The sequence below is a fragment of the Bacillus sp. MN7755 genome, from assembly GCF_054771475.1.
The window spans coordinates 57,672-115,342 of the sequence record NZ_BTRL01000029.1 but is presented as its reverse complement, the minus strand read 5'-3'; the positions used below and the strand labels follow the sequence as shown (position 1 = coordinate 115,342).

The following is a 57,671-nucleotide window of genomic DNA, read 5'->3' as shown; positions in this document are numbered from 1 at the left end:
TACGGACCAAAATTCGGACCTCCTGAACTGACGACAAAATATTAAAATGATAAAAAATTGGATAAGTAATGTGAAAGGAGCGATAAGAAATGGCTTTGTCTCAATTCATAAATGAAGAAAAGTATGGTTCTCATGTGCGTTCTACAAATGGAATGATTGAGCGGTTCATGACGATGAACTGGTATAGCGACATTGGAAAGCAAAATGTAGAGGCTGAGAAAAAAATAGATCAATTTATGCGTGCTCTACACATTAGTGAATATGAAATTAAATGGATTTCAAGAAACCAATTAAGTGAGACAATTGAACGAATTTCATTTGAGGATAATGATTTATGGGGGACGCTAGCAGAAGTACCGGATCAGTTGAAAGAAAAAATTATAAGTGTAGGTAACGAAAAACTTCTTATAGATGTTGTAGATAAAGTACCAGAAGCAATTTTTCACGGTGTTTATAAAGAGGCGTTCAAACATTTTGGAGAGGAAAAATGTTTGAAATTTCTAGTTGGGCATGCGATGTACATAAGTACTGTTGCATGTGCTGCTGAATTAGCTGAAGAAAAAAATATATTTCTCCCAATTATAGAGTTACTAGAATTAGGTCATATCCCAATTGGTCCAGAGGGAAATACTTTTTATCTTTTATAACAAAAAGTGGGGCGGGAAAGTTATATGTTATCATCATTCTCGATTATTTGAGACGGTAGAACTTTCAATCATTTAAAGGAAAGGGAGATTACTATGAAACTTGTTACTTTTACACATAATGGAGAAACGCGAATTGCTGCTTTAGAAAATGGGAAATTGATTGATTTGCATGCTGCGTTTAAAACGAAATTGGCAAGTGAAGGGAACCTTCGGGCTATTCAAATTGCAGAAGCACATATTCCAAAAGATATGAATGGATTCTTACAAGGTGGTACAGAAAGTATGAATCTAGCAAAAGAGGCAATCGATTATGCACTTATGAAAAATCATAAAGAAAAATTGGTATTTGAAGAAGGTGAAGTGAAAATTGAGGCCCCGGTACCTTCGCCAGGAAAAATTATATGTGTAGGTCACAATTATCGTGAACATATTTTGGAAATGAAACGAGAATTACCTGCCTTTCCGGTTATCTTTGCAAAATTTGCGAATACAGTAGTCGGTCCGCAAGATGATATTCCGTTTTATCCGATTTCAGAACAATTAGATTATGAAGCTGAATTTGCTTTTGTAATTGGAAAGCGTGCCCGAAATGTTTCGGAAGGAGATGCCCTCCAATATGTAGCTGGTTACACAATTGTAAATGATATTACTTATCGTGATATTCAGCGCCGTACAATTCAATGGCTCCAAGGGAAGACAGTTGAAGGTAGTGCCCCAATGGGACCGTGGTTACTTACTTCAGATGAATTAAAGAACCCATCTGGTTTGGAAATCATATTAACGGTAAATGGAGAGAAACGTCAACAGTCTAATACTGCTAATTTAGTATTCTCGGTACAATATCTCGTTTCGTTTTTATCCGGTCTAATGACACTAGAGCCAGGGGACGTCATTTTAACAGGTACGCCAGGTGGTGTAGGAGTTGCACGTAATCCGCAAGTATTTCTTAAAGATGGAGATATCGTACGAATCGAAGTTGATGGAGTAGGTGTATTAGAAAATAAAGTGAGACAAAAGTTAGAGGTGCCAGTGCTATGACGAAAAACTTACAAGCCCATGCGGCCGAGTCTATTTATGAATCAATCAATAAGATAAAAATGATTGTTAAGCCTTTACCAGAGGAAATCATCTACTGGAAACCTTCAGAAGATGAATGGTCAATTATGCAGATCATTACACATGTAGCGGAAGCTATTCCGTATTGGGCAAAAGAAATTAGCAATATTAAAGTAAATCATGAAAACTTATGGGGCCGTGGTTTAACGGATGAAGTGCGCCAACAAGCAGTTTCAGAAGAGAATATTCATAATCAGTCTATAGAAGAAGTCATTCAGCAGCTGTCTTCTATACCGCTCACGATAGAAAATGTATTGACCACATTAACAGACGAAGAGTTACATATTCAGGCTCCGAGTCGTAATCCTCGTTTTAACAATAAGTCGATTGATTTTATTGTGAATCACCTCATCGTAGAACATACAGAAAAGCATTATAAACAAATCGAACGGAATTTATGTAAGTTTAATGAACGATAAAGGAGGCAAATAAAATGGCGGAAAAAAATGCTTTTTTTGAAAGTACACTCGTACAAGATTTCAATCGTGATATAGAACAATATCATCTTGGACCACTTTGGAACGCGATCCCTGATTTAATGAAACATACACCAGAACCACATGCACAAGCATACCTTTGGAAATCTGAATTGCTCCAAAAAAAGTTAACGGAAGCAACGCAAATATTTACACCAGACCGAGGAGGAGAACGCCGGGCTATCTACTTACAAAATCCAGGACTTAATTATAGAAAACCTTGGGGGTGGGCATCGACTACACAAACGTTATATGCAGCGGTTCAATTAATACAACCTGGAGAAACTGCTCCTTCACATCGGCACGTTCAAAATGCATTACGCTTCGTCATGGAAGGAGAAGGGGCTTACTCAATTGTTCAAGGAGAGCGTATTTTCATGGAACGGGGCGATTTCTTAACAACTCCAAATGGACTATGGCATGGACATGGTCATACAGGTGACAAGCCGATGATTTGGATGGATTGCCTTGATATTCCGACTATTTATTATCTTGGTGGTACGTTCTTTGAGCCATATCCAGAAAAAATTGAACAGCCAAATGTACCGGATAATTATACTGCTCAGCGTTATGAAGGGGGAATGGTCCGACCGGTTTCCGATCGATATGCAAAGAAAGCTCCACTAAGTTCCTACAAATGGGCAGGGACGGAAGCGGCGCTTAATGGATTAAGTCGTTTTGAACCAGATGCATACGATGGTTATGCGGTTGAATATATAAATCCATCGAATGGTGAAACAGCGTGTCCAACGATTGCAGCTTGGATGCAAAAATTGCCGAAGGGATTCAAAGGAAAAGCGCATCGCCATACACATGCATCAATCTATCATGTGCATGAAGGATCAGGATATACGATAATTAATGGTGTTCGCTTCGACTGGTCTAAAGGAGATTTCTTTGTTGTACCAAACTGGGCATGGCACGAACACGTTGCACTAGAAAATAGTTATGTATTTTCAACAAATGATCTTCCTATTTTAGAAAAATTCGGGTTAGAGCGGAAACAGGAATATGAGAACAATAATGGATATCAAACAATCACTGGAGAGTTTGAACCAGCGTTACCATAATATGATTTGCAAAAAAAAAGCGCCCACATTTCATACTAGTGGACGCTTTTTGTTATTAATATGTTCTAATAAGCCTTCAACACATGAAGCAAATAATCCTTACGATTCAGCGGATTATAATCAACACGTTTTCGAGTAGGGAAGGGAGCCATAAGCTTTGTGAAACCAGCTGGCTTCGTTGTAAATATACCTTCTCCTTCAGTAAATGAATGGAGCATTCGTTTGAAATTCTCTGTTTTCGCAACAGGTAATGATCCTGTTAACTGGTAAGAATCATTACTGAGTATAGGCTCTGCAAAAGTTGCTGGAATGGCAGCGAGCTTATACATCGCGGTACTAATTGCGTGCTCCGGTACAGTTAATTCAAACTCATTTACTGGTTCATATACATATGTTTCAGCTTGCTTTAAAGCATCCATTAAAACGAGCGGTGTTAAGTTTCTAAAGTCACTCGCTGTTGTGACAGGACTAGCATAACCAGTATGTGTAAGTGTGATGGAAATGTCCGTAACTTCCCATCCGTACAAACCTTGTTTTAACGTTTGGAATACTGTATCTTCAATTGCTTTATGAAATGCTAAAGGTAGTGAGCCGAGTTCAACACCTAATTTATATGTTATGCCAGAATTAAGTTCACCAAGCTCCACATTGAACCCGACTGTGGCGTAAAAAGGATTCGCTTTTTCACCCATTACTTCAATGCTATTACCTACGCCAATTGGTTTCTCAATACATACAACTCGTGTATTTGAAAAAGTAACCTGCAAATTATATTTCTCATAAAGTGTAGTTTCAATCACTTCTTTTTGTACTTCACCGAAAAGGCGAATATATAGTTCATTATGAACATCGTCTTTCCACACTTGAATGAGTGGATCTTCTTCACATAGTTCCATAAGTGCAGCGTATAAATCATGAATTCGTTCTTTAGGTACTGCATTAATGGCTGCTTCCATTTGTGGTTCGGCAAAGTGAATGTCTTTTATATAATCAGTTCGTTCACCGATAATATCACCAATTTTAATATCATTCAGTCCCCACACGTTACAAAATTCACTGCTAGGAACGGTAGTAGTTTGAACGGCATCTCCATTATGAAATAGGCAAAGTTTTTTAATCTTTTCTTTATGGGATAGAGATTTACTGCGCTGTATATCCACATATTTTCTAATGTGTAAACTACCTGAAAAAACTCTTACATAAGCAACCTTTTCTCCAGAAGGTTCACGTTCAATTTTAAAAACAACACCGCATAATAGTTCCTCTTGTGCCGATGTATGGGCTGGCATTAGGGCCGGTAGTTTTTCAAGTAGTTCAGTTACTCCTATACCTGTCATTGCTGAACCGAAAAAGATTGGATACACATTTGTTTGCTGTATTTGCTGTTCTAGTTTTTCTCTTAATAGTGCGTCAGGTATTATTTCGTTATTTACATATGATTCAAGTAATGATTCATTAAATGGTGCTAACAGTTCCATACAATCGTCATATGATTTGTATTCAATGATCCGGGCTTCTTTCGCTCCTTCGTTTAGAACAGAGTAGAAGGGGAATGCTTCATTTGAAAGAACCCCTTTTATTTGTTTCATAACTTTTTCAGTGTTTGCGCCACTACGATCAATTTTATTAACGAATAAAATTGTCGGTATGTTTAGTTTCTGTAATGTTCGCATTAAAATTTTTGTTTGTGCTTGCACACCTTCAACGGCAGAGATAACTAAAATCGCACCGTCTAAAACGCGGAATGATCGCTCCACTTCAGCGATAAAATCAGCGTGTCCAGGTGTATCAATTACATTTACTTTTAAGTCATTTATATAGAAAGAAACGACAGATGCTTTAATCGTAATTCCGCGCTGTCTTTCTAATTCCATTGAGTCAGTTTGTGTATTACCACTATCAACTCGGCCAATTTCTTTAATTACATTCGTTTCATAAAGAATACGCTCAGTCAAACTCGTCTTGCCAGCGTCTACGTGAGCGACAATCCCTATATTTATTGTTGTCATATATCAATATCCTTATTTCATTTTCCGTTTTCATTTCCTCATTTCTATTTGTGTATTGCCGCATTACAATCACTCTCCAGTCATTTAAATTATTACTATTATAGTGCAATTAACATTATTTGTAACGCGACAAAGCGCCTTAATTTGGAAAAAATAAAATGAAAACAAAATGCTTGCATTCTAAATCGATATAGATTATATTAATTGACATATCAACTATTGATACATCAAATGTTTTTAAATTGGATGTAAAGGAGGGGTAATTTGACAAGTTCATGCTCAAAAGAAGCGATTATTTTATATAAATTACACTTTCTAAATAAAGAAGTAAGTTCGAAATTTGAAGGGTGTACGGGTATGAGCCAGTCTCGATTAGAGCTTATACTTCAGTTATATGAAGTAGGTGAAATTAGTCAAAAAGCACTTCAACAAGAAGTGAATATTGATAATGCGGCGATTACGAGGCATTTAAAGCAGCTTGAGGCTAATGAAATGATTGTAAGACGTAAAAATCCAGATGATAACAGAATTACGTTAGTTTCTCTAACTGAAGAGGGACGAAATAAAATTCAAGCGTTTCAAGAGGAAAAAGAACGTTTTGCAGCATCTGCATTTAAAGGATTAAGTGAGGAAGAACGCGATAATCTTTTAAATATGTTAAATCACATTCAAGAAAATATAAAAGAATTATAAAAAAGGGAGAATACAACTATGACTAACTCAGTAAAAACAAATGATTTTAACGAAATTTTAACAGGACGTCGTTCAATTCGTAAGTATGATTCTTCAGTGAAAATTAGTAAAGAAGAAATGACAGAAATTCTTACAGAAGCAACACTTGCACCATCATCAGTAAACATGCAACCATGGAGATTCCTTGTGATTGAAAGTGACGAAGCAAAAGCAACACTTGCACCACTTGCGAAATTCAATCAATCTCAAGTAGAAACATCTTCAGCAATGATCGCTGTATTCGGTGACTTAAACAACTTTGATAACGCAGAAGAAATTTATGGTACAGCAGTAGAGCGCGGACTTATGCCAGCTGAAGTAAAAGAAGATCAAATGAAAAAACTTTCAGCTTATTTCTCAATGGTTACACCAGAAGTAATGAAAGACACAGTACTAATTGACGGTGGTCTTGTAGCAATGCAATTTATGTTAGCAGCTCGTGCTCACGGCTATGACACTTGTCCAATTGGTGGTTTTGAGAAAGATCAAATCGCAGAAGCTTTCGGACTAGATAAAGACCGTCACGTACCAGTTATGTTAATTTCAATCGGAAAAGCTGCTGACAGTGGTTACCAATCAGTACGTCTTCCAATTGAAAAAGTTGCAGAGTGGAAGTAATTTTAAAGAAATAAGTGGAATATGAAAGGGGAAACACCATGATTATTATTCACGCAATATTTCAAGTAGATCCAGCAAAACAACAATCATTTTTAGAAGAAATTCAACCACTCATTCATGGTTCAAGAGAAGAAAGTGGAAATGTATCTTATGATCTTTATAAAGATACGGAAAAAGAAAATGTATATACGATGGTAGAAGTATGGAAAGATGAAGCATCCGTTGCGAGTCATAATACGAGTGAACACTTCACATCTTTCGTTAGCAAAGCAAAACAGTATTTAACTGCTCCACTTAATATAAAAGCTTATAATGGAGAGTTAGTAAAATAATGAGATAGAAAAAGATGACTTTAGCTTATAGTGCTAAGGTCATCTTTTTTATTTTTACAGGAATATATTTACTTTTATCAGTATGTGTTATAATTTGGAAAATAATAATTCTTAATTTTCTGAATAAGTGAAGACGGGGGATAAATATATGAACATATTAAAGAAAATCACTAATAATATTTCGAAAGTTATTATAGGAAAAGATGAATCCATAGAACTTGCAGCCATTGCTCTAATAGCAAAAGGACATATTTTATTAGAAGATGTACCGGGGACAGGAAAAACAACACTAGCGAAAAGTTTGGCTAAAAGCGTGGACGCAAAATTTCAAAGAATACAATTTACAGCGGATACTTTGCCCGGAGATGTTATTGGTCTTGAATATTTTAATGTGAAGGAATCGGATTTTAAAACGAGGTTAGGTCCTATTTTTGCAAATATAGTATTAGTGGATGAAATTAATCGGGCTGTACCGAGGACGCAATCTTCATTACTGGAAGTTATGGAAGAGCGTACTGTTACGATTGCGAAACAGACGCATTCATTACCAGAACCTTTTTTAGTAATTGCAACGCAAAATCCTCTTGAATCTGCTGGTACATTTCCTTTACCTGATGCTCAATTAGACCGATTTTTACTTACGATTCGCCAAGGTTATCCTACGAGAGAAGCTGAAAAGGAAATGATGAATCGGTTTCAAATGAATGATCCGTTAGAAACATTACACTCTATTATTTCAAGTGAAGAAATTATTATGATGCAAAAGCGTGCAAGAGAAGTGTTAGTAGGAAATGATGTGCAAGATTATCTTCTTGAAATTATTGAGGCAACGCGTAAGCATGAGCTAATTGAAATTGGTGTAAGTCCGCGGGGGACGTTGGCATTTATGAGAGCGATTCAAGCACGGGCTATATTAAATGAAAGAGATTACTGTACGCCAGATGATATAAAGATACTTGCTGCATCTATATGCGCTCATCGTTTAACGTTAACGATAGAGGGGGAGATGAAAACAACAAAAGAACAAATTATGAAAGAAATTCTTCATACGATTCGTGTGCCAGTGGAGAATGTACGATGAATCAACAACTTGTGTATACACCTTTAGCGGAGTCTTTCGTAATGGGAGTTATGTCAGTTGCAGCCGTTATTTTATGTGTATTTTCAAGTAATCTACTCATATTATCTCTCGTATTTTTGTATGTAATTTTAATAGGTGCTATGCATGTTTATATACGTAAAGTATCTCATGTTAACTGGGAATACGATCAAGGAAATTCGAATGTTTTTATCGGTGAAACGAACAGGTGCAAAATAAAAATTTCAAACAAATCAATTTTCCCTATTTTTAATGTTGTATTCCGATTTAAATGTGAAAATAAGATAACTTGGAATCATGATGAAATAAATAAAAATAATAGTACAGGTTCAAATTATTATATGAATTTTAATTTAAAAGGAAGAGAGTCAGTTTCATTTGATTTACAAGCTGTGGCATTAAAAAGAGGCATTGCGAAATGGGAAGAGGTTGAAATTGTTATTACTGATCTCTTTGGATTTATAACGAACCATATCACATATAAACAAGTTGATACGCCCTCCTATTTAGTCTTACCAGCTGTTCCGAAAATACAAGTTCCTGAATTACAAGAATGGTCACGAGGATTTCGAAAAGCGATGTCATCCCCCTTATATGATGAAACGAAAGTAATGGGAGTAAAGTCTTATGAAAATGAAGATTTTCGTTCCATCCACTGGAGTGCAACAGCGAAAACAGGGACGATAACTGCGAAAAAGTACGAGCGAACGCAATCAGATAAATATGCGATATATCTCAACTTGCAAAATAAAAGCGGTATTTCTTTGCGAAATGATACAGAGGAACTAATTGAATTAACAGCAGGCATATGCAAACAACTTCTTATGCAAAACTGTTCATTTGAAGTATGGATCAATAGTGTAAAAGATAACGGTTTGCTACATATACAAAACGGGGATAATCGGAAACATTTGCAAAATGTATTAAAAATACTTGCCTCAATATCGGATCAAGATACGCCTGTATCTTCTTATTTTTACACAGCTGGATTTCGGCGAAAGGAATTGGATGCGGTTCCTGTAATCCTTGGTACTTCTCCAAAGAAATATAGTAGAACAAACAAATGGATTGTAATCAAAGAATAAGAAGGGGCTTATGTCATGGTGAATAAAGCGCGGCATATGAAAGTGAAGTTGTGGAGTGTAAGAGCTTTAATCATACTTTTCTTCGCGATTAGTGCAATAACGTTATCACAAGGTGTTGTGTATGTGCAAGGCATAGTAAAAGAACGTTTTTTTAGTGAAAAGAAATCTGAAAAAAATTATAAGGAAACGATAAACTACGGTGATACTGAAGAGTATGGAATACCTATAGAAGAGAAAAAAGTAGGAGATAATGGGGAGAGAACGACAACGGGTAAAAAATTTAAAGGTTTTGAAAAGGAAAGTTCATGGGGACACATATTTTCTGTGCTTTCAAATTCATGGATTAGTATAGTTTTTTATGTAATGATTGCAGGGATAATTATATATTTTCTTTATAAATCCGTTAGGAAAAAGGTAACGAAATCCGAAATAGAACAGGATAAACAATCGATAACAAATGAAAATACGGACAGAATCGAAAAGAATAAGAAAGTGAAGCATCAGTTAGAACAGCCGTTACCACCAAATACGATAAGAAAAACGTTAGTTGGATGGGAAAGAACTTTACCATTTCATGAACAGAGAAGGTCCTATGAAACGATGCAACAGTGGTTAAAAAGAATTTGTAGAACAAGGGATATTATCCCGTTATATGAGTCTGTTCGTTATGGGGAAAAGACGTATACGGATTTAGATGTGGAAGAAATAATGAAGTGGGTAGAGGGAGATGGGAAGGTGGATATGTAAATATCCACCTTTACTTTTTGTAGAGAAATTTGATTATCATGAATCATTTCCCTATATGAAACCGCCTTCAAATAAGAAAACTAAATTAACTGTAAATTAACTTTATTTACTTATACCGCATTACATGTTAACCTATACTTAATTTTTATAAATTATAATTAATTTTTAAGTTTTTTAAGGGTGTGAAAATGTAATGAAATCGGTATTAAAAAGCATACTTATTTCCTTTGTTTTTTCTGTAGTAGGTATGTGTTGGTTGCTGTTCTTATTATTCAAAGGGGATGGAGACTGGTTATTGTCTTGGATAGGCGTATTAATGGCATATTTATCTTTATTCACTTTAATAGATTTATATTGTAAAAATACATACTATAAAAAAATAAGTAAATGGCTTATAAAAACAGCGGTGACTAGCTTTAGTTTTGCTGTATTAGGAATCTCATTTTGTATCATACACGAGCTATTAACACCATGGAGTCTCAGTTTAATGGTGTGGTATTGGTTGGTAATGTTAGTATTATTTTTAACGACCATAATATCATTAGTCAGTCTCGTATTTGTTAATCGTAAAAATCACAATTTCACCGTTGGATATAGAATGCTTATACTTCTAAATCTACTACTTACGTTAGGACCAGTATTATGGCCACTATTACTTTCTATTATCGGAAATGGTATGAACGCTAGTGCAGGATGGTAAAGGTGAATATAGATTAGTTGCTTAAATAAAAAAGAACGTGTTTACATAAAAAGTGAAAACACGTTCTTTTTTTATTCATTTTAATACGAACACAATTAATGAATAATTTTAAAATAATTAAGACAAGGTGAAATAAAAATAAGGGCAGTTAAGGGACTGTCCTTATTTTTTATGCCCTTTTTATTTTCATACATAATTCTTTCTCAGCTTAGCGCAACAAAATTTGAACGTAAGTATTTCGTAAGGAATGGATAAGAAAAAAGAGAGTTTTATCATATAGGATAAAAGTATAGCTTGAATCAATACGATATGAATAGGGGAGAGAAAACCTTATGAAAAAATGTAATTCAATGAAGTTAGCGAGTTTGACAGTTTTATTAGCGGGTACTACTCTATTTACACCTGATTTTACTGTGAAAGCAGAGTCTACTCAAAGTATTTCTAATTCGTCACAAGTACATGATCAAAAGAATCGGAATGGATGGAAACAAGTAATGCAGGAAACAATACAAATTGGGGCGCCAGGGGTATTAGCTAAGACGTCTAATAAAGGGAAAATTAATAGTTATACTGCTGGTGTGGCGGATTTAAATACAAAGAAACCGGTGAAATCGGATTATCGCTTTCGGATTGGTAGTGTGACGAAAACTTTTACCGCCACGACTGTTCTTCAATTAGTAGGAGAAAATCGCGTACAACTTGACGATCCAATTGAAAAGTGGCTGCCGGGTCTTATACAAGGAAATGGGTATGATGGAAATCAAATTACGATACGACAACTTTTGAATCATACGAGTGGTATAGCTGAATATTTAAAGTCAAAAGACGCTGACATAATGAATACGAAAAAAACGTATGTTGCAGAAGAAATAGTGAAAATAGGCCTTTCTCTACCTCCAGATTTCTCGCCGGGTAAAGACTGGTTGTATTCAAACACAGGATATGTAATATTGGGAATGCTAATTGAAAAAATAACTGGTAATAGTTATGCGGAAGAAATTGAAAAGCGAATTATTGAACCTTTGGACTTGTCAAATACGTTTTTACCAGGAAATTCACCCGTCATCCCAGGAAAGAATCATGCTCGTGGGTATGTGAAAATCGAAGAAACGAGCGAATTGAAAGACATTACGGATTATAATCCGAGTTTAGCTAATGCAGCTGGAGACATGATATCTAATGCGGACGATTTAAATAAATTCTTTTCATCTTTACTAAGTGGTAAGTTACTGAAGGAACGAGAGCTAAAAGAAATGCTTACTACAGTTCCTGTAGAAGGAAAAGGGGTTGGTGATGGATATGGTCTTGGAATCTATGAGACTAAACTTCCAAATGGTGTCTCAGTTTGGGGTCACGGAGGATCAATTCCTGGGTTTATGACTTTTGCTGGTGGAGTAATTGGAGGCAAGCATACATTTGCTGTCAATGTTAACGCTTTAGGTCAGGTTGATATTCTTACACAGTTTAATAAAATGATGCAAGTTGAATTTAATAAATAGATGAAAAGAAAGTGAATGGGAATTCGCTATAGTTGTAAATAAAAGATATGTTTTTTAAATTTAACAAATAAGGACAGTATTAACATTCAGGGGATGGCATCAAGTATATGTAGAACATAAATACGATACAAGTGCGATTCAATCTTATAGTTTAGCATAAAAATAAAAAGGGTGTCAGTTGCATGACATCCTTTTTATTGCGGATCAAAGAGGTATGTTTTTTCGTTTGTAAAATTGTTATTTTTTCGATTATTTCATATAATGAAAGATATAGCGGCTATACAGGGGAGTTATGAATGGATAATACTTCAGTTTGTTAATTATTTTTGTTTTAATAAATAAAAGTAAATTGATTTGGAGTGAAATACATTGGGACAAAATCAGTTTAGATGGAGTAACGAACAATTACGAGAACATGTTGAAATAATAGATGGTACAAAAAGCCCACACAAATTATTAAAGAATGCAACATACTTAAACTCCTATATGCGTGAATGGATGCAAGCAAATATTTGGATCTATGATGACCGTATTATATATGTAGGAGAAAAGCTGCCAGCGCAACTACATGAATGTGAAGTCATTGATTGTGATGGAAAGTATGTCGTTCCTAGTTACATAGAGCCACATGCACATCCGTATCAGTTGTATAACCCAGAGACGTTAGCAAATCATGCGATGCAATTTGGGACAACAACTTTTATTAATGATAATTTAACATTATTTTTCACATTAGAGCATGAAGAAGCATTTCGTTTATTAGATGAATTTAAAAAGATTCCAGCAAGTATGTATTGGTGGTGCCGTTTTGATGGACAGACTGAATTGCAAAACGGTGAATCTTTATTTAATAGTGAAGAAATAATGGAATGGCTGAAACATGAAGCAGTTCTACAAGGTGGCGAACTAACAGCATGGCCAAAGTTATTACATGGCGATGATGAAATGTTAGATTGGGTGCAGGAAACAAAACGATTACAGAAAAAAGTGGAAGGACATTTTCCGGGAGCATCTGAAACGACTTTAGCGAAATTAAAACTGTTAGGTACGGATTGCGATCATGAAGCGATGACAGGGCAGGAAGCGTTAACTCGTCTTATGCAAGGTTACATTGTTTCTCTTAGGAATTCTTCCATACGCCCAGATTTAGAAGTTTTATTGAAGGAATTGCTGGAATTAGGTGTTAAGCAGTTTGATAGATTCATGCTTACTACAGATGGTTCACATCCTTCATTTTATGAAAATGGAATGACAAACATTATGATTTCTACCGCGATAAAACAAGGGGTGCCGGTAATAGATGCTTATCATATGGCAAGTTATAATATTGCTCGTTATTATAACATGGAGCACTTACATGGTTCGATTGCGACAGGTAGAATTGCTAATATCAATATTTTAGAAAGTAAAGAAAACCCGGTACCAACGAGCGTAATTGCAAAGGGGCAATGGGTGAAGCGTGACGGTGTAAATACACATGAAGCATTACATATAGACTGGAATGAATGTAAAGTAACTCCATTAACATTAGATTGGTCCATAGAAAAAGAGGATATGATTTTCTCTAATAAAACGGGTATACACTTATTAAATAACGTTATAACAAAACCATACGTTAGTGAAATCGACTTAGACTGTGATGAATTGTCCATAAATCATGATGAATGTTTCCTTATGATGATTGCTCGTGATGGCAGTTGGCGATTGAATACAGTTGTGAAAGGTTTTGCGAAAGAACTAGGTGGTCTTGCTAGCTCTTATTCTGGTACCGGCGACATCATTCTTATTGGGAAGAATAAAGAAGATATGCTTACAGCTTTTCATAGAGTAAAAGAGCTTGGCGGGGGAATGGTAATAGCTGAAAAGAATGAAGTATTACACGAAATCGCATTACCATTGCTCGGGATTATGTCTAATTTAAAAATGAGTGAATTAATACAGGAAGAGAAACAGTTGGTGAAATTATTGCAAGAGCGTGGCTACAGGTATGACGATCCGGCATTTACCATTTTATTCTTTTCTGCGACGCACTTGCCTTTTATACGGGTAACGCCTATAGGACTATATGATGTGAAAAATAGTAAGGTAATGGCTTCACCGGTAAATTTAATAAAGTAATGTTAATATGAAAGGCTCTATAAAAGTCCAATTTATAGGGCCTTTCACATTGTTAGCATAAGAATATTGTAAGACTCAAATGATATAGTATATAAATCATTTGAGGTGATATGTAAATATGAAAAAAATATTTTACATTTTAAGCGTATTTATTTTGTGTGTATCGATACAACACGTTGTACATTCCCAATCAGATGCACCAAGGTTATCTTCGGATTGTCTTGAAGAAAGGAAAATTCGAGATGAAAAGTATGTGAAGAATATAATACAGGACATTAAATCCACATTTAATTTAAATATTGATGAACATAGTTTTTGGGAAGTAAGTAAAAGAGATTTGGAGGCTGCCCATTTGATGTATGGTGGAAAGGAAAATGATTCTTATTATAATTCGCTAACTAAAATTTATGATAGTGGTGGATTTAGCGAGCAGCCCAGCTTATTTGTGAGGGCGCAAGAAGCATTTTTACTTTATAAAGAAAAAGATAATATTAATGTAATGAAACGCCTTAAACTAGACGTTGAAAAAGGGGAATGGCTCGTTATAAAAACGAAAAAGAAGAAAGGGAAAAAAGTGAAATTCAAACCGTTACAATGTGAAAAAGATTATCTAAAAAAGAGAAATGAATAACAAAATACTTATTAATACTATTTTTATTCAACGATATTTTGCTGTTGATTTGAAATAGAAAAAGGTAAACGAACATATTAGCTTTATGGAATATGTTTGTTTACCTTTTTTGAGAGATTTAAAAATTGTGGATGTTGTTAGTTGAAAATTATTTACTGGCTAATGAACTTATAACATTCAATGAATTTGTTCTTCATAAACATTAGATTTTGTGTCAAATGATTTATACATTGCCGAACCACCTATGTATATTTTATTCTACAGTATTTATAAAAGAATGTTGGCTATTCATAAGAAATATGATTAATATGATTGGCACAGTTTTTGCTTGTACTAAATGTAAGGAAGGGAGATTGTATGTAAGGAATCTGTACTCGTAATAGTATAAAACAAGCTACTATTGCATTATTGATCATAGTTGTATTTATAGCGGAACTGTAAATACATACAAATAAGTGTTTTTTGATTTTAAAATTCAGAATTTTCTTTTAAATGACTAGGGGGCAATGGTATGGTTAAATATTCGAAAATTTCTAAGTGGATTCTTGGTGTTGGACTAGTGACAATAACATGTAATGGTTTGCAAATTCAAGCAGAGACAAAAGAGAAAAATGTGAAGAATGTATTACAAATGGAGCCGGTAGGAATACAGAAATCTGTTGATGAATTGGCGCACCCTTCAAAAGTACAAGAAAATGCATCTTTTACAAAACGGTTAAAATTAGCGGATTTATCGCAGCGTCCAATAGCACCAACCGATAATATTAAACCGTTAGCTGAAGAAAAAAAGTATTCGATGGCTGAGTTAAATCAATTAAATAACAAACAATTAACTGATCTTCTTGTGACAATTAAATGGTATCAAATTCCGGAATTATTTCAGTTTAATAGTGATAGTCTTAAATTCTATCAAGATGATAACCGAATGCAAGCGATTATTAATAAACTAGCAGAACAAGGACAAGCTTATACGAAAGATGATTCAAAAGGGATTGAAACATTAGTAGAAGCTCTACGTGCAGCATTTTATTTAGGTTTTTACCATGATGAATTAAGCAAACTAAATGAGCGTAGCTACCATGATAAATGTTTACCAGCTTTAAAAACAATTGCAAAAAATCCAAATTTCAAACTTGGTACATCAGAACAAAATAAAGTAATTGCATCATATGGAAAATTAATTGGAAATGCATCAGCAGATGTTGAAACGGTTTTATATGCAGGTGAAATTTTTAAACAATATAACGATAATCTTGCAACTTTCATTGAAGACCGAACAAAAGGAGACGCTATATATGAGTTGATGAAGGGAATTGACTTTGATATTCAGACGGATATGTACACGACTGGAAAAGAGCCGAAAGATACGATGTGGTATCGAAATATCGATAACTTTATTAATGAAGTAAGTCGTTTCGCACTTATTGGTACTGTATCAGATAAAAATGGATGGTTAATAAATAACGGAATTTACTATGCTGGCCGATTGGGCAAGCTTCATAGCACGCCGACAAAAGGACAACAAGTTGTTACAGATGCAATGCGAATTTATCCATATTTAGGAGAGCAATACTTTGTTGCGGCAGAACAAATTACTACAAATTATGGAGGAATAGATGCGAACGGAAAAACTGTAAATTTAGATCAAATTCGAGAAGAGGGTAAAGAGAAATATTTACCGAAAACGTATACGTTTGATGATGGAGCAATTGCCTTTAAAGCTGGGGATAAAGTTAGCGAAGAGAAAATTAAACGTCTATACTGGGCGGCAAAAGAAGTGCGTTCTCAATTTTATCGTACAGTTGGTAGCGATAAACCACTTGAAAGTGGACATGCTGATGATGTGTTAACGATGGTTATTTATAATAGCCCAGATGAGTATCAATTTAATCGTCAACTGTACGGATATGAAACGAATAATGGTGGGATTTATATTGAAGGGACAGGGACTTTCTTTACATATGAACGTACACCAGAGCAAAGTATTTATAGTTTGGAAGAATTGTTCCGCCATGAATTTACGCACTACTTACAAGGAAGGTACGAAGTTCAGGGATTATGGGGACAAGGAGAAATGTATCAAAATGAACGTTTAACATGGTTTGAAGAAGGGAATGCAGAGTTCTTTGCAGGTGCAACGCGATTAGATAGTGTAGTACCGCGAAAAAGTATAATTGGTGGGTTATCTAATGATCCTGCAAAACGTTATACAGCATCACAAACATTAAATGCGAAATATGGAACGTGGGATTTTTATAATTATTCGTTTGCACTGCAATCATATATGTATAATAAACGCCCAGAAATGTTCGATAAAGTACATGATTTAATTCGCGCAAATGATGTTTCAAGTTACGATGCATACCGTGCTACATTAAGCAAAGATAATAAGTTAAATGAAGAATATCAATCTTATATGCAAATGCTTATTGATAATCGCGATAAGTATACAATTCCACAAGTATCAGATGAGTATTTAACTCAGCATGATCCAAAATCGCTTTCGGACGTTACTTCAGATATTACGAATGAAGCGAAATTAAAAGATGTGAAAGTAACAAAGAATAAATCACAATTCTTTAATACATTTACACTACAGGGGACATATACAGGAAGTGCGGCTAAAGGAGAAGTTGAGGACTGGAAAGTGATGAATGAAGCAACAAATGATATGTTGAAACGCCTTTCAGGAAAAGAGTGGACTGGATATAAAACATTGACTGCTTATTTTGTAAATTACCGTGTAAATAATGCTGGACAATATGAATATGATGTTGTGTTTAGCGGAGTGAATACAGAAGAAGGTACGGCTGTAGAAAAAGAACCAAATAATTCATTTGAAACAGCAAATCCACTATCTTTGAATATTTTGTTAAAAGGAACCTTGAGTGATCAAGATCAGGGGGATAAATTTGTTATTGATGTAAAGGATCAAAAAGATTTACAAATTTCTGTTACGAACGAACAAAATCTTGGACTGAACTGGGTATTATATTCTGAATCAGATCTAAATAATTATGTAGCTTATGCAACAAAACGTGATGGAAACAAATTGCTTGGAAATTATAATGCAAAGCCAGGGAAATATTACTTAAGTGTATATAAGTATGGTGGTGGAACAGGGAATTATACGGTACAAGTAAAATAGTTTGTTTTGAAAGGCTACTTATTGCATTTTTAGCTAAATAAAGTATTTAATGTTAAACATTAAACTACTTCAATATATCCCTGTTCTAATTATAGAACAGGGATATATTGGCTTTATATTTTTAAATTAAATAACTTCATTGGATTTTGACAAGAAAATAATTAATATAGATTTGAATTCTCATTCGTAAAGCATGTTTTAATCTTCTTAATGCTCTTTCATTTTTGTCTCAATGCTTGTTTTCAAATCAGTTGATACTTGATTGAAATACCCCAAAACTATCTTCCTAATATCATGGGATATAACTTTCAAATCACTAGCTAAGTTTTCAGCAAGATGTTCTTTTTCTATCGGTTTTAACTTCGCATAAAATTCACCAGCCTGTGTAAAGTCATCCTGTTTCGTAATAGAAGTTCTTTCAAGTTTACCTTCAACGTACCTTCCGTCACCGCTCGTTATTTGATTAGCAGGTGTCCAATCTTGCTGTTGGTTAATCGTTAATTTGCGGAATTCAGGTCCAATTCTTCTTCTTTGAGAATCGCTATAAATGTTAGCTCGCCCTTGCAACATTTTATCATCTGATAATTCAGCACCGTCAAGTAAATTAGAAGGGGAGAAAGCGACTTTTTCTACTTGCTCCATATAATTTTCAGGATTTTTATTTAATACCATTTTGCCGACTGGTATGAGAGGATACGCTTTTTCATCCCATATTTTTGTATCATCTAAAGGATCGTAAGAAAGATGCGCTTCATCTTTCGGGTCCATGAGCTGGACATATAAACCATATTCCACTGGTTTACCATTTTCAATAGCATCATATAAATCTTTTCCGCTATAATCAGGATTTTCGGCAGCTAGTTTAATTGCTTCTTTACTAGTAATGTACTGTACACCTTCAAATGGGTACCAATGATACTTTACATATTTTCGATTACCTTCTGCATTTCTCCAAACATATGTATTTACACTATGCCCTGGAATGTGGCGAAGGCTTTTGGCCGTACCATTATCAGAGTACAAACGGACAACGAAATGAATGGATTCAGGTGCTCTAGCGACAAAACTCCAAAATCTATTAGGGGCTATTAAGTTATTTTTAGGTGAAGGTGACAACGCTTGAATCGTTTCTGGGAAGCGCATCGGATCACGAACAGAAAAGACAGGAATGTGATTACATAAAAGATCGAAAATGCCTTCTTTTGTATAAAACTTTGTAGAAAAACCGCGTACATTTCTAGAAGTATCAGGTGTTCCTTTCGTACTAGCAGCTAATGAAAACCGCACCATAACGGGAACTTTCTCATTAGAATGTTGTAAAAAACTTAGTTTAGTATGTTCAGACATTGGATAGATTGTTTGAAAATAACCGAACGTACCAAATCCTTTTACATGAACAGGTCTTTCTAAAATTTTTTCATGAATAAATTCTTGTAACGTCTCGTGAAGTACACTATCTTGCTCTAGAACAGGTCCACGTGAACCAACTGTTTGAGAGTGAAGTGTAGCTTGTTCATTACGTTCTCCATCTTCATTAAAGTCATTCCCTAGTAAAGATTGCCCCTGTTTATCATAGTTTTCATCCATCGATATAGCCTCCAAATCTTTTTTGTCCATTGTTACTAAATATGATTGTATAACCTTGATTATGTATGACATGCAAAGTAGTAACAGACCGCTAGATGAAAAAAATGCACATATAGTGGACCTGTTGAAATAGAAGAAATTATGGAAAAATGAATATCGTGAAGAAAATTACTATTAAAATTTTAATCTGAAAAATGAATTTATACATGACTTTATAGAGAATGAACAGAAATAAACAGGGAAAATAACAAGGAGGAATTTAAAATGTCGGATTGGTTTCAATTAGATAAAGAATATATGATGTCTACGTATTGTCGTACGAAGGTTGCGATAGAAAGAGGAGAAGGGTGCAAGCTTTATGATGTGGATGGTAAAGAGTATGTAGACTTATTTTCTGGTGTCGGAGTGAACGTATTAGGATACAATCACCCGAAAATCGTGCAAATGACAATGGAGCAAGTTACGAAATCGTTGCATCTGCCGTTTCATTTTTTAAATCCAGTTGCGATTGAGTATGCAAAGAAATTAGTTGATTGCTCATTAAAAAACGGAAAAGTCTTTTTTACAAACTCTGGTACGGAAGCGACAGAAACAACGTTGAAATTAATTGATAAATATAGAGATAATACGGGTGAAGAACGTGAGGGAATTGTGGTGCTGAAAAATAGTTTCCACGGACGTACGTTAGGGGCACTACATTTTACGAGACAAGAAAAGGTATATCAAAATTTTCCTAAAACATCTATTCCTGTATATGAAGTAGAGCGCGAAAATATAGACCAATTAGAAGAGACCATTATTAAAGAAAACCCAATTGCGATTATGCTAGAGCCTGTTTTAGGAAGTGGGGGGATATACCCTTTATCAAGTGAATATTTACATGGTGTTCAATATTTATGTGAAAAATATAATGTACTTCTTGTCGTTGATGAAGTTCAAAGTGGTATGGGTAGAACGGGAAAACTATTTGCTTATCAAAATTTTAATATTACACCAGATATTATTCAAATTGGTAAAGGAGCAGGAGGCGGGATACCGCTAGGAGGAATTATTGTAGGTGAAAAGTTATGTGATGTATTTTCACCAGGAGATCACGGGACAACATTTGCTCATTCATCAATGGGAACAGCTTTAGGTTTAACTGTATTAAATACATTACTTGATGATGGGTTAATGCAAGAAGCTTATGAAACGTCACTATATTTGAATGACAAACTGCAAGACATTCAGAAAGAAAATTCTTATTATATTCAGGAAGTGCGTCATGCTGGCATGATGTTTGGGATAAGTGTGAATGACACGAATGAAAATGTGAAGCAAATACAGGTAGACCTAATGAAGCAAGGGATGTTAGTTGATGTTACACAAGGGAATATCATCCGTTTACTTCCTCCGTATATAATTACAAAAGAAGAAATTGATGCATTTATTAATCAATTTATTACTTGTTTGGATAAAGTTGCTGCTGTAGTAAGTGCTTAAAAATTAAAGCTATATTTTATATAAAGTGCACTCTAATTGTTAGAAATAGTTTTACAATTAGGGTGCATTTTTTATAGTAGAATTTTGTAAAATACAGTCGTTATTAAATGATAATGAAAAAATAGAAGGGATTTTATTAGATTTGATACATTATATATTGATATTTGGTTGGTGAGGAAAAGAGAAAGTAAATGTGTAAAGATAGTAGATAAAACGAGTGGTACTAACAACTAATGATAGAACGTTTTGAAAATAATAGCATACGAATATATATATGATAAGAATGAGGTGATGTATTGGAAAATAGTGATATTCAATTTACTTCTTTACAAATGCGAACTGATAGATTTGGTTGGGCTGGTATTCAATATACAAATAAAAAGCAAGCCATCTTATATACTCGAAACGGAGGAGTAGAATGGGAAGTTGTTAATCCTCTAAATTCAATTGTATTATTTGGATATCCAATAAACGCTCGAAGCTCTTGGGCATATGGTTTAACAAAAACGAATGATGATTTATTGCCCGCTATATTTTATACAGTTAATAGAGGGGAAAGATGGAGTGAGTTTATATTACCAATTGAAGAAGAGTGGGAGAAATCGACTGATGTTCAAGTACAATTGCATGCCACGAATATGGATAGTATATGGATTGTATTGTCTAGAAAGCTTGCATCAAATAAATTTGAACATAATTTATACTATTTGAAAACGAAAGGGGAAGTTTGGAAAATAATTAAAAATATAAGTATTAGTGATAGTATCTCAGGGATAACATTTATAAACGAGTTAGTTGGATTTATTTCATTACACAAACAATATGAAACATCAGCGGTATTTAAAACAATGGATGGTGGGGCAAGTTGGCAGCCTATAAAAGATATTCCAAGTCTTGAAGGAAGTAATAATGAAACTTCTATGGCTTATAAAGCAATCTATAAAAATAACTTGTTAGTAATACCAACTAAAATGAATAATGATGTATTTTTCATGAATTACTCAGTTGATAAGGGGAATTCGTGGCATATTTCAAATAAAACAATAAATACTAGTAAAGCGGCTGTTTCTTTTTTTAGTTCCTATTATGGCTGGGTTATAAATAGTGAACATGGAAGTGTATATCAAATAATAAAAAAAGGAGCAAAATGGATAAAGGTATCAAGTAATCCATTGTTGAAAAATGTATTTTGTTTACATTTTTTTAATCGGCGTAAAGGTTGGGCTTGTAATAAAAAAGAAATATTTACTACAACAGATAGAGGTATAACATGGAAAAAGGTTGTATATAAAATTAATGATATTTATAAATTAGTGTAAAAGAGTCTAAAGAAATTAGGACTCTTTTTGTTTTTAAATGGTGAGAGTTGTAACACACAACGATAAAAGGAGGGATACAAGTGTAGAGCTTATATTTTCAAAAATAGACGTTTGTTTTCACACAGTATAGTTCACTTTTGAATATGTTAATAAAGTAGCAAATTTAGAGTGAATTGTAATACTTAATATTTTAAGTTCATATGAATGATGTTTCATGCCACATGATGTGTAAAAAAGGGGGGATTGTAATGAAATCGTTAACGGTTATTATTTCGTATAGTGATCGAGAGCAACTAGTAGAAGATTTAATTAACGCTGCATGGAAACTAAAACCAATTGAAATTATAATTTTAGCCCCTGATGATAAAAATAAATTGTATGAAATAGCAACGAAATATAGATGTCATAGTGTTTTAATGAACAAATATAGTGCACATTATCAAGGATATGAAGCTTGTATAAAGGTAGCGAAAGGAGATATTTTATTATTTTTAGATAGCAATTTTTCATTATCCACAAATGAAATGCAGAGATTTATTGAGCCAATTGTTACAAATAAGGCCGATGTAGTTTTAAATAAAATAGATAAATTAATAGAAATAGGTAAATGTCCAAATATGGATATTGTATGGAGAAAAATGTTAAATGAAATCTTAAGACGACCAGATTTAAAAAGCAATTCAATACTTTCATTGCCATATGCGCTTACGAAGGAAGTGGTGGAAAATATCGGCTTTGATTATATGGAAGATATCGTTTTATCTCATATGAAGATTGTGAATCAAGGCTGGCGGATTAACGATCAATATGCAATTAATACATTATCTAAAGATGAGACTATAGAGGAAGAAGGATATTTAATAAAAAAAGAGTTATCAAAAAATGAAAAAGAGAAAGTAGAAAGATATTTAAGCGGTATATCTAAATGGATAGAGAAAAAAGGAAGAAGGGTAGGGTTTACTGATGCAGGAAAAAGAAGGGATATTATTCAAAAGGCAGGTGAATCCAAGCAATACCCTTCCTATCATCAAGGATGGGGAATGTATTCTTCAATTTATGACGGGAAGCAACTTTCTGTTATTATACCGGTGCAAAATGAAGAAGAAACTATAGAACAAGTAATACTTGAGGCAAGAAAAATAGAACCGCTAGAAATAATTGTCGTTGTAAATGGTTCAACAGATCATACAGCTGACATAGCTAAAAGACTTGGTGCCACTATTATTAAATATAACGAACGACTTGGTCATAATGTTGGACGTGCTATTGGGGCGCTTGAAGCTACAGGAGATATTCTCTTATTTATTGATGGTGATTTTAGTGTTTCAGGAAGTGATTTGCATCACTTTACAAAAGCAGTTTTAGATGGCGTAGACATAGCGTTAAATGATTTGAACCCAATGCTCAATCCGCCTTTTTATGTTGTGGATATTGTAAAATATATGCTTAATTTAGCATATGGTCGTCCAGAATTAAGTAATGGCTCATTAGTAGCTATTCCACATGCAATGAGTAGATCATGCTTAGATGCAATAGGATGGGAAACTTTACTATGTCCTAGTCTTGCACAAGTAAAAGCTATATTACAAGGGTATAGGGTAGAATGTGTCCATTATGTTGATGTTGTAAAACCGAATAGAATTCGTTTAAAGGAAAATGTAAGTCAAAATGGACATCCTCCAGCAGTATTAAGAATAATTGGTGATCATGTTGAAGCGCTCTCTTACTTGATAGAACAACTTGAAATGGATGGAAAGGGTGATTAAACTGTTAGACCAGTATAAAATAATTAACATTCCATATGAACAATTATGGCAAATGGATTTTCAAACTTCGGAGCCATTTATACTCAAGGTTGATTGGGATAAAGTAACGTATGAATTTTTAATTCGTATGAAGCCCAATGCTGATAACACAATTGTTTTTGGATCCGGAGCAGGTGGGTTTCAAGAACAGCCAATTGGTCCACCTATTTTTCATCGACATTCTTGGATGGATGAATTTGAAGATACTGTTATATATTATAATGACCCTACTTTATATCTTGGAAAATTATCTTTAGGTTGGGGACAGGGGGAGTTAAATAGATTTTATTTACAAGATATAGCTAATATTCTAGAAATATTATTTATAAAGTTAAAAGTTGATTCAAAAAATGTCTTGTTTTATGGAAGTTCTGGGGGAGGATTTATGTCTTTAATTTTAGCTGGATTTGTTAAAGGTTCCACAGCTTTCATTAATAATCCGCAAACAAATTTAATAAAATGGATACCTGTACCGGTAAATCTAGTTTTCGATTTATCTTATCCAGGTTTATCAAGAGAAGAAGTTGAAGAGAAATTTGGAGAAAGAATTAATGTTGTGAAATTTTTTAATCACATTAAATATGTACCAAATATTTATTTTTTGCAAAATTTCGCGTGTGAATTTGATGTACAAAATCATTTATTACCATTTATTTCTGAATTAGAGCAACTTGATAAAGACACGGAAGTAAATCAAATTATAATAGACTTATATTTTGATAAAAAAGCAGGGCATGCAGCTGTAGGGAAGAGTGAAACAATTGAATATATAAAAAAAGTAAAGCCTAATCAGACTGTGAAAGAAGAACAAAAAGAAGTGGAGCTATCAGTCGTTATAGTTTTAGGAGAAGAAAAATCGAAGTTGAATCAGATTTTAAATAAATTGCAGCATATAAAACCACTAGAAATTATTATTGTAGCTGATGATAGAATGAGTGCTATACAATCTATACCAACATTTGTTGAAAGTAACGTTGTTGTGATTGAGGAGAAAAGTAAATGGAGAGCACCAGTTCATGGGGCAAAAATCGCCAATGGTGATGTAGTCTTATTTTTAAATGGAGAAGATGTTATTTTTTCGGTAGAATTAGAACGATTTATAGAACCGCTACTAAAAAAGGAACAGGATGTAATTTTGAATAACATAGACTCTGTCTGTTTTGAAAAGATGAGAGTAGAATGGCCAAGCATTGCTATGGTGTATAGAAAAATAGTAAACGATGTATTGGGACGTATGGATTTAAAATATGATTCGATGTTATCTCTGCCATATGCTATTACTAAAAAAGCAATTGAAGACATTGGATATGATATCTTGCAGAACCCTATTCTATCCCAAGTAACTCTTATTGAGAAAGGGTGGCGAGTACACACCTCTTCAGCAATTATTAAAACCTCTTTAAATGTAAATCAAACCTCTTTCTATAGAGATAAACTAACTAAATTAGAAGTACGTGAGATAAATGAGAATGTAAAAGTTTTAGAGAGTTGGTTACAAGGAAAAGATGATAGAGGTAATTATACAGATGGAGGAAGAAAAAGAGAAGTTATAGAGCAACTAAAAATGCAGAAGAATTATTCACTTTTTCATAAAGGATGGGGAATGAATTCCTCTATTTATAATGGAAAACAGTTATCAATTATTATACCAGCGCAAAATGAAGAAGCAACAATTAAAGAAGTTATTCTTGAGGCAAGAAAAATTGAACCGAAAGAAATAATTGTTGTAATCAATGGATCAACAGATCAAACAGAAGCAATTGCTAAGCAATTAGGAGCTACAGTAATTGTTTATCAAGAAACATTAGGGCATGATGTAGGACGGGCAATTGGTGCACAAGAAGCCACAGGGGATATACTTCTCTTTATTGATGCTGATTTTGCTATTCCAGCAAAAAATCTTCATCCATTAACGAAGGCTGTTGCAGATGGGGTTGATATGGCTTTAAACGATTTAAATTTAAATCTTAGATTTCCTCTATATATTGTAAATTTATATAAATATATGTTGAATATTGCTTGTAATCGTAAAGATTTAGGAGTAGGATCCACAATTGCTGTTCCTCATGCTATTAGTAGAAAATGTTTAGAGGGAATCGGCTGGGATACACTTCACACATCGTGTGTTGCGCAAGTAAAGGCAATATTAAAAGGATATAAAGTCGAATGTGTCCATTTTGTAGATGTAATGAAACCAAACCGTATTCGGCCACAAGAGCATTTTGCAACGATAGGGCATCCACCAGCTGTATTGAGAATTACTGGGGATCATTTAGAAGGACTTTCATATCTATTGAAGAATAGGGATTTTAAAGATTTATTTTAAAAGGTAAATTTGTCTATTGCATGAGTAACGTAAACATTTCATTTAAGCAACTTGACGATATTAAGTATTGCAATGAAACTAAAATCAAAATTTATATTATTTTTAGCTCAGGTACAAATGAAGTGCATTTTTCACTGACTAATAGTAAATGAGCAAGTAACAAAAAGGTAAAGGCTTCTTTATATACATGAAGAAGCTTTTATCTTTTTTATTTTAAGTATGTAAAGTAAAAAAGATAAAAGCTGTAACGATATTTTTATTTCTGTATAAATTGATATTAAATATAAGAAAGGAGGGAATATCTTGTCTTGCATCAATAAAAGTTGTTTTAATATTTGTTTAGAAACTAAAGTCAATCCAAATGGTGGAGCAGAAATATTCGTAAGGTGCAATGATGAATGTTCATCTAATTTTAATGTAATACCATTTATTGCATGTGTTTCTATTTTAGTAAAGGATGATTTGAGTTTTTTATTTGATTTAGATAGTTTAATAAAAGGTTAATTTTCTATGAAACTAAGAGTGAAATAACATCTAATTTATAAAATTTCGTAAGAGAGTCGTGTCCGAATTTAACTAACTGCATATATTGTTAAAAGAAAGGAGGGAGAGTTATGGCATGTACTACGAATAATGTTTGTTTTGATGTATGCCTTAAAATTACAATTACCCCTAGTAGTGGAATTGACGCTGTAGTGGATTGTGGGGGTGCATGTGGGACAAGTCCTACAATTGTAATTAGTCCTAGTGGATCAATTGTAATTACTTTACCATTAGTTGCATGTTTCTCAATTAAACTAAATGATGATTTAAGTGTTGCATCTTCATTAACAAGCCTCTCTTTTCAAACTTCTTAAGAAAAATACAGAAATCAAAAGCCTGCCTTCTACTTTTCTTTTGAATTGATGTAAAGATAAAAAAGATGGTTACAAACCATCTTTTTTATTTTGCTATATATTTAAAATGAATTCATATATTATTTGGTGGTAAGGATATACAATTAAAAGTATTCAGTGTTTCTTTTTTGTTCGATGAGGTAAGAAATTGCTTCTATATGATCACCAATGATTTGCTGTGTTGCTAATGAAAGGTAGCCTTCCTGTGAGAAGTGTTTTTCTGGTCGCACTCGATTTATCTTGTCAACATCGACAGAATGGACTTTTTGTACATGCAAGCCTGATAAAATTGTTTTAACTTGACTTAAGGTTGGTGAAATAAGTGAATCAAACCCAATTGTATCAATACATTTTCGACTAAAAGCATGAGGGACAGCAATTGTGGATCCCATACCTAAATCTTTTCGATTACATGCTAAGTTGACAGCATACTTACATGCAGTCACGATAGAATAAGGAAGACGATACATGTAGTAGTGCTCTAATTTATTTAAAGCTAAATCGGTTCCATCTTGAACAGATTGTACAAATGGTAATAAATCAGAACTAGGAATTAAGAAATCACCATCAATAAATAATAATATATCACCTTTTGCAAAATATGCACCAACGGCACGTCCGGTATCAATGCCGAGTGCTTCTTTGTAAGTAATAACTGTTGCACCGCAATTCTTCGCCAATTCCTCTGTTTTATCTGTTGATCCATTAACAATAATGATGATTTCTAAAGGTTTTAATTTCTGCACCTCAAAAATGATAGATTCTATCGTTTTTTCTTCATTTTGAACAGGGATGATGATAGATAATTGTTTATTTCCATAAGTATTCGAATAAAACTCTTTACCTGTAATTATTTTGGGTATAGCTCTTTGTTCGCCGTTTTGAAGTTCTAAAATAATATCCCGCCTTCGATTATTATCAGTATAGTTTCCTCTTGGATTTTGTAATATATTTACCCAATTTCCAATCGCTTCTAGGTGGTAACGAATGAGTTGTTTTGAGGGGAAGGAGGGGATTTGCGGTATAGAAATTTTAAAATGATTGCTAATCCGAAATTTATTTTTAATAATTTTCATTTGTGCCAATATCGGATTTAATAAAATTTCTGGAGTAATGGCTTCAAGAATTTCTTTTGTTATTGCATAGGGAGGAAATAATAATGAGTTAACATTTAAATCTGGACGATGAAAAAAATGATTCGTGACTTGCTGCCAAATCATTTCTATAGTGGGCTTTTGCTTTTGATAAAAAAAATCATCTAAATTGTTTAATACTACGTCAGCTGATTCGTCTAGTAATGGTTGAAGAAATTGTATAAGTAAGGAAGGGTGGAGAATGTAATTTGCATCTAAAAATAAGAGGTACTTACCCTTTGCTTTTTTGGCACCAATTACATAACAATTATTTGATTCTGTCGGTTCGTCTAGTGTGATAATTTTACAATTGTAAGATTGTGCAATATCAATGGAATCATCAATATATCCATTAATAGTAAGAATAATTTCTAAAGGCTGTAGTTGTTCACATGCTTTCAAAATTTCAGGTAAAACTCTTATGTTATGCTGTATAGGAATAATAATAGAAATCGGATTTTTACGCATAAGTAGTCTCCTTTTTAATCAGAGGTAGTTGTTAATAAGGTTAGATAAAATAGGAGATATATATTTTAGATATATACGTAACGACTATTTAGTTTTATCAGACTCAGAATTTTCATTACCTGAATTAGAACCTTTATTTATTCCTGAAGCGAGTAAATTATTAAGAACACTAAGGTCTAATTGCATAGGGATTGAGTTTTCGGATGTATTTTTTTCATTTCCTTTTTTGGTAGTTAATATGTTTTTTATATTTTTAATTTCTTTAAATTGTTTTAGGGTAATGAAAAATACAGAAATAATTAAAAGAAAAGAAACAGTAGTAAGTAACAATATTATTTCCAACATAAAATAGCCTCCTTTAAACCTATAATAATATTATAGTTGAATGTAATAAGACGAAATTCGAGCTAATGAGTTCACTTTTTAAATATATGCAAATCTTTAGTAAAAGTTACTGATTTCTAGGTTAGAGGAAGCAATTATAGAAACGTTATAAATATAAATAAATTAAAGTTTCATTTGTAGTGTAAAGGTATATGTTATATAAGCTAAACGTCATTTTATAACAAGTTAAACAGGGTATAATTTTATATAAGAAGAGCATTTAATTGGACAAATAATTAATTATGTGAAATAATATTAACAGATAAGGATTCATTGATTTTCCTTAAGTGCTTCGAATTAATTTTATTCAATAAGAGAAGGTGTGCTTAAAGAAGTTAAATTAAATAAGGAGCTGTTTTATTATATGCAACAAAATAATGATTTGAATTTTGAACCTCAAGACGTTAATATTGTCAATCCTAAACAAGCCAGGAAAGCAGTAGTTGCTACTGGTATAGGGAATGCAATGGAATGGTTTGACTTCGGATTATACGCGTATTTAGCGGTAATTTTAAGTCAATTATTCTTCTCAGGTGTTGATAATAGTGGATTGCAACTTGTACTTACATTCGGTACATTTGCAGTAGCCTTTCTCGTTCGACCAATCGGAGGTGTATTCTTTGGTAGAATAGGAGATAAGTACGGCCGAAAAATCGTGTTAAGTACTACTATTATTTTAATGGCACTTTCTACATTATTCATCGCATTACTACCAACCTATGAACAAATTGGTGTATGGGCACCAATACTACTTTTAGTTGCCCGAATGATTCAAGGCTTCTCTACAGGCGGCGAATATTCAGGTGCAATGGTTTATATCGCAGAATCTTCTCCAGATAAAAAGCGTGGTATACTCGGTAGTGGTCTTGAAATTGGAACACTCTCAGGTTACATTGCTGCATCGGTAATTGTTACCATTTTGACGTTATTGTTAACAGATGAGCAAATGCTCAGCTGGGGCTGGCGTATTCCTTTCTTAATAGCTGCACCAATTGGTTTGGTCGGTTTATATTTACGCCGTCATTTAGATGAATCTCCCATCTTTGAAGAGATGGAAAAAGCACAAGAGGAATCTGAAGACAATGAACAATTTTCATTTATGGATATTATTAAATATCACAAAAAAGACTTCTTATTAAGCACAGTAATTGTCGCCTTCTTTAATATTACGAATTATATGATTCTTTCGTATATTCCTTCTTATCTAACTCAAGTACTTAAAGTCAAAGAAACAACTGGCTTATTAATTATTTCGATTACGATGGCACTTATGATTCCACTAGCACTATATTTCGGTAAATTAAGTGATAAAATTGGTAATAAACGTGTCGTGCAAATTGGTTTACTTGGTTTAACTGTATTTGCAATTCCAGCATTTTTACTAATAGGTAACGGACATATTGCAGCTATATTTGCAGGTATTTTCGTATTAGGTTTCTTCCTAAGTGTATATGAAGGAACATTACCTTCATTATTACCATCACTCTTTTTCACCGATGTACGTTATCGAGCACTTTCGATCTCATTTAATATTTCTGTATCGATATTCGGTGGTACAACACCGCTCGTATGTTCATATTTAGTTCATGCAACGGGTAACCCGCTCGCACCGGCATTTTATTTAGCAGGTGTAAGTATTATTGGATTAGTTGTATTTAGTGTACTATTCGTAACAACATCAGGACGTGCGCTAAAAGGTTCATATCCTACAGTAGAAACGAAGAAAGAAGCACACCAAATCGCTAAAGAAGACCCTGAAGAAACACTTTGGTGGCATGAAGAGTCATTAGAAATTGAAGCAGGGAAAAACGCGTCAATTTAAAAAGTTACGTAGAAGTATAAAAAGACTCCTATAAAAATAGGAGTCTTTTTGTTGTGTTATTTCTTTCGTTTCTTCAAACTCTTCTGATACACGTAAAGTTTATGAACTTCTTCCTTAAATTCATGCAAAAGTACGGTGTTTTCCTCATTAGAATAACGCACTGTATTATAAGCATTTATAATAATATGACTCTCAATATTTACATCTTCTTCACTATTTATTCTTTCTAACCAGGCCTCAACAGTTTCTCCACGCTTTCTATTTAAAGGAGGAGTTAACTTACTCTCAAGCTTAAAAATTTCTTTTCGAATTTCGTTATGTGGCGGTTTGTTCCTTTTAAAACGTTTTTGGCTCATTCCTTCTTTATCAATGATAATAGTAGATTCGAAGGCAGACATATTTGGTAAACTTAAATGTTTTCGTTTTTTTACTATTTTCCAAACGACATAAATAGCAATGGCTGCACAGGCTATTATGGTCATGCTATTTATAAGGGTTGGATCAAAATCAGGAGGTTTTTCTCCATTTTTGTCAATTTGAGGTTTTAAGAGATGCCCTTTACTTGCCCATATCCCTTCAGTATCTTTTAATTCAGCTGCTATGAGAAATGGATTTATAACATAACCAACCCCTAATGCGACTACTTCTATAATAAAACTAAAAATAAGACGAATAAAAGGAAACACTTGAACGATTATTATACTCATTACACCAATTGTAATGATTGAAGTGAAACGTAATAACTGTTGATTCCGATTTGCCCCGGTTAACCAAAATGTAATCATAATGTGTATAACTAATAGTAACAGTTTCCATAACGGTGGAAAAGGCGCATAAAATATAGCCGAAACACCAAACCATATAATGCCGCCTAACGATTTTTGAACTGGATACCCAGGTCCGACTACGTGTACGATAAAGAAGAAAAGCGGTAATATAATTGTGCCAAATAAAGAGAAAGGGAGAATGAAAGAACAACCGATTATTTGAGTTATTAACAGTATGACAAAACCTTTCGTTTTTTTCTTCATAAATTTATGAAGAAGAAATAATCCTATATAGCCTGTTGCTAAAAATATAGCAACAGCAATTAATTCGTCCCTTTCAGTTAATAACGAAAGGAGGAGCAGCAGAATAAAGTCATTAACGTGATAGAGCCAAGTTTTCAAGCTTTTCCACCATCCCTTCGTTATTTATGAGAAACGTAGGTTGCGATAGAAGGGAGAGGTCATTCTTTTGCAAGCCAATGTAAATCATTGTAGACGATCGTTCTCCTTTTCTATTTGTATAATGGAGAAATCCTTGTTTCGGAATTAATGTGCTATCGTCTGAAATACGTGCCAATTCTTCTAAAGCTTTTGCGTAATGTGTTTGTCCTTCATTTAATGGTAAGTGCAGAGGACCACCTTCTGCTAATACACTAATAAATAATTCAAACGGTATTTGATGTTTCGTTGCGTATTGGAAAATGTATGTTGTAAATGAAATAAGATCTTCTATATTATCTTTCCAACCAAACCCGCGATCAGCAGCTAAAGAAAGACAAATCGTCCAACTATAATTTTTTACAGGTTCATATTGCTTTGCCTGTAACTCCTGCATTTTAGCAGAGGCTTTCCAATGAATTGAACGGAAAGATTCACGTTCATATCGTTTAACACCGATAATAGATGTTTCATCATTATAAAAAGAAAAATTCGTTCGATAAGAACCATTTAAAAGTTGCTGAAGTTCTTGCAAACCTGCCACTTTTTTAGGTGATGGATACACAATAATTTCAGTTCTTAATTTATCAAATACAGGTAGATGTACAGATAATAAATGAAAAGGATCTTTTAAGACACATTCGAATTGTTCAATTTGGAACACACCACGCTTCGTTGCGGTTAATGCTAAATCCCATTTTTGTGCCGAGTATGCAGGTTGTGAAAATGGGAAAGAGAATAGCGTTTTTGATATTTGATCAATCCCTTGATCTTTATGCGGTAGTAGGGATGGGTCTAAATGAAAATAACAAAAACCATTAACGAGTGGTATATTTGCTCCATTTTTTAAATGAATAAAAAACTGTCCAGATTCATTAGGGAAAAGCCGAGTTGTTTGTTTCTCATTTATAATTTGAAATTTTTTCTCAACGTAAGCGACATATTTATAAATGAAAATTGCAAATAAATAATAGAAGAAAAAGAAAAACATAATGATTCGTTGCGGCATAAAAAACGTAAATAGTATAGCGCCTGGTACAGTTAGTTGAATAATATGAAGTTGAAAAAATAAAGGTACTGTTACAACGCGCTGTCCATTCATGTTTGTTCAATCTCCACTGGTACGTCAACCTCTTTTAAAATCCTTTGCATGATTTCATTTTTTGTCGTGCGTAATGCGCCTTCCATTGATAAGACGATACGGTGATTCCAAACAGAAGGAACTAAAAATTGTATATCTTCTGGTGTGCAATATTCTCTCCCACCTAAAAAGGCGAATGCCTGAGCTGCACGCACTAAAGCAAGTGTGGCACGTGGACTTACACCGTTAGCGATATAATCATGATTTCTTGTAGCATGAGCAAGTTTAATAATGTAATGTTCTACCGGTTCTGATACGAAAATTTCTTTTACTCGTTTCTGTGATTCTAATATATCTTCTAAAGATATAACAGGGGTGACACTTTCTAATGGTGTATCGTTACGAAAACGTCGCATCATTTGTAACTCATCTTCTGGGGCCGGATAACCGATTGAAATCGTCATTAAAAAGCGATCAAGCTGTGCATCTGGAAGAGGGAAAGTTCCTTGTGATTCAATTGGGTTTTGCGTCGCAATAACAAAGAATGGTTTCGGAAGTGGAGTCGATTGTTTTTCAAGCGTCACTTGTCGTTCTTCCATCGCTTCTAACAGACTGGATTGTGTTCTAGGCATTGCGCGGTTAATTTCATCTGCTAGTAAAATGTTTGTCATAACTGGTCCAATTCTTAACTCGAATTCGCTGGTTTTAGGATTGAAGTATTCAATACCTGTTACATCACTTGGAAGTACATCCGGTGTAAATTGGACGCGAGAAAAATTACCACCAATACTTTTTGAAATGGTTTTCGCCAGTAACGTTTTCCCCGTACCAGGCACATCTTCGAGCAGTACATGTCCATCAGCAAGCAATGAAACGAGTAATAGATCAATAACATTTTCTTTACCAATAAAAACAGATCCTATGTTTTCTTTCAATTTATGTATCATATGTATCATTCCTTTCAAAATATAAACGGATATTTCTATATTTTAACAAATTATTCATAAAATTCATATGATTTTTTAATTCGAAGAAATAAATATCTGGTTATTAAATTATACTATTGCATATTTTGGAATATGAATATATAATATCGGTATACGATGTATCGCAAGTCGATATATCAACAAGCGATGTATCGGAGGTGGTTATAATGAATACGAAAGCGAGAAAATACATTCCTTTAACTGAGGCGACATATTACATACTGTTATCACTAGTGAAACCAATGCACGGCTATGGAATTATGCAAATGGTAGAAGAGATGACAAATGGAGAAGTAAAGCTCGGTCCTGGAACTTTATACGGGAATACGACGAAATTATTAAAAGAGAAATTAATTGTAGAAGTTGCTTCTACAGATAGAAAGAAGTGCTATGAGTTAACGCCACTTGGTAGAGAAGTATTAGAGTTAGAGTATAGTAGGCTGCAGAGATCTGTAAGGAATGGAAATAGTATATTAGGGGAGTGAATAGAAGATGGAGACAAAAAGGGTATTCAAGTTTTTTACGGCATGGAATTTAGAAAAAGAAGAAGCTTTTTTACGAAAGATGCATCAGCAAGGTTGGGCATTACAAAAATATAATTTAATGTATACGTTTCAGAAAACGGAGCCAAAAGATGTAATATACAAAGCTGATTTTAGATTGGTTTATAGAGATTCGAAAGAACAACAACAAGAGTATTTCGAAATATACGAAATGTCAGGTTGGAAACGCGTAACAAGTTTCACAAGATGGAATTATTTTTGTAAAGAAGTAGAAGAGGTAAATGAATTGCCTGATATTTACTCAGAAAAGGAGACGAGGATACAAAAACTAAATGAATTATTACTATTTCTTGTTATTATATCAGCAAGTATATTACCATCGATGTATAATCTATTTATAAGTCCGATGGAATCAAGAGTGCCAATTTGGGCGAAAGCTATAACAGGTCTTTCAGGTTGTATGTGGATGTACTTCTTTATAAGACTCACTTGGAAAATCAAGAAATTAAAAAGTGAAATATTATAATAAAGAGTGGAGTATAAAAGAAGTTGATGAGGAGAAATGCCAGAATCAACTTCTTTTGTCTCTATATAAACATAATTTGTTCACTCTTTTTTACATAATAAAAACTTTATAATTTCGTTGTAGAAATACCAGTTAAAACATTAAGTTAATTAAACTTAAAAAATCATAAATGGAGAAGAAATGATTCTCAATAATAACTACCAGTTAAAAATATTGGCAATCTTATATATCAACATTTATTGATAAATTACCCTTTTATGAACTTTAACAAAAGAGGGTGAAGTTTAACATATAATAAGGAAGAGATACGTTTTTTATTACCGTATTTAACGAAAAAATCCCTTATAGAAAAATCTATTTCTACAAGGGATAGTAATGAAATTATTAGAAAGACTGATTTTGAGCAGGTTTAATAAATTGTTCAGGATTTTCAACAAGTCCACATACAGCACATTGGACACGGTATGTAGGTCCTTGATAAGCCATATGAAAAGCATTCATCGTTTCATTTGTGTATTCTTCTTCTACTTGACCAGTTTGTGGATTTAATTTGACTGGTTTTACTTGTTGCTCAAGAATATTAAAGCGAGTGCGGTTCGTTTTACAACTTGGACATAGCATTGGTTCCATATGTATACACCTCCATTTGTAGCATTTCTTAAACCCCTTAATTTTATGCAAGCAAAAAAACTTTCTCAATATAAATAGGTGTTAATGTATTTAAAATTCAGAAAAAATAAAATATAATAAGAGTACGAACTGGTTATGTCCAAACCAAATCTCCTGTTTTATGCCAATAAGCTGGGAGGCCGAGAAATCGGCCTCATTTTTTTGTGCTCGTTACTATAGGAAACAAGGTTTTTATGAGACTTTTGTCGAAATTTTAGGGATGGATATAAAGGGGGATGTAAAATGAATTTAAAAATGAAGTACATCATTTTATACGTAGAAAAGTTTGAAGAATGTTTAAAATTCTATAAAGATATTTTACAGTTACCTATAAAAGCAGAGCACGGTACATATATTGAATTTAATACGGGATCTACAATATTAGCGATGAATACGCGGCAAGACGTGAAAGAATTAACAGGATTACCACTTACAGAAGGCGAGTTACAATCTTCTCATTTTGAATTAGGATTCGTTGTTGAAAATGTAGAAGAAACGATTGAGCAATTTAGAGAACAAGGTATTAAGATTTTAGTTGAACCAATTGTGAAACCGTGGGGACAAACAATTGCATATATTGCCGATCCAGATGGGAATTATATTGAAATTTGCAGTTCATTAGAATAGAAGGAGAAAAAGAGATGGGGTTTCCGAAACTAGAAACAGAACGTTTACAATTAAGAGAATTAACGCTGTTAGATGCAGAAACGATGTTCCGTTATTTTTCAAAAGAATCTGTTATACGTTATTTCGGAATGGATTCTTTCGAAAATATTGAGCAAGCGAAAACAACGATTCAAACGTTTAAAAATCGTTATGAAGAGGGAAGTGTATTTCGATGGGGAATAGAGAAAAAAGGAACAGGGCAATTAATTGGAACGTGCGGGTTTCATTTAATTAACAATCATCATAAACGAGCCGAAATTGGTTATGAATTAGACGATACATATTGGGGACAGGGCTATGCATCAGAAGCACTACAAGCAATTTTAGATTACGGATTTGAAACGTTACAACTTATAAGAATCGCAGCTGTTGTATATGTAGAAAATAAAGCTTCTCAAAAATTGTTAAAAAAAGCAGGGTTCCAAGAAGAAGGATTACTTCGAAAACATATGATTCAAAATGGAGTTGCTCATGATACCATTTTATATTCTTTATTAAAAGAAGAGTGGAAGAAGTAATGAGTACAAGAGAACTTATAACTATTATGAAGAAGCATAAGGAAAATAGATTCATTTTAGGTATAGATGGTCTAAGTCGATCTGGAAAAACAACATTCGTAGCAAATTTAAAAGAAAATATGAAACAAGAAAGTATTCCGTTTCATATTTTCCATATTGATGATCACATAGTGGAGTGTAATAAACGCTATCATACAGACTATGAGGAATGGTATGAGTATTATAATTTACAGTGGGATATTGAGTGGCTTCGGCAGAAGTTTTTTCGAAAGTTACAAAATGAAACAAAACTAAATTTACCGTTCTATAATGATGAGACAGACTTATGCGAAATAAAAAAAGTACAGATTCCTATAGTAGGAGTAATTGTAATTGAAGGAGTTTTTCTTCAGCGAAAAGAATGGAGAGATTTCTTTCATTATATGGTGTATTTGGATTGTCCAAGAGAGACAAGATTTCTGCGCGAGAGTAAGGAAACGCAGAAAAACCTTTCAAAGTTTGAGAATAGGTATTGGAAGGCAGAGGATTATTACTTAGAAACGGAATCGCCGAAGGATAGGGCGGATTTAATCATCAAATGATTTGAAGAAAACCTCAACTTTTTGCTTGGAAAGTTGAGGTTTCTCTATGTAATAGCAAATTAATTATTTTAATTCTTGGGAAGGAGATTAGTACAACAATTTGAATTATATAGTTATAGATAAATCTATAGATGGAAAGATTTTGATAAAGCGAGTGATCACATGAGTATTTTTATTTTAGAAGATGATGTCATACAAGCGCAGCAAATGAAGCGGCTAGTTGAGGAGATTTGCGGGAAATATAGGTTGCCTTTTGATTTTATCAAGGTAACTAGTAAAAGTGAAAACATCATTACCAACATTCCTAAGGCGAGATATGTCCCAATCTATTTTTTAGATATAGAGATAAAAAGAGAAGAGCGTAAAGGTTTACACGTGGCGCAAGAAATACGAAAGTATGATACGCAAGGGATTATTGTGTTTGTAACGACACATTCTGAATTTGCACCTATTTCATATCAATACATGGTATCAGCTTTAACTTTTATTGATAAAGGGTTGCCATATGAGGAGAGATATAAAGTTTTTGAAAAATGTTTACTTCAATATGAAGCAAGAAATAAGCATATTATTCCGTCCGATGACTTTATCGTTGAAAATAGTAATGCCACTGTGCGGGTTCCTTTTCATGAAGTTGAATATGTTATGACTGATGAACCGCACCGGTTAGCGTTAGTGACGTTAGATCGAATCGTTTATTTTTATGGAACTTTAAAGGAAATTGAAATAATAGATGAACGTTTATTTCGTTGTCATCAATCATATATCGTGAATACGAAGCAAATGTCTTCTTACGATGCGAATCAAAAAATGATAGTTTTAAAAAGCGGGAAACGTATTCCAGTATCACGTCGTTTAGTGAGTAAAGTACGTAACATGTTAAAGGGTGAGATGTAATGTATATTTATGATTTATTTGCAATACTGCTTACTAGTATGTGTCATACGTTTTTATACATACAATTAATCCGTTACAACAGATTGTCAGTTAGAATGTTAATAGCTTTAAGTGCGGTATTTATTATTTTACTTGCTATAGTCGTAACAGTAACGAGATATCCAGAGTTGAATAGTACGATTGTGTTATTTTTAATAAGTTTAGGATTGATGCAAAATGAATTGAAATTTAAGCATAATTTATATTTTGCACTAGTGAGTATGGTGATTATAACATTAGTGAAAATGTTGCTTTTCGATTTAGGAATGAAAATATTTATGTTAATGCCATTCAATTTATATTTATGGACAGGTAGCATTATTCATCTTATCGTATCAATCCTTACTTTTATCGGTATTTTAGTAGCGCGTAAAAGAATTCAAAAAATTGCTCAATATATAGTAGGTAGTCCGTTATACTATGTAACTTATATATTATTAATTATCGGATTTGTTATTGAACTAATTTTAACTCGGCCGTCTACTGAGTTTTTAGCAAAATTAAATCAACAATACAGTGAAGTAAGTTATATTACAGCGATTATTGTATTTTTATTATTAATAATCATTGTACTAATAAGCTCACACTTATCGAAAGAAAAGTTACGAGAAGAGCATGAAAAACGTTTGGATAAAGAGTTATTAGATTATGTGGAGAAATTAGAGGATATGCATGATGAGCTTGCTAGTTTCCGTCATGATTATATGAATGTATTACTATCGTTAGAAGAGGGAATACGTACAAAAAATGTGAAAGAAATTGAGCAAGTGTACTACGATGTTATTGCTCCCACATTAAAAACAATAAATGATCATGAACTTGATATCGCGAAATTATCCCGCGTACAAATTCCTGAAGTAAGAAGCGTATTAAGAGCAAAAGTCGGCACTGCCCAGCAGCAACAAATAAAAGTAATGCTTGATATACCGGAGAACATCGAAAGTGTTTCGATGACGATTATTTCATTTATTCGTATCATTTCAGTTTTAGTAGACAATGCAATTGAAGAAGCAGTACATAGTGAGGAAAAGATATTGCAAATCGCATTCTTTGAAATGGATTTACGACAATATTTTATCGTGCGTAATAGTTCAAAGGGTGAAGAGATTGATTTGCAAAAAATTTATGAGAAAAACCATTCAAGTAAAGAAGGAGCTAGAGGATACGGGTTATTTTCGTTAAAACGGATCATAAATAAAACAAATAATGCGACGTTAGAAACAACTTATATAAGTCCTTATTTCACGCAAACATTTATATTAAATAAGATGAAATGACCATCTATGATGAAAATGAAACCGAATAAGAAATAACTACATACTTTCTTCACTCGATTTTATACACTTCAAGTAAGAGGTGAAGCGAGATGAATGGTCTTATTTTTACAACAATGATTAGCTTTGGTTTACCACTTATAGCACTTTTATATGCTTTTTGGAAGAAACGCTATATTCCATATATGTTAGGTGTATTGGCTTTTGTTGTATCACAAATATTGATTCGCATACCAATACTGAATTATTTAAATGGAACTAGCACAGATTTTCAAATGTTTTCTGTTATGCAGCCTATACTATTTGCAGTTTTGCTTAGTATATCAGCTGGGATTTTTGAAGAGATAGCTCGTTTTATCGCAATGCGTTATTTTATGAAGCAACGAGATTGGCAGTCTGGTTTTTTATTTGGAGCAGGGCATGGTGGTATTGAGGCAGTGCTGATAGTTGGTATCCCGGTATTGTCCTTATTATTGTCACAAACAGTCATCCAGAATGGTGACAGTTACTATTTCGGCGGTATCGAGCGTATCTTTGCGATGATATTGCATGTTGGGCTTTCCTTCATTGTATTGCAAGCTGTCGTCCAAAAGAAATTTTGTTATGTTGTATATGCAATTCTCATCCATGGGGCTGTAAATGCATTGGCTAGTATTATCTCGCTATATGTAACAGGGAAAAGCGGGATCATTATGTCAGAAGTTTCAATAGCAATTTGTGCTTTACTCGTTTTTAGTTATAGTTTCATTTTAAAAAGAAAGGGTGTATTAAAATGAGAAGAATGTTACTTATTATTATAAGTGCAATCGCGGCGTTCGCACTTGCAGCATGTACCGGTAATAAAGTAGATGAAAGTACGTCTAAAAAATTTATTCCGAAAGCGGAAGAAATTGTATCATTATTAAATGAGGCAAAGTATAAAGAAGTGCATGAGAAATTTGATAGCAAAATGACAGCTGGATTACCAGAAGAAAAAATGAAAGATCTTACACCTGTAATTGAGAAAGCTGGTACGTTCGAAAAAATTGAGAAACAATCGATTGAAGAAAAAGATGGATTATATACTGTTATTCTTGTAGCGAAGTATAGTAAGGAACAACGTACCTTTATCATTACTTATAATGATAAAGAAGAAATAGCAGGTTTATTTATTAAATAAAAAAGAGATACAGTGGAAGTTCCCGCTGTATCTCTTTTTTGTATTAACTAAATTATGGTTAATTGTGCTAATATGAACTCATAGTTATATAGAAGGGGTGGGTTAAGATGAAAACCGAAATAATTCCTAAAAAGAAGTACAGTATAATAAGCTATATATCATTACTTATAGGAATTTTATGTTTTCTGTTCGTTTTTATAACGCCAACAAGGATAGCGAATGCAGGTAATATAGTGGGGGATTATATTACAGTTGCCCTCACAGTTGTAGGTATCATACTTTCTATCATTACAATGACGAAAAAAACAGAGAAGAAGGGGATTGCTTTTCTTTCATTCATACTGTCCTCATCATTTTTTATATTTTGGATTATCGCAATTATCTTATTGTTTACTGGTCAAATTAGTTTTGCGCCATAATGTGCAATAAAAAGAGTCCTTCTCGTATGAAGGACTCTTTTTATTCAGTATCTTCAGGTTGATATTCTAAAATATCCCCAGGTTGGCATTCTAATGCTTTACAAATGGCTTCTAAAGTTGAAAAACGAACTGCTTTTGCTTTTCCGTTTTTCAAAATAGAAAGGTTAGCCATTGTAATTCCAACCTTCTCCGAAAGCTCTGTTACACTCATTTTTCTTTTCGCTAACATTACATCAATATTAATAATAATTGCCATATTATTCACCTCAGACCGTTAAATCATTTTCTGATTTTATATCTATAGCATCTTTTAATAGTCTTTGGAGAACGGCAGCAAAGACCGCGATTACCATTGAAGCAAAAATCATAATCATTCCGATAATAATAATGCCAGGGGCGTCATCTCTCTCTGCCACAAGATAGAAAAGTGGCATACCTAATACATATAATACACTAATTGCTAGTGCACTGTACTTAATATTTTTTAAAGCTGTAACAGACAACTCTGAGAATGCGTTGTTTTTGTCAATATAGTTTAAAAGCTTAAATGTTTGATACAGCGCAAAATAATATGGTATTGCTGTTGCGTATAAGTTGATAAATACAAGATATTTAATATATGCAATATCAGGATATAGTTCTGCAGCGAAATTCCCTATTTTAGGGACTAAAAAAATGCACATAGCAAGAACAGGGATACCCATTAGAATCACAGCTGTCTTTAAGAAGAGTGTTGATCCTTGTTTCATAAAAAGCACCTCATTTATTTAATATCTTATTAATTTACCACGAAATTTATTGTTTAACAATAAATTTTTATTTATTTTGATTGGCGATTTGTTGTTAAACAAGTTAATAATGAAAAATTTTCTATATAAGATAGATGAACTATACCGACATTAAATGAATGAGAAAGTTACTACTGTTAGCTTTATAAGAATTGGGAATTAATAAAGCATATATAGGTAGTGAAAAGTAAAGGGAAATCAGAACTTTGTATGTAAATGAATGTGAAACTAATGGAGGCGCAATAATGTCGGAATTGGGTTTAAAGATGAAGAAGTTACTGTTAGTAGGAACAATCACACTAAGTATGTTAGGTACTGAAAGTATGATGAATTATCATACGGTGGAAGCTAAAGAGAAAAAAGCAGAACGACAACCGAAAAATGTAATCATGATGGTTATGGACGGAACGAGTTCTTCAGCAACCACATTAGCTCGCTTGTATAAAGGGAAACCACTTGTATTAGATGAAATTGTAACAGGAGGAGTTCGTACATATTCGGCGGAATCAGCTATAACAGACTCAGCCCCGGCAGCAACAGCTTTAGCGACGGGGAATAAATCGAATTCAGGATATGTAGGTGTATTACCTTCTATTATGAGTTCACCTGGCCTAAAACCAATAAAAGAAGAGGACAAGTTACGGCCAGTTGCCAACGTTTTAGAAGGTGCCAAACGTACTGGTCGCGCAACTGGAATTGTTGCTACAGCTGAAATTCAGCATGCTACTCCGGCCGGATTTTCTGCTCATCATGTCAATCGAAAGCGTTTTGACATAATTGCGGAGCAGCAAGTGTATCAAAATATAGATGTCGTATTAGGCGGGGGAAAAGCGGCACTGCTACCTATAAAAAATAGTGGAATCCGAAAAGATGGAGAAGATTTAGTAAAAGTAATTCAAAACAAAGGATATGACTTTGTTGAAACGAAAGAGGCATTATTGAAATCCAAATCTAATAAAATTTGGGGTTCTTTTTCACATAATGCCTTAGCTTTCGATATGGATCGTGAAGAAACAAATCCGGAGCAACCAACACTTTCACAAATGACGGAAAAAGCGATTCAAACGTTATCAAAAGATAAAGATGGCTTCTTTTTATTTATAGAGGGAAGTAAGCCAGACTGGGCAGCTCATGTGAATGATCCAATTGGGATGATTAGTGATGTATTAGCATTTGATGGAGCAGTAGCAAAAGCGTTGCAATTTGCAAAAAATGATGGGAACACACTGCTCATCGCTTTAACTGACCATGGTAACAGCGGTATTTCTATTGGGAATATGAATACGACGAAAGGATATAATACTACGCCGGTCTCTGCATACATTGATCCATTGAAAAAATCGAAAATGACACTTGAGGGGACTATAAATAATTTGAAATCTAATTTATCAAATGTAGAAGATGTAGCTAAATTATACGGTTTGGATAATTTAACTTATGATGAAAAAGAAAGAGTAAAAGTAGCAAAAAAGAAATCGGATGTAGGTCCAATACTTACTACATTATTGGCCAATCGTGCGAACATAGGCTTCACAACAGGAGGCCATACAGGTGAGGATGTGTTTTTATATTCTTACGGTCCTAAAAAGCCATACGGTTTGATTCAAAACACGGACATTGGGAAGACGATGGCGAAAGCAATGGGTTTTAACTTAGAAGAAATAACAAACAAATTATTTGTAGAGAGTGAATCAGCTTTTAAGCGAAAAGGGGCAACAGTAACAATAGATAAAACCGATGCAGTAAATTCCGTGCTCATAGTAAAACGTAATAATGTAACAGCTCAATTATTTATTAACAAAAATATAATTCGTATTAAGAATAAAGATTATGAATTAGGTAGTGTTGTTGTAGAAAGCAATGGTAAGTTCTATGTACCAGAAGAAGCAACCCGTTTATTCATAAAGCATTCTCATTAAAAAATGTCAATTCCTTAGTTAGTACTTAGGAATTGGCTTTTTTTGTGTAGATGAGATTTCACTCGAACAAAAGAGGAAAGAGGAACAAAAATTCTAGAGTGGACTTCCTGTAAATTTACTTATTTTATTTTTTTCAGCCTACAAAAAATATTTCTCAACATTTTAGCGCTTTGAAAAGATTGAATATTCGTATTATAACGAATATTATGTTGCTATCGGCAAAAAACGATAATTTGCAACCATCGGGGAGGAAACACATTGAATAAGAATAAGAAGTTAAAACCTGTATTAGTTTTAGCATCAGCAGCAGTGCTAAGTAGTACGTTTGCTTTTGGAAGTCATGCAGCTTATGCTGAGACGCCACCATCTCTACCAATTGATGAGCATTTAATATCAGAGGAGCGTTTGGCAGAGGCGCTGAAGCAACGGGGAGTAATTGATCAATCTGCATCACAAGCTGAGACATCAAAGGCTGTCGAAAAATATGTTGAGAAAAAGAAAGGGGAAAACCCTGGAAAAGAAATCTTGACCGGAGATAATCTTACGCAAGAAGCTTCAGATTTTATGAAAAAAGTAAAAGATACAAAAATGAAGGAAAATGAACAGGCGCAGCAGCCCGAATTAGGACCGATAACTGGACAAGGTGTAGGATTGAACCCAGGAAAATTAAATGGAAAAGTACCTACTACACCAGCGAAACAAGCTGAGTACAATGGAGCTGTTCGAAAAGATAAAGTACTTGTTTTACTCGTAGAATTTAGCGATTTTAAGCATAATAATATTGATCAAGAACCAGGTTATATGTATTCTAAAGACTTTAATCGTGAACATTATCAAAAAATGTTATTTGGTGATGAGCCATTTACCTTATTTGATGGATCGAAGATTAATACATTTAAACAGTATTATGAAGAACAATCTGGCGGAAGCTATACAGTTGATGGAACTGTAACGGAATGGCTTACTGTTCCAGGAAAAGCGTCAGATTATGGTGCGGATGCCGGAACTGGTCATGATAACAAAGGTCCCCTAGGCCCGAAGGATTTTGTAAAAGAAGCATTAAAAGCAGCTGTAGCAAAAGGTATCAATTTAGCAGACTATGACCAATTTGATCAATACGATCAAGATGGTGATGGAAATAAAAACGAGCCAGATGGAATCATTGACCACTTAATGGTTGTACATGCTGGCGTGGGCCAAGAGGCTGGCGGCGGTAAATTGAAAGATGATGCAATTTGGTCTCATCGTTCAAAACTAGGATCGAAGCCATATGCGATTGATGGTACAAAATCTTCTGTTTCAAATTGGGGCGGAAAGATGGCTGCATACGATTATACAATTGAGCCTGAAGACGGAGCGGTTGGTGTGTTTGCACATGAGTACGGTCATGATTTAGGCTTACCAGATGAGTATGATACAAAGTACTCAGGGCAAGGTGAACCAGTTGAATCATGGTCCCTTATGAGCGGCGGTAGCTGGGCTGGAAAAATTGCAGGAACAGAGCCAACAAGTTTCTCACCACAAAATAAAGAGTTTTTCCAAAAGAATATGAAGGGGAACTGGGCGAATATCGTTGAGGTAGATTATGATAAACTTCGTACTGGAGTCGGTACTGCAACATATTTAGATCAAAGTGTTACAAAATCTAAACGACCAGGAATCGTTCGTGTTAACTTGCCAGACAAAGATATAAAAAATATCGAATCAGCATTTGGTAAGAAGTTTTATTACAGCACTAAAGGAAATGACATTCATACAACACTTGAGACACCAGTATTTGACTTAACGACTGCAACGGATGCTAAGTTTGATTATAAGACATTTTATGAACTGGAAGCAAAGTATGATTTCCTTGACGTAAATGCGATTACAGAAGATGGAACGAAGACACGTATCGATCGAATGGGCGAAAAAGATGTAAAAGGTGGTATAGATACAACGGATGGTAAGTGGGTTGATAAATCATACGATTTAAGTCAATTCAAAGGAAAGAAAGTAAAACTGCAATTTGAGTATGTAACAGATATTGCAGTAGCTTATAAAGGATTTGCGTTAGACAATGCAGCATTAACTGTAGATGGAAAAGTTGTTTTCTCTGATGATGCAGAAGGCCAGCCAGCAATGGCGTTAAAAGGATTTACTGTGTCTAACGGATTGGAGCAGAAAAAACATAACTACTATATCGAGTGGCGTAATTACGCTGGGTCTGATACTGCATTACAATATGCACGTGGTCCAGTATTTAATACAGGAATGGTTGTATGGTATGCGGATCAAAGCTTTACAGATAACTGGGTAGGCGTTCATCCAGGCGAAGGATTCCTTGGAGTAGTAGATTCTCATCCAGAGGCAATCGTAGGAACATTAAACGGACAACCTACTGTGAAGAGCAGTACGCGTTATCAAATTGCCGATGCGGCATTCTCATTTGATCAAACGCCAGCATGGAAAGTAAATTCGCCAACTCGCGGTATCTTTGACTATAAAGGATTACCAGGCGTTTCGAAATTTGATGATTCTAAGCAGTATATCAACAGTGTTATTCCAGATGCAGGACGTAAGTTGCCGAAACTAGGATTGAAGTTTGAAGTAGTAGGTCAAGCTGAAGATAAGTCAGCAGGTGCAGTTTGGATCCATCGATAAAATAAAATGAAATGAAGAGGAGCTGCCATAAGCCGGTGAAACTGACTTATGGCAGCTCTTTTCTGCTTGTAAAAAAGTTCGCTGTTTTAATTGTAAAGACTGGAAATTTATTTGATAAATGAAATGCTTCAACTGTCCAATTATAGCGCTATTTTGGGCGTAAGTAATTTGTAAGTATTGAGTAAGAAAAAAGAGATTTTTATAGTATATAATATTTATTACATCTACTTTTAACACCTACTACTAATAGTGTGCTATAATGTGAATTAGCAACAAAAAGGAAAGGAATTAGAAAAATGACATTAGAAAATACTAAAAATTTAAAAAAACAAGTTGCTCCGTATGAAAAATCAACGATTAAAAAAAGTGTGTGGCAACTTATTAACACAGTCGTGCCATTTATTATTTTATGGTACCTCGCTTATAAAAGTTTGTCTGTTTCTTATTGGTTATCATTAGTTCCATCTCTGTTAGCCGCTGGTTTTATGACACGAATTTTCATTATTTTTCATGATTGTACCCATTATTCATTCTTTAAAAGTCGACGTGCAAATAGAATAGTAGGGACATGTATGGGTGTGTTAACGTTATTCCCATTTGATCAATGGGGGCATGAGCATGCGATTCATCACGCTACAAGTGGTAATTTAGATAAGAGAGGTACAGGAGATATTTGGACGCTTACAGTGGATGAATATGTAGCTGCACCATTTAGACTTCGTTTAGCATATCGTTTATATCGCAATCCATTCGTTATGTTTGGATTAGGTCCGATTTATGTTTTCTTGCTTAAAAATAGATTTAACCGAAAAGGTGCTAGACAGAAAGAACGTATGAATACGTATTTGACGAATATTATTATCGTTGCTGTAGTAGCTATACTTTGCTGGGCAATTGGGTGGCAATCGTTTCTGTTAGTACATGGTACTATATTCTTAATAGCGGGTTCAGTAGGGATTTGGCTGTTTTACGTACAGCACACATTTGAGGATTCTTATTTTGAAGAGGATAAAGATTGGGAATATGTGAAAGCGGCAGTGGAAGGAAGTTCATTTTATAAACTTCCAAAAATCTTGCAATTCTTAACTGGTAATATTGGATTCCATCATGTTCACCATTTAAGCCCAAGAGTACCTAACTATAAACTAGAAGAGGCACACAATAATACGCTTCCGTTAAAAAATGTACCAACAATTACTCTTGCTACAAGCTTACAATCACTACGTTTCCGTCTTTGGGATGAGAAAAGTAACAATTTTGTTAGCTTTAAAGATGTCAAAAATATAATTAAAAACAATGTTTCTGTTCGGATGAAATCTGAACTATAATTTAATCGTATATAAAAGACACCCCTTTAATCATTTTTGATTAAAGGGGTGTCTTTGTATAAATAATAGTTGTCTGATCCTGACAGGGAATTGCTATTTTACTTACTTTGTTGAATGAAAGCACAAATGACTATAACCGATTATTTCTCCCAAAGTTCGATTAGTCGGCCTTCAGGATCTTTAATCCAAATAAACTTTCCAAATTCACTCATTTCTTCTTTCTTTTCAAGAGGTACGCCAATTTTCTCAAGATGCTGAATAGTCTCACTTAGATTATGTACTTCAAAATTTAACATCACTTGCTGTTCTATCGGGAAATAATTGTCATTTTCGGTAAAGAAAGAAAAAATAGTTTCATTTCCTAATTGAGGCTTAATTATTGTCCCATTCCAATTTTCTATTTCAATTTTTAATACTTCGCTATACCATTTTTTTATAACATCCATATTTTTAGTTCTCCAAAATATTCCCCCGAAACCTTTTATCATCGTACATAACTCCTGTCTATTTCAAAAATTTTCAGTAATATATATTCAATATATCAAAACAGTAATAGTAAGGTAAATCATTCACTTATAAAAAGTAAAAAATCATAATTGCTAATATTGTAGCATTTACTGTTGAAACGATACAGATATTATCCTTTGTATAAAGAGTATAGCAACACTGACTCGTCTTCTAAAAAGTATAGGAAAATAAAGGAACGACAAAACAGGTGAAAATGATAAATGATAAATGATAAAAGACCGCACATGAGGTGAAATCCATGTGCGGTCTTTTATATAAGTAGGGTATTACATAGTCTCGCTAGTTTTAGTTTCACTATGAGTGTTAGTAGAAATTCTTTTCTTAACTTTAAAGTGATAGTAAGTGTAGCAAAAGATGATAAATGGTACAGTGCAATAGATTCCTAGTCTTTGATCTGGGATAAAGATAAGACTAATTAATATAATGCCATACAATCCAAAACCAAGAATTGGTACAAGAGGATAAAGTGGAGTTTTGAATTTTAAGTCTGCTAATTTTCCACCTTCGGCTAAATAATGTTTACGAAAAAAGAATTGAGAAACACAAATTGACATCCAAACAATGATTGTTATGACTCCAGAAATGGAAATTAACCATAAGTAAACTGTTTCAGCAGCTACAACGCTTGTCAAAAGAGAAAAAGCAGAAATAGCAATTGTCATAATTAAAGCGTTTAGAGGTATTCCTCGTGATGATAATTTCTTTAAAAAGGCTGGGGCCATTTCATTTTTTGATAATGACCAAAGCATGCGAGTTGCCGCGTATAGTCCAGAGTTTGCGACAGAAAGAACAGCAGTAAGAATAACAAAGTTCATAATATCAGCTGCATATGGAATACCGATATTATCAAAAACAGCAACAAATGGGCTCTTTGTTAATCCTGCTTCTTCCCAAGGAATTAAAGCAACGAGAACAAAAATTGCTAAGACGAAGAAAAACATTGTTCGCCATATAATATTTCTAATAGAACGAGGTAAAGTTTTTGCTGGATCTTCACTTTCACCTGCAGCGATTCCGACAAGTTCTGTACCTTGGAAGGAATAATTGACTGTAACCATTGTTAATAGGATAGCTGCAAGTCCATTTGGGAATAAACCACCATGATTTACGAAATTTGATAATAGCGGAGCTGGTTCGTCGCCTTTTAAATCAATAAAACCGAACATAGCGGCGCCACCAAGAATAATAAAAGCAATAATAGCAGATACTTTTATACTTGAAAACCAAAATTCTGTTTCTGCATAACTACGAGCAGATAGTGCGTTAATAGTGAATATTGTAACGCCAAATATTAAACACCAAACCCATACAGGAATATCAGGAAACCAGCGCTGCATTGTAATACCGGCAGTTGTAAATTCAAGACCGGTCGTATTCGCCCAGCTTAACCAATACAACCATCCGATTGTAAACCCAGTTGCAGGATTGATAAACTTAGTGGCATATTCCTGGAAAGAACCAGAAACAGGCATTGCTACAGCAAGCTCACCAAGACATAGCATAACGAGATACATTAATAATCCACCGGCCATAAAGGCAAGTACGGATCCACCAGGCCCAGCTTTACTTATAATAAAGCCAGATCCGTTAAATAACCCCGTTCCAATCACACCACCGAGAGCAATCATGAATAAGTGTCTACTTTTCATCGTACGTTTTAATTCATTGTTTGTATTGTTTACTTGCGCCATTGTTTTCCTCACTTTCGTAGTTGATAGAATAAAGTTTGCTGTTTTTCCGTATTATGGAATGTATTCCGTGATGTGAAATCTCGTTTTAATTTTCAGATAATTAAAAGGAAAAGTCAATATTTTTTTGATTACGCTTTCAAATTATTATCAGTGGCATATTTTTATTTTTAGAAAATTAAATAAATAGATTGATTTCATTTTGAATTTTTGTTAAATTGATAGATAATTGAGCGCACTAACATATTACAAGTCAAGTTGAGGTGAGTTATGGTACAGTCCATTGATCGAGCGATAAGTATTATAAAGTTATTAAATTCTACTAATGAAAAAGAGTATTGGGCCATTTCTGATATAGCGGACAGAACACATCTCCCAGTTAGTACAGTGCATAGATTACTTAACTCTCTAATCGAGCATGGGCTAGTTACGCAAATTTCAGAGACGAAACAGTACAAAATTGGACCAATGTGGATGGAAATAGGATTACGACAATTGGAGAAGGTAGACTACAGATCAGTCGCAAGAGAAGTTATGAAGCGATTGGCCTATGAAGTGGAAGAAAGTGTTTATTTGAACATTCCAAATGGAACACATTCTATTATCATTGAAAGAATTGATAGCCCTTTAAAAATTCGAGTTATTGATAACTTAGGGGAACAAATTCCTCTTTCTATTGGCGCAGCAAACAAAACGATGCTTGCCAATATGAAACAGAATGAAATGGAATATATTGTAGAACAGCTACTTTCTTCTGTACCAGAACAAAAGCAAATTCTTTTTAATCAAATCGAGCAGATAAGAAATGAAGGATATGCGGTCAGTTATGGTGAAAAAACAGAAGGGACAGCTTCAGTAGCTGCACCTATTATCGGATTTAATCATAAAGTAGTAGGAGCATTAAGTGTTGGGTTAATTAGTCATCGCATTAATGATGATCGACTATCTTTTCTTATTAGTAAGGTAAAACAAGCAGCTCAGGAAATATCAATAAAAATCGGCAGTACATCAGAACTATAATTTTGATAACTGCCGTCATTTTTTATTCATATACTGGAATTAATTTTCATAATGCGGAAAAATAGGGGGATTTATATGTCAAAGTGGCAATCAAAAGAACAATTGATTCAATTATTAAGCGGTCTGGTTGAAATTCCTAGTATTACAGGTACAGAAGCTGAAGTGATATTGCCAGACTTTGTTGTGGAACAATTATCTGATTTACAGTATTTTAAAGAAAACCCGCATCATTTGCAAAAAAATCCGACGGGGGACGGACGATATTTTGTTACAGCACTAGTAAAGAAAAGCGATAGTACGAAAAATACCGTAGTTCTAGTAAGTCACTTTGATGTTGTAGATGTACAAGATTACGGGGTGTGGAAAGAAGATGCATTTAATCCTAAAAAGTTAACATCTATGTTTTATGCTCATAAAGATGAACTTCCAGAACATGTACGTGAAGATATAGAACATGGAGATTGGCTGTTTGGTAGAGGAACAATGGACATGAAATGTGGTCTAGCTTTACAAATGGCGATGATTGAGCAAGCTTGTGAAGGAAGATTTGATGGGAATGTTCTTTTACTAGCTGTTCCAGATGAAGAAGTGAACTCGGTAGGGATGAGAGCTGCTGTTCCGAGATTGTTAGATTTAGCAAGAGAATATGACTTGGATTATAAAACGGTACTAAATTCAGAGCCTATGTTTTCAAGGCATCCTGGTGACCAAAAGAAATATATTTATACTGGTTCTATTGGTAAGGTGTTACCTGGTTTTCTTTGCTACGGAAAAGAGACACATGTAGGTGAACCTTTTGCAGGCTTAAATGGGAGTTATATGGCTTCATTAATAACAGCAGAATTAGAGTTGAATACAGACCTTTGTGATATTGTAGAAGGGGAAGCGAGTCCTCCGCCAACTAACTTACTTCAGAGGGATTTAAAGGAAGATTATTCTGTACAAATTCCGCATCGTGCAGTCACATTATTTAATTTGTTTTTATTAGAAAAATCAATGACAGATGTCGTTTCATTGCTGCGTCAAAAAGTAACGAAAGTAGCTGAGAAAATAGAAGAATCGTATGAAAAACATGCATATCGTTTTTCTAAATATAATCCGTTTATACCACCTAACCTCAAAGTAAATGTATTAACGTATGAAGAGCTTATCGCTTATGCAATTGAACAATATGGACAAAAGAAAATAGATGAAATTCAATCTAGCATTATTAAAAATAGAGAAGATAAAGATGATCGTGCGGTAACGATTGATTTAGTAGATAAACTAGCTATTTTATGTAAAGAAAAGGCGCCGATGATTGTACTTTTCTTTGCTCCGCCATATTATCCAGCTGTAAGTTCACGCAACAACCAGTTAATTAAAGAAGTAGTTGGAGAAATGGAAAAGTATGCACACTTCAATCATAATATTACATTTGAAAACCAAAACTATTTTGGAGGAATTTCAGATTTGAGCTATGTGGGCTTACAGAACCCATTAGATTCAATGAGTTCACTTGTAGACAATATGCCATTATGGGATAAAGGTTACTCGATTCCACTTCAGGAACTAGAAGAGTTTGACGTTCCAGTATTAAATATGGGACCGGTAGGAAAAGATGCACATCAATGGACAGAACGTCTAGATGTAAATTACGCATTTGAAATGCTATTAGACATGTTACCATTATGCATTGAAAAACTACTTATTTCTAATAAAATTGCACAATCATAGTAGGGAATAGGGAAGGGATAAAACTAGAAAATCAAAAGAAAATTTGAATGAAATTATTTTAAAATAATTAAAAGTAAAACGGACAAACTCAAGTATCTTTGAGTTTGTCCGTTTATCATTTAGTGAAAATGGGGTAGTATGTAGTCCACAATTTTCTAATTAAATTCATGTGAATTTATAGCTAACGTGATCTCTTTTATAATATTATTTTTTAGTTTGACCAGATAGTTCAACAGACTTTTGTGTACAACGTTGCATAGCTGAAATGATGGCTGTTCGTAAGCCTTTTTCCTCTAAAGTTGCTACAGCTTCTATCGTTGTTCCGCCAGGAGAACAAACCATGTCTTTTAATTCACCTGGATGTATTCCTGTTTCTAGTACCATTTTTGCAGAGCCTAACACAGCTTGAGCAGCGAATTTATATGCTTGATTTCTTGGCATACCATCTAGTACAGCAGCATCTGCCATCGCTTCTATAATCATATATACGTATGCTGGTGAAGAACCACTTACAGATGTTACAACATCCATTAATTTTTCACTTACAATCTCTGATTGACCAAAACTATTGAAAATGTTTAGCACATCTTCTAAATCTTTTTCTGTCACCATATCATTAGGACATAATGCAGACATTCCTTCTCCAACAAGAGCAGGGGTATTAGGCATTACTCGTACAACTTTTAACTTCTTATCAAAAGAATCCTCTGTACTTTTGATGCTTTTTCCAGCAGCGATCGTTACGATAATAACATCGTTTTTGATCTCTTCTTTAATTTCATTAATTACTGATGGGTATAAGTCTGGTTTAATTGATAAAATTAAAATATCAGCATTTTTAGCGACTTCATTGTTGTCAGTAGTTATAGTTAGTCCGTACTTTTCACTAGCATTTTCTAAATTCGTCGTGTTTAAATCTGAACAAATGATATTATTTGAAGACACTATATTTTTATTTAGCATCCCGCCAACTATGGCCATACCCATATTTCCGCATCCGATGAATCCAATTTGTTTATCCATAATAACTCAATCTTGCTCCTTTTATAATAAATTATATCAATTTGAAATTGTTATCTTAAAATAACAATAACATCTCCATGCAATATAAAGAAACATTCTAAGAGAATATATTCCTTTTTGCAATACCAAAAGATAAAAATCAATTATATTCGACATTCTGTAAATATATACACTATAATTTAAGGTTTTGTGTTTATGAATATGAGTTGCAGTTATATCAATTTGTATTTTTATTAATTTGGACAATAATTTCATACAAGTAACTTGTCGCTCTATTTATTTTATAAAATACCACTTGACACCAAATCGAACTATATCGCATAATATAAAAAAATTAGATTAAAAATCGTTGAAGGGAAATAGTACATATGTCTTCTTGCGAAAGAGAGTGGAATTCACCGGCTGAAAGATTCCTCGTATAGAATGTATCGAACCTATCCCTGAGTCTTAAATGAAAGTTTAGGCGTCCGCCTGCGTTATAGGCACCAAGTGGATATCTATGTATATCAATTAAGGTGGTACCGCGGAACAATGACCGTTTCGTCCTTTTTATTTTATTAAGGGCGAAGCGGTCATTTTTATTTTGCTCTTAAAATAGGCTAGGTGCAGCACTGATGAGTATAGAAATCGCTGCAAGCTGTATGAATAGAAGTGTAATGTATAAAAAACTTTGATTTTAGACTTGGGGGATATAAAAGTGAAAAAACAACGAATTGTTGTAAAGATTGGGAGCAGTTCTTTGGCAGATAGTCACGGAGGCATTTCTAAAGAACAACTTTCAGATCATGTTTCTGCATTGGCGCGATTGAAAGAGGAAGGGCATGAAGTTTTGTTAATTACATCTGGGGCCGTTGCTGCAGGTTTTTCTTCCCTAGGGTATCCTAGCAGACCTGTAACAATTAAAGGAAAACAGGCAGCTGCTGCTGTCGGACAAAGTTTGTTAATGCAGGCGTACACAGAGGAATTCCGTAAATATGGTATCGTTACTGCGCAACTATTGCTGACGAGAAGTGATTTTTCTAGAAAAGAACAATATAGTAACGCTTACGCTACTTTAGGAGAGTTACTAAACCGTTCTGCTTTTCCAATCATTAATGAAAATGATTCTATCTCTTTAGAGGAGCTAACGTTTGGTGATAATGATATGCTGTCAGCTTTAGTAAGCGGACTTGTTTCGGCTGATATGCTTATGATTTTTACGGATGTGAACGGTTTATATGACAAAAATCCTCAGAAAAATACGGATGCAAAAAAATATTATTTCCTTCCTGAAGTTACAAAAGAAATCGCTTCTCTTGCTGGAGATGCTGGCTCAAAACTTGGGACTGGCGGTATGAAATCAAAAATCGATGCTGCAAAGACAGCGCTCTCTCTTGGTGTGAGTGTATTTATCGGAACAGGACGTGGACAAGAGAAATTTGTAGATGTTTTGAAGGGTAAAGGTGATGGAACGTATGTCGGAAATGCCCCTCAAAAAGAAATGAAGATGAATAAGCAATGGATCGCTTTGCATTCGCTTGTTAGTGGACAAATTGAAGTAGACGCCGGAGCAGCTACAGCTATCATTCAGCATGGCAAGAGTCTTCTGCCGGCAGGTGTTACGAATGTGTCAGGCTTTTTCCGAGTAGGTGAAGTCGTGGAAGTAATTACGCAACAAGGGCGCGTGATTGGAAAAGGACAATGCACATATAGCGCAGAGGAACTAAGCGATGTAAAAGGTATGCAAAGCCAAGATATTCAAGCAAAAGGCGAAAGGCATAGTTATGAAGTCATCCATAGGGATTATTGGGTTTCATTTTAAGAATAGGGATCAAAAAAGGAGGAAATAAAAATGAATGAAGTGTTGGCAAAGGGAATGAAGGCGAAAGAAGTCGCTAGAGAACTTGTGCTTAAATCTACAAAGCAAAAAAACGAAGCACTTGCTGCAATTGCAAATCAATTAATAAGTGAAACAGCTTATATTTTAGAGGAAAACAAACGGGATATAGAAGAAGGTAAGGCAAAAGGATTTTCTGATTCACTCCTTGATCGTCTTATGCTAACTGAAAATCGTATTATTGATATGACAGAGGGGATTAAGCAGCTCATTGAATTACGTGATCCTGTTGGAGAATGTATAAGTGCATGGGAAAGGCCAAATGGATTATCTATTCAGGAGATGCGCGTACCACTTGGTGTTGTCGGGATGATTTACGAGGCAAGGCCAAATGTGACGGTGGATGCTGCTACAATTTGTTTGAAAACTGGAAACGCAGTCATATTACGTGGTAGTTCTTCTGCTATTCATTCTAATAAAGCGATCGTTGCCGTTATTCACAGGGCGCTCAAACAAACAAGCTTACCTCAAGAAAGCGTACAGCTTATAGAAGATACAACGCGAGATAGCGCAAAGCAGTTGTTTACAATGAATGATTATCTAGACGTTCTTATTCCAAGAGGTGGCAAACAATTAATCGATACTGTTGTGAGAGAAGCGTCTGTTCCAGTACTTGAAACAGGTGCGGGAAATTGTCATATTTTCATTGATGAAACAGCGAATATGCAAATGGCAATTGATATTATTATAAATGCAAAAACGCAGCGACCATCTGTATGTAATGCGATTGAAACGATTGTACTTCATGAGAAGTGGGCACAGCAATATGGTAGCGAGTTGTTTTCTTCTTTGAAGGAAAGAGGCGTGGAGCTACGTGGTGATCAAAAAGCATTGGCAATGGATTCTTCAATTGTACTTGCTTCAGAAGAAGACTGGGGGACAGAATTTTTATCTCTCACGCTGGCAGTGAAAGTAGCTTCTTCTATAGAAGAAGCGATTCATCACATAAATACGTATGGATCTATGCATTCTGAAGCGATTATTTCAGAAAACGAGGAAAACGTCAGCAAATTTTTCATAGCTGTTGATGCTGCAGCGCTGTATCATAATGCATCAACTCGTTTTACTGATGGATCTGAATTCGGATTTGGAGCAGAAATTGGCATCAGTACACAAAAGCTACACGTAAGAGGACCAATGGGGCTTCCAGCATTAACTTCCGCAAAATATGTGATTCGTGGAAATGGACAAATTCGAAAATAAAAATAAAAGACACTCAATTAGGTTGGGTGTCTTTTATTTTAAAATTATTTACCATACAAATAACCCAACAAGCATAGCGCTTAATAAGGAAACAGCCATTCCGCTCACAAGAAGCTTCCAAACATTTTTCCCGATGACTGATGATTTTTCGCTGCCAAATAATGAAT

General features: G+C 34.0%; 54 protein-coding genes and 1 other annotated feature (2 of these 55 cut by a window edge). Of the genes, 40 read left to right on the top strand and 14 right to left on the bottom strand.

What is annotated here, in order from left to right; genetic code table 11:
* The 5 genes from ACYVEC_RS27970 to ACYVEC_RS27950 form a co-directional block, all read left to right on the top strand.
* Positions 1 to 45: the final stretch of an FAD-dependent oxidoreductase gene (locus ACYVEC_RS27970; RefSeq protein ID WP_460509331.1), read on the top strand. It extends 1,185 nt beyond the left edge of the window; the window shows 45 of its 1,230 coding nt (coding positions 1,186-1,230); its start codon lies off the left edge, out of view; the stop codon is at positions 43 to 45.
* 44 nt (positions 46 to 89) lie between these two features.
* A complete protein-coding gene (locus ACYVEC_RS27965; RefSeq protein ID WP_063225294.1) occupies positions 90 to 647 on the top strand; it encodes a hypothetical protein in 558 nt (185 codons plus the stop codon).
* A 93-nt stretch (positions 648 to 740) separates the two neighbouring features.
* Positions 741 to 1,685 (top strand): fumarylacetoacetate hydrolase family protein, encoded by a 945-nt coding sequence (locus ACYVEC_RS27960; protein ID WP_063225295.1) that lies wholly within the window; start codon positions 741 to 743, stop codon positions 1,683 to 1,685.
* A complete protein-coding gene (locus ACYVEC_RS27955; protein WP_199677751.1) occupies positions 1,682 to 2,182 on the top strand; it encodes a DinB family protein in 501 nt (166 codons plus the stop codon). Before ACYVEC_RS27960 ends, ACYVEC_RS27955 begins: the two co-directional genes overlap by 4 nt.
* A 14-nt stretch (positions 2,183 to 2,196) precedes the next feature.
* A complete protein-coding gene (locus tag ACYVEC_RS27950) occupies positions 2,197 to 3,309 on the top strand; it encodes a cupin domain-containing protein (protein WP_063225297.1) in 1,113 nt (370 codons plus the stop codon).
* 65 nt (positions 3,310 to 3,374) lie between these two features.
* Here the strand turns inward: ACYVEC_RS27950 and ACYVEC_RS27945 are convergent, their stop codons facing one another.
* Positions 3,375 to 5,318, bottom strand: coding sequence for an elongation factor G (locus ACYVEC_RS27945; RefSeq protein ID WP_063225298.1), 1,944 nt, complete (start codon positions 5,316 to 5,318; stop codon positions 3,375 to 3,377).
* Positions 5,319 to 5,582: 264 nt separating this feature from the next.
* On the opposite strand from ACYVEC_RS27945, the gene ACYVEC_RS27940 reads away from it, so the two are divergent.
* From ACYVEC_RS27940 to colA, 11 genes are all read left to right on the top strand, one after another.
* Positions 5,583 to 6,011: a MarR family winged helix-turn-helix transcriptional regulator gene (locus ACYVEC_RS27940; RefSeq protein ID WP_000204172.1), complete on the top strand. Its 429-nt coding sequence runs from the start codon at positions 5,583 to 5,585 to the stop codon at positions 6,009 to 6,011.
* Positions 6,012 to 6,029: 18 nt separating this feature from the next.
* On the top strand, positions 6,030 to 6,668 hold the full coding sequence (locus ACYVEC_RS27935; protein WP_029438787.1) for a nitroreductase family protein: 639 nt from the start codon (positions 6,030 to 6,032) through the stop codon (positions 6,666 to 6,668).
* Between the two features lie 38 nt (positions 6,669 to 6,706).
* Positions 6,707 to 7,000, top strand: coding sequence for a putative quinol monooxygenase (locus tag ACYVEC_RS27930; RefSeq protein WP_063225299.1), 294 nt, complete (start codon positions 6,707 to 6,709; stop codon positions 6,998 to 7,000).
* 148 nt (positions 7,001 to 7,148) lie between these two features.
* Complete coding sequence (locus ACYVEC_RS27925; protein ID WP_063225300.1) at positions 7,149 to 8,081, top strand: AAA family ATPase; 933 nt, start codon at positions 7,149 to 7,151, stop codon at positions 8,079 to 8,081.
* Positions 8,078 to 9,184: a DUF58 domain-containing protein gene (locus tag ACYVEC_RS27920; RefSeq protein WP_460509327.1), complete on the top strand. Its 1,107-nt coding sequence runs from the start codon at positions 8,078 to 8,080 to the stop codon at positions 9,182 to 9,184. The genes ACYVEC_RS27925 and ACYVEC_RS27920 overlap by 4 nt, the downstream gene beginning before the upstream one ends.
* 15 nt (positions 9,185 to 9,199) lie before the next feature.
* On the top strand, positions 9,200 to 9,931 hold the full coding sequence (locus tag ACYVEC_RS27915) for a signal peptidase II (protein ID WP_460509325.1): 732 nt from the start codon (positions 9,200 to 9,202) through the stop codon (positions 9,929 to 9,931).
* Between the two features lie 193 nt (positions 9,932 to 10,124).
* Positions 10,125 to 10,631 (top strand): DUF3902 family protein, encoded by a 507-nt coding sequence (locus ACYVEC_RS27910; protein WP_460509323.1) that lies wholly within the window; start codon positions 10,125 to 10,127, stop codon positions 10,629 to 10,631.
* A 332-nt stretch (positions 10,632 to 10,963) separates the two neighbouring features.
* On the top strand, positions 10,964 to 12,130 hold the full coding sequence (locus ACYVEC_RS27905) for a serine hydrolase domain-containing protein (RefSeq protein WP_460509321.1): 1,167 nt from the start codon (positions 10,964 to 10,966) through the stop codon (positions 12,128 to 12,130).
* A gap of 369 nt (positions 12,131 to 12,499) precedes the next feature.
* Entirely contained in the window at positions 12,500 to 14,248 is a 1,749-nt protein-coding gene (locus tag ACYVEC_RS27900) for an adenine deaminase C-terminal domain-containing protein (protein WP_063225305.1), read from the top strand.
* A gap of 118 nt (positions 14,249 to 14,366) precedes the next feature.
* Positions 14,367 to 14,879, top strand: coding sequence for a hypothetical protein (locus tag ACYVEC_RS27895; protein ID WP_098556156.1), 513 nt, complete (start codon positions 14,367 to 14,369; stop codon positions 14,877 to 14,879).
* A gap of 511 nt (positions 14,880 to 15,390) precedes the next feature.
* Positions 15,391 to 18,027 (top strand): collagenase ColA, encoded by a 2,637-nt coding sequence (colA, locus tag ACYVEC_RS27890; RefSeq protein WP_063225307.1) that lies wholly within the window; start codon positions 15,391 to 15,393, stop codon positions 18,025 to 18,027.
* 207 nt (positions 18,028 to 18,234) lie between these two features.
* On the opposite strand, the gene ACYVEC_RS27885 is transcribed toward colA, so the two are convergent.
* Entirely contained in the window at positions 18,235 to 19,614 is a 1,380-nt protein-coding gene (locus tag ACYVEC_RS27885) for a catalase (protein ID WP_098556154.1), read from the bottom strand.
* A 264-nt stretch (positions 19,615 to 19,878) separates the two neighbouring features.
* Between ACYVEC_RS27885 and ACYVEC_RS27880 the strand changes: the two genes are divergently transcribed.
* The 6 genes from ACYVEC_RS27880 (at position 19,879) to ACYVEC_RS27855 (ending at position 27,403) form a co-directional block, all read left to right on the top strand.
* Positions 19,879 to 21,096 (top strand): aspartate aminotransferase family protein, encoded by a 1,218-nt coding sequence (locus ACYVEC_RS27880; RefSeq protein WP_063225309.1) that lies wholly within the window; start codon positions 19,879 to 19,881, stop codon positions 21,094 to 21,096.
* A 296-nt stretch (positions 21,097 to 21,392) separates the two neighbouring features.
* Entirely contained in the window at positions 21,393 to 22,415 is a 1,023-nt protein-coding gene (locus ACYVEC_RS27875; protein WP_460509317.1) for a WD40/YVTN/BNR-like repeat-containing protein, read from the top strand.
* A 248-nt stretch (positions 22,416 to 22,663) separates the two neighbouring features.
* Positions 22,664 to 24,181, top strand: a complete 1,518-nt coding sequence (locus tag ACYVEC_RS27870) for a glycosyltransferase family 2 protein (protein WP_063225311.1) — start codon at positions 22,664 to 22,666, stop codon at positions 24,179 to 24,181.
* A 52-nt stretch (positions 24,182 to 24,233) separates the two neighbouring features.
* Positions 24,234 to 26,546: a glycosyltransferase gene (locus tag ACYVEC_RS27865; protein ID WP_153039408.1), complete on the top strand. Its 2,313-nt coding sequence runs from the start codon at positions 24,234 to 24,236 to the stop codon at positions 26,544 to 26,546.
* Positions 26,547 to 26,849: 303 nt separating this feature from the next.
* Complete coding sequence (locus ACYVEC_RS27860; protein ID WP_063225312.1) at positions 26,850 to 27,050, top strand: hypothetical protein; 201 nt, start codon at positions 26,850 to 26,852, stop codon at positions 27,048 to 27,050.
* A 110-nt stretch (positions 27,051 to 27,160) separates the two neighbouring features.
* Positions 27,161 to 27,403 (top strand): hypothetical protein, encoded by a 243-nt coding sequence (locus ACYVEC_RS27855; RefSeq protein WP_063225313.1) that lies wholly within the window; start codon positions 27,161 to 27,163, stop codon positions 27,401 to 27,403.
* A gap of 143 nt (positions 27,404 to 27,546) precedes the next feature.
* On the opposite strand, the gene ACYVEC_RS27850 is transcribed toward ACYVEC_RS27855, so the two are convergent.
* On the bottom strand, positions 27,547 to 29,043 hold the full coding sequence (locus tag ACYVEC_RS27850; protein ID WP_063225314.1) for a glycosyltransferase family 2 protein: 1,497 nt from the start codon (positions 29,041 to 29,043) through the stop codon (positions 27,547 to 27,549).
* Positions 29,044 to 29,127: 84 nt separating this feature from the next.
* Positions 29,128 to 29,388 (bottom strand): hypothetical protein, encoded by a 261-nt coding sequence (locus tag ACYVEC_RS27845; protein ID WP_063225315.1) that lies wholly within the window; start codon positions 29,386 to 29,388, stop codon positions 29,128 to 29,130.
* Between the two features lie 403 nt (positions 29,389 to 29,791).
* On the opposite strand from ACYVEC_RS27845, the gene ACYVEC_RS27840 reads away from it, so the two are divergent.
* Positions 29,792 to 31,249, top strand: coding sequence for an MFS transporter (locus ACYVEC_RS27840; protein WP_063225316.1), 1,458 nt, complete (start codon positions 29,792 to 29,794; stop codon positions 31,247 to 31,249).
* 56 nt (positions 31,250 to 31,305) lie between these two features.
* On the opposite strand, the gene ACYVEC_RS27835 is transcribed toward ACYVEC_RS27840, so the two are convergent.
* Genes ACYVEC_RS27835 through ACYVEC_RS27825 form a run of 3 tightly spaced genes read right to left on the bottom strand, consistent with a single transcriptional unit; the run spans position 31,306 to position 34,482 of the window.
* Positions 31,306 to 32,418, bottom strand: a complete 1,113-nt coding sequence (locus ACYVEC_RS27835) for a DUF4018 domain-containing protein (RefSeq protein ID WP_063225317.1) — start codon at positions 32,416 to 32,418, stop codon at positions 31,306 to 31,308.
* Entirely contained in the window at positions 32,393 to 33,556 is a 1,164-nt protein-coding gene (locus ACYVEC_RS27830; protein ID WP_063225318.1) for a DUF58 domain-containing protein, read from the bottom strand. Before ACYVEC_RS27830 ends, ACYVEC_RS27835 begins: the two co-directional genes overlap by 26 nt.
* Positions 33,553 to 34,482 carry an AAA family ATPase gene (locus ACYVEC_RS27825; RefSeq protein WP_063225319.1) on the bottom strand — a complete coding sequence of 310 codons (930 nt, stop codon included), beginning with the start codon at positions 34,480 to 34,482 and terminating at the stop codon, positions 33,553 to 33,555. The genes ACYVEC_RS27830 and ACYVEC_RS27825 overlap by 4 nt, the downstream gene beginning before the upstream one ends.
* Positions 34,483 to 34,688: 206 nt before the next feature.
* On the opposite strand from ACYVEC_RS27825, the gene ACYVEC_RS27820 reads away from it, so the two are divergent.
* Together ACYVEC_RS27820 and ACYVEC_RS27815 are read left to right on the top strand one after the other, a co-directional pair.
* Positions 34,689 to 35,006, top strand: a complete 318-nt coding sequence (locus tag ACYVEC_RS27820) for a PadR family transcriptional regulator (RefSeq protein ID WP_063225320.1) — start codon at positions 34,689 to 34,691, stop codon at positions 35,004 to 35,006.
* A gap of 7 nt (positions 35,007 to 35,013) precedes the next feature.
* Positions 35,014 to 35,550 carry a DUF2812 domain-containing protein gene (locus tag ACYVEC_RS27815; protein ID WP_063225321.1) on the top strand — a complete coding sequence of 179 codons (537 nt, stop codon included), beginning with the start codon at positions 35,014 to 35,016 and terminating at the stop codon, positions 35,548 to 35,550.
* A gap of 384 nt (positions 35,551 to 35,934) precedes the next feature.
* Here ACYVEC_RS27815 and ACYVEC_RS27810 read toward each other — a convergent pair whose 3' ends face one another.
* Positions 35,935 to 36,180, bottom strand: a complete 246-nt coding sequence (locus tag ACYVEC_RS27810) for a hypothetical protein (protein WP_000433609.1) — start codon at positions 36,178 to 36,180, stop codon at positions 35,935 to 35,937.
* A gap of 282 nt (positions 36,181 to 36,462) precedes the next feature.
* On the opposite strand from ACYVEC_RS27810, the gene ACYVEC_RS27805 reads away from it, so the two are divergent.
* The 8 genes from ACYVEC_RS27805 to ACYVEC_RS27770 all read left to right on the top strand — a co-directional run bounded on the left by ACYVEC_RS27805 (position 36,463) and on the right by ACYVEC_RS27770 (position 41,772).
* Positions 36,463 to 36,846, top strand: a complete 384-nt coding sequence (locus ACYVEC_RS27805) for a VOC family protein (RefSeq protein WP_063225322.1) — start codon at positions 36,463 to 36,465, stop codon at positions 36,844 to 36,846.
* A gap of 14 nt (positions 36,847 to 36,860) precedes the next feature.
* Positions 36,861 to 37,403 carry a GNAT family N-acetyltransferase gene (locus ACYVEC_RS27800; RefSeq protein ID WP_063225323.1) on the top strand — a complete coding sequence of 181 codons (543 nt, stop codon included), beginning with the start codon at positions 36,861 to 36,863 and terminating at the stop codon, positions 37,401 to 37,403.
* Positions 37,403 to 37,984, top strand: coding sequence for a kinase (locus ACYVEC_RS27795; protein WP_063225324.1), 582 nt, complete (start codon positions 37,403 to 37,405; stop codon positions 37,982 to 37,984). Before ACYVEC_RS27800 ends, ACYVEC_RS27795 begins: the two co-directional genes overlap by 1 nt.
* A 162-nt stretch (positions 37,985 to 38,146) precedes the next feature.
* Positions 38,147 to 38,881: a LytR/AlgR family response regulator transcription factor gene (locus tag ACYVEC_RS27790; RefSeq protein WP_063225325.1), complete on the top strand. Its 735-nt coding sequence runs from the start codon at positions 38,147 to 38,149 to the stop codon at positions 38,879 to 38,881.
* Positions 38,881 to 40,197, top strand: coding sequence for a GHKL domain-containing protein (locus tag ACYVEC_RS27785; protein ID WP_063225326.1), 1,317 nt, complete (start codon positions 38,881 to 38,883; stop codon positions 40,195 to 40,197). Before ACYVEC_RS27790 ends, ACYVEC_RS27785 begins: the two co-directional genes overlap by 1 nt.
* An 89-nt stretch (positions 40,198 to 40,286) precedes the next feature.
* Complete coding sequence (locus tag ACYVEC_RS27780; RefSeq protein ID WP_063225327.1) at positions 40,287 to 40,970, top strand: YhfC family intramembrane metalloprotease; 684 nt, start codon at positions 40,287 to 40,289, stop codon at positions 40,968 to 40,970.
* Positions 40,967 to 41,353 (top strand): DUF3887 domain-containing protein, encoded by a 387-nt coding sequence (locus ACYVEC_RS27775; RefSeq protein ID WP_063225328.1) that lies wholly within the window; start codon positions 40,967 to 40,969, stop codon positions 41,351 to 41,353. Before ACYVEC_RS27780 ends, ACYVEC_RS27775 begins: the two co-directional genes overlap by 4 nt.
* A gap of 107 nt (positions 41,354 to 41,460) precedes the next feature.
* Entirely contained in the window at positions 41,461 to 41,772 is a 312-nt protein-coding gene (locus ACYVEC_RS27770) for a hypothetical protein (RefSeq protein WP_063225329.1), read from the top strand.
* Between the two features lie 40 nt (positions 41,773 to 41,812).
* On the opposite strand, the gene ACYVEC_RS27765 is transcribed toward ACYVEC_RS27770, so the two are convergent.
* Both ACYVEC_RS27765 and ACYVEC_RS27760 read right to left on the bottom strand, forming a co-directional pair.
* Entirely contained in the window at positions 41,813 to 42,028 is a 216-nt protein-coding gene (locus ACYVEC_RS27765; protein WP_000974619.1) for a helix-turn-helix domain-containing protein, read from the bottom strand.
* A gap of 10 nt (positions 42,029 to 42,038) precedes the next feature.
* Positions 42,039 to 42,521 (bottom strand): DUF2975 domain-containing protein, encoded by a 483-nt coding sequence (locus ACYVEC_RS27760; protein ID WP_063225330.1) that lies wholly within the window; start codon positions 42,519 to 42,521, stop codon positions 42,039 to 42,041.
* Positions 42,522 to 42,805: 284 nt separating this feature from the next.
* On the opposite strand from ACYVEC_RS27760, the gene ACYVEC_RS27755 reads away from it, so the two are divergent.
* The 3 genes from ACYVEC_RS27755 to desA all read left to right on the top strand — a co-directional run bounded on the left by ACYVEC_RS27755 (position 42,806) and on the right by desA (position 48,450).
* On the top strand, positions 42,806 to 44,479 hold the full coding sequence (locus ACYVEC_RS27755; RefSeq protein WP_063225331.1) for an alkaline phosphatase: 1,674 nt from the start codon (positions 42,806 to 42,808) through the stop codon (positions 44,477 to 44,479).
* Positions 44,480 to 44,737: 258 nt separating this feature from the next.
* Positions 44,738 to 47,122: an immune inhibitor A domain-containing protein gene (locus ACYVEC_RS27750; RefSeq protein WP_063225332.1), complete on the top strand. Its 2,385-nt coding sequence runs from the start codon at positions 44,738 to 44,740 to the stop codon at positions 47,120 to 47,122.
* Positions 47,123 to 47,418: 296 nt separating this feature from the next.
* Positions 47,419 to 48,450: a Delta(5) desaturase DesA gene (desA, locus tag ACYVEC_RS27745; RefSeq protein ID WP_063225333.1), complete on the top strand. Its 1,032-nt coding sequence runs from the start codon at positions 47,419 to 47,421 to the stop codon at positions 48,448 to 48,450.
* A gap of 140 nt (positions 48,451 to 48,590) precedes the next feature.
* Here the strand turns inward: desA and ACYVEC_RS27740 are convergent, their stop codons facing one another.
* Together ACYVEC_RS27740 and ACYVEC_RS27735 are read right to left on the bottom strand one after the other, a co-directional pair.
* Positions 48,591 to 48,938 (bottom strand): VOC family protein, encoded by a 348-nt coding sequence (locus ACYVEC_RS27740; protein ID WP_063225334.1) that lies wholly within the window; start codon positions 48,936 to 48,938, stop codon positions 48,591 to 48,593.
* Positions 48,939 to 49,244: 306 nt separating this feature from the next.
* A complete protein-coding gene (locus ACYVEC_RS27735; RefSeq protein WP_063225335.1) occupies positions 49,245 to 50,669 on the bottom strand; it encodes an amino acid permease in 1,425 nt (474 codons plus the stop codon).
* 267 nt (positions 50,670 to 50,936) lie between these two features.
* On the opposite strand from ACYVEC_RS27735, the gene ACYVEC_RS27730 reads away from it, so the two are divergent.
* Positions 50,937 to 51,686 (top strand): IclR family transcriptional regulator, encoded by a 750-nt coding sequence (locus tag ACYVEC_RS27730; RefSeq protein ID WP_063225336.1) that lies wholly within the window; start codon positions 50,937 to 50,939, stop codon positions 51,684 to 51,686.
* A 75-nt stretch (positions 51,687 to 51,761) separates the two neighbouring features.
* Positions 51,762 to 53,402 carry a M20/M25/M40 family metallo-hydrolase gene (locus ACYVEC_RS27725; protein WP_063225337.1) on the top strand — a complete coding sequence of 547 codons (1,641 nt, stop codon included), beginning with the start codon at positions 51,762 to 51,764 and terminating at the stop codon, positions 53,400 to 53,402.
* Between the two features lie 204 nt (positions 53,403 to 53,606).
* On the opposite strand, the gene proC is transcribed toward ACYVEC_RS27725, so the two are convergent.
* Positions 53,607 to 54,425, bottom strand: coding sequence for a pyrroline-5-carboxylate reductase (gene proC / locus ACYVEC_RS27720; RefSeq protein ID WP_063225338.1), 819 nt, complete (start codon positions 54,423 to 54,425; stop codon positions 53,607 to 53,609).
* Between the two features lie 340 nt (positions 54,426 to 54,765).
* Positions 54,766 to 54,976: a binding site (T-box leader), on the top strand.
* A gap of 146 nt (positions 54,977 to 55,122) precedes the next feature.
* Between proC and proB the strand changes: the two genes are divergently transcribed.
* Together proB and ACYVEC_RS27710 are read left to right on the top strand one after the other, a co-directional pair.
* Positions 55,123 to 56,226, top strand: a complete 1,104-nt coding sequence (gene proB / locus ACYVEC_RS27715) for a glutamate 5-kinase (RefSeq protein WP_063225339.1) — start codon at positions 55,123 to 55,125, stop codon at positions 56,224 to 56,226.
* Between the two features lie 30 nt (positions 56,227 to 56,256).
* Entirely contained in the window at positions 56,257 to 57,504 is a 1,248-nt protein-coding gene (locus tag ACYVEC_RS27710; protein ID WP_063225340.1) for a glutamate-5-semialdehyde dehydrogenase, read from the top strand.
* A 48-nt stretch (positions 57,505 to 57,552) separates the two neighbouring features.
* Here ACYVEC_RS27710 and ACYVEC_RS27705 read toward each other — a convergent pair whose 3' ends face one another.
* Positions 57,553 to 57,671, bottom strand: the 3' end of a protein-coding gene (locus ACYVEC_RS27705; RefSeq protein WP_063225341.1) for a NupC/NupG family nucleoside CNT transporter. The gene runs 1,075 nt beyond the window's last position; the window shows 119 of its 1,194 coding nt (coding positions 1,076-1,194); the start codon falls outside the window, past its right edge — the gene reads right to left on this strand; the stop codon is at positions 57,553 to 57,555.

Excerpts from the sequence above, each read along its gene's own strand:
- ACYVEC_RS27880 (WP_063225309.1), top strand. The coding sequence starts at position 19,879 with ATGTCGGATTGGTTTCAATTAGATAAAGAATATATGATGTCTACGTAT.
- ACYVEC_RS27955 (WP_199677751.1), top strand. The coding sequence starts at position 1,682 with ATGACGAAAAACTTACAAGCCCATGCGGCCGAGTCTATTTATGAATCA.
- ACYVEC_RS27735 (WP_063225335.1), bottom strand. The coding sequence starts at position 50,669 with ATGGCGCAAGTAAACAATACAAACAATGAATTAAAACGTACGATGAAA.
- ACYVEC_RS27965 (WP_063225294.1), top strand. The coding sequence starts at position 90 with ATGGCTTTGTCTCAATTCATAAATGAAGAAAAGTATGGTTCTCATGTG.
- ACYVEC_RS27800 (WP_063225323.1), top strand. The coding sequence starts at position 36,861 with ATGGGGTTTCCGAAACTAGAAACAGAACGTTTACAATTAAGAGAATTA.
- ACYVEC_RS27865 (WP_153039408.1), top strand. The coding sequence starts at position 24,234 with ATGGATTTTCAAACTTCGGAGCCATTTATACTCAAGGTTGATTGGGAT.
- ACYVEC_RS27770 (WP_063225329.1), top strand. The coding sequence starts at position 41,461 with ATGAAAACCGAAATAATTCCTAAAAAGAAGTACAGTATAATAAGCTAT.
- ACYVEC_RS27790 (WP_063225325.1), top strand. The coding sequence starts at position 38,147 with ATGAGTATTTTTATTTTAGAAGATGATGTCATACAAGCGCAGCAAATG.
- desA (WP_063225333.1), top strand. The coding sequence starts at position 47,419 with ATGACATTAGAAAATACTAAAAATTTAAAAAAACAAGTTGCTCCGTAT.
- ACYVEC_RS27930 (WP_063225299.1), top strand. The coding sequence starts at position 6,707 with ATGATTATTATTCACGCAATATTTCAAGTAGATCCAGCAAAACAACAA.
- ACYVEC_RS27845 (WP_063225315.1), bottom strand. The coding sequence starts at position 29,388 with ATGTTGGAAATAATATTGTTACTTACTACTGTTTCTTTTCTTTTAATT.
- ACYVEC_RS27920 (WP_460509327.1), top strand. The coding sequence starts at position 8,078 with ATGAATCAACAACTTGTGTATACACCTTTAGCGGAGTCTTTCGTAATG.
- ACYVEC_RS27810 (WP_000433609.1), bottom strand. The coding sequence starts at position 36,180 with ATGGAACCAATGCTATGTCCAAGTTGTAAAACGAACCGCACTCGCTTT.
- ACYVEC_RS27925 (WP_063225300.1), top strand. The coding sequence starts at position 7,149 with ATGAACATATTAAAGAAAATCACTAATAATATTTCGAAAGTTATTATA.
- ACYVEC_RS27840 (WP_063225316.1), top strand. The coding sequence starts at position 29,792 with ATGCAACAAAATAATGATTTGAATTTTGAACCTCAAGACGTTAATATT.
- ACYVEC_RS27830 (WP_063225318.1), bottom strand. The coding sequence starts at position 33,556 with ATGAATGGACAGCGCGTTGTAACAGTACCTTTATTTTTTCAACTTCAT.
- ACYVEC_RS27905 (WP_460509321.1), top strand. The coding sequence starts at position 10,964 with ATGAAAAAATGTAATTCAATGAAGTTAGCGAGTTTGACAGTTTTATTA.
- ACYVEC_RS27945 (WP_063225298.1), bottom strand. The coding sequence starts at position 5,318 with ATGACAACAATAAATATAGGGATTGTCGCTCACGTAGACGCTGGCAAG.
- ACYVEC_RS27915 (WP_460509325.1), top strand. The coding sequence starts at position 9,200 with ATGGTGAATAAAGCGCGGCATATGAAAGTGAAGTTGTGGAGTGTAAGA.
- ACYVEC_RS27885 (WP_098556154.1), bottom strand. The coding sequence starts at position 19,614 with ATGGATGAAAACTATGATAAACAGGGGCAATCTTTACTAGGGAATGAC.
- ACYVEC_RS27910 (WP_460509323.1), top strand. The coding sequence starts at position 10,125 with ATGAAATCGGTATTAAAAAGCATACTTATTTCCTTTGTTTTTTCTGTA.
- ACYVEC_RS27895 (WP_098556156.1), top strand. The coding sequence starts at position 14,367 with ATGAAAAAAATATTTTACATTTTAAGCGTATTTATTTTGTGTGTATCG.
- ACYVEC_RS27870 (WP_063225311.1), top strand. The coding sequence starts at position 22,664 with ATGAAATCGTTAACGGTTATTATTTCGTATAGTGATCGAGAGCAACTA.
- ACYVEC_RS27780 (WP_063225327.1), top strand. The coding sequence starts at position 40,287 with ATGAATGGTCTTATTTTTACAACAATGATTAGCTTTGGTTTACCACTT.
- ACYVEC_RS27820 (WP_063225320.1), top strand. The coding sequence starts at position 34,689 with ATGAATACGAAAGCGAGAAAATACATTCCTTTAACTGAGGCGACATAT.
- ACYVEC_RS27825 (WP_063225319.1), bottom strand. The coding sequence starts at position 34,482 with ATGATACATAAATTGAAAGAAAACATAGGATCTGTTTTTATTGGTAAA.
- ACYVEC_RS27775 (WP_063225328.1), top strand. The coding sequence starts at position 40,967 with ATGAGAAGAATGTTACTTATTATTATAAGTGCAATCGCGGCGTTCGCA.
- colA (WP_063225307.1), top strand. The coding sequence starts at position 15,391 with ATGGTTAAATATTCGAAAATTTCTAAGTGGATTCTTGGTGTTGGACTA.
- ACYVEC_RS27730 (WP_063225336.1), top strand. The coding sequence starts at position 50,937 with ATGGTACAGTCCATTGATCGAGCGATAAGTATTATAAAGTTATTAAAT.
- ACYVEC_RS27935 (WP_029438787.1), top strand. The coding sequence starts at position 6,030 with ATGACTAACTCAGTAAAAACAAATGATTTTAACGAAATTTTAACAGGA.
- proC (WP_063225338.1), bottom strand. The coding sequence starts at position 54,425 with ATGGATAAACAAATTGGATTCATCGGATGCGGAAATATGGGTATGGCC.
- ACYVEC_RS27805 (WP_063225322.1), top strand. The coding sequence starts at position 36,463 with ATGAATTTAAAAATGAAGTACATCATTTTATACGTAGAAAAGTTTGAA.
- ACYVEC_RS27785 (WP_063225326.1), top strand. The coding sequence starts at position 38,881 with ATGTATATTTATGATTTATTTGCAATACTGCTTACTAGTATGTGTCAT.
- ACYVEC_RS27740 (WP_063225334.1), bottom strand. The coding sequence starts at position 48,938 with ATGATAAAAGGTTTCGGGGGAATATTTTGGAGAACTAAAAATATGGAT.
- ACYVEC_RS27950 (WP_063225297.1), top strand. The coding sequence starts at position 2,197 with ATGGCGGAAAAAAATGCTTTTTTTGAAAGTACACTCGTACAAGATTTC.
- ACYVEC_RS27725 (WP_063225337.1), top strand. The coding sequence starts at position 51,762 with ATGTCAAAGTGGCAATCAAAAGAACAATTGATTCAATTATTAAGCGGT.
- ACYVEC_RS27850 (WP_063225314.1), bottom strand. The coding sequence starts at position 29,043 with ATGCGTAAAAATCCGATTTCTATTATTATTCCTATACAGCATAACATA.
- ACYVEC_RS27855 (WP_063225313.1), top strand. The coding sequence starts at position 27,161 with ATGGCATGTACTACGAATAATGTTTGTTTTGATGTATGCCTTAAAATT.
- ACYVEC_RS27795 (WP_063225324.1), top strand. The coding sequence starts at position 37,403 with ATGAGTACAAGAGAACTTATAACTATTATGAAGAAGCATAAGGAAAAT.
- ACYVEC_RS27960 (WP_063225295.1), top strand. The coding sequence starts at position 741 with ATGAAACTTGTTACTTTTACACATAATGGAGAAACGCGAATTGCTGCT.
- ACYVEC_RS27755 (WP_063225331.1), top strand. The coding sequence starts at position 42,806 with ATGTCGGAATTGGGTTTAAAGATGAAGAAGTTACTGTTAGTAGGAACA.
- ACYVEC_RS27815 (WP_063225321.1), top strand. The coding sequence starts at position 35,014 with ATGGAGACAAAAAGGGTATTCAAGTTTTTTACGGCATGGAATTTAGAA.
- ACYVEC_RS27710 (WP_063225340.1), top strand. The coding sequence starts at position 56,257 with ATGAATGAAGTGTTGGCAAAGGGAATGAAGGCGAAAGAAGTCGCTAGA.
- ACYVEC_RS27765 (WP_000974619.1), bottom strand. The coding sequence starts at position 42,028 with ATGGCAATTATTATTAATATTGATGTAATGTTAGCGAAAAGAAAAATG.
- ACYVEC_RS27760 (WP_063225330.1), bottom strand. The coding sequence starts at position 42,521 with ATGAAACAAGGATCAACACTCTTCTTAAAGACAGCTGTGATTCTAATG.